Consider the following 56,662-nt stretch of genomic DNA (forward strand, 5'->3'; position numbering starts at 1 on the left):
CGGAGGCGTGCCGTATTCGAGCTCGTGGCCCCGGACGACAGCCATGCCCCGATGCTCCGGCTGCTGCGGCAGGCACTGCCGCGGCAGCAGGTCGCGGCCCTTCCGGTGCTCCCCGAGGCGGCCGCCCGGGTCCTTCCGGATCTGGAACTGCTGCGGGCCGGACTGATCACCACCGGGCGGCTGCACCCGCTGGTCGCCGCAGCGCTGGCCGAACCCGGCCCGGCGCCCGCGACCGGCCCCGCCGGGCTCTTCGGCCATGTCGGCCCGTCCGAGCCCGTCGGCCCGGGTTCCGAGAACGGCGATCCGCACCGGGTGGTGTGCCGGGGGGAGGTGCACCGGATCGCGCTGCGCGCCGGAGTGCTGACGGCGGTCGATCACGATCCGGCCCAACTGCGCCGGAAGGAAATGCTGGTGGCGTTGGGCGGCCCGGCGCTGCCCTGTCTGCGGGCGATCGACGCGGCGCACCACGCTCCGCAGGCGCTGCCGGCGATCCGTGAGCGGCTGGACCACGGTGACGTCACGGGAGCGTTGGACGTGGTCGGGCGCCTGCTCGGCCCCGGCGCCGTGCTCCGCGAAGGGCCGCTGCGGGAGGCGCTGGAGTCGGCCGCGAGCCGCCGTGTCGAGCACGGGCTCTTCCGTTCGGTGCCGGCCGCCCTACGCCGCGCCGGTGCGGCCCCGGGCGCCGTTACGGCAGCGAGCGGAATCACCTCGGAGCCGGGCCGCGCGAAGGCCGGCCACCGTCCTCGCCTCGACCGCCGCACACCTTCGGCGATCAGCCGCAAGCGCTCCGCTCGAACGCGGCCCCGTACCGCTCTGACCCGCTGACCGGCGGCCAGGGGCGCAGCCCCGCCCAACTCCGCCAGGTCCGGAGTCGTCCCTCTGCTCATCCGGGACGGACTGTCCCGTCCCTCCTCCCACTTCAGGTGATGCATATGACACTTCCTGCCGTTGCGCCCGCCTCGGCTCCCGAGACCGGCGCCGCTGCCGCATCGGGCTCCGGCGACCGACTCGCCCTCGCCGACGACCTGCTGGGCCTCCTGCGGACGACCAGCACCGAATCGCGCCCCGACGAGCAGCTCGAAGCGCTCGCCCTGGCCGTCGCGGCCGACCTTCCGGTACTGCTCCGGGGTGAGCCGGGCATCGGCAAGACCGCGGCCCTGACCCAGCTCGCCGCCTCTCTCGACCTGCCGCTGACCACAGTCATCGCCAGCGTCCATGAGCCGTCCGACTTCTCGGGGCTGCCCATCGTGGGCGACGACCCGGCGGTGCAGGGGGTGCCGATGGCGCCGCCGCAGTGGGCGGTGGAACTCGTGCGGGCCGGGCGGGGGCTGCTCTTCCTGGACGAGCTCTCCACCGCCCCGCCCGCCGTTCAGGCCGCCCTGCTCCGGGTGGTCCTGGAGCGGAAGGTCGGCGCGCTGCGGCTGCCGCCCGGCGTCCGGATCGTGGCCGCCGCCAATCCGCGTGCCTCGGCGGCCGACGGCTGGGAGCTGAGCCCGCCGCTGGCCAACCGGTTCGTACATCTGAACTGGACGCACGACCAGGACGTGGTGGTGCGCGGGTTGGGCGGGGTCTGGCCGCGGGCCGAGCTGCCCGGCTGAGTCAGGAGCGGCTGCCGGAGTCGGTGGCGCTGGCCCGGCGCGTGGTCTGCGGCTTCCTGGAGGTCCGGCCGACGCTCACCCACCGGCTGCCGGATTCGGAGGCCCGGCGCGGCGGCGCCTGGCCCTCGCCCCGGAGCTGGGAGGCCGCGCTGACCCTGCTGGCCTTCGGCACGGCGGCGGCGGTCTCCCGGGAGGTGCTGGCGCTGCTGGTGCGGGGCGCGGTGGGGGACGGACCGGGGCTCGAACTCCTCGCACACCTGGACCGGATGGATCTGCCCGACCCGGAGTCGCTGCTGGCCGACCCGGCCGCCGCCGAGCTCCCGGCACGGGGCGATCTGCGACAGGCCGCTCTGGAGGGGGTCGTGGCCGCGGTCGGAGCGCGACCGGAGCGGCAGCGGTGGGAGGCGGCCTGGGCGGTGCTGCTCCGGGCGTCGGAGACCGGTCCTTCGGACCTGCTGGTCGCACCGGCCAAGGCGCTGGCCGCCGTGCGGCGCGACGACTGGGAGGTGCCGGAGGCGTTGGAGCGGCTGGCCGGTGTGGTCGGCCTGGCCCGGCGCGCCGACCGCTCGGTGGACCGGGCGGCCGCCGCGGGGAGCGCGACGGGGAATCGCCGATGACGGGGGCACGGAAGGAGCCACGCCGGGACGCGAAGCCCAGGCCGGTGGCGCGGCCCGCACCGCCGCGGCCGGTGGCCGCCACCGCGCCCGGAGCGCGGCGGGCACCGGGCGGGTGCGGGCGCTCCGGACCGGCCCTGGACTGGGAGAAGTTGCTGGCCGCGCGGCTGCATGCGGTGAAGGTCCGGCCCTATCTGGCCGACGCGCTCTTCGCGCTGCAGGTGGTCGAGGAGCCGTCGGTGCCTACGATGGCGGTGGACGCGCACTGGCGCTGCTACGTCTCCCCCGGCTTCGTGGCGCGCACCCCGGAGGAGCAGCTGGCCGGCGTCTGGGTGCACGAGGTCTCCCATCTGCTCCGGGACCACCATGGGCGGGGCGAGCGGTACGCGCGGGAGCACGGCGAGCACGGGCCGGGCGGACGCGGCGGAAGGGAGACTCCCGCGGGCGGGGGCCGGGGGCGGCTGCGGCGCAACATCGCCGCCGACTTCGAGATCAACGACGACATCTACGGTGAGGGGCTGCCCAGGCCGTCCGGAGCGGTGTTGCCCTCCCTGCTGCGGCTGCCCGCGAGGCTGCTGATGGAGGAGTATCTGCGGAAGACGCTGCTGGCCGGGACCGTGGCCGAGCTGGCCTGGCTGGACTGCGGCAGCGGTGCCGACGGGCAGGGCAGACCGTGGGAGCTGGGACCGCACGGCGCGCACGGGTTGAGCAGACAGCAGCGGGACGCGGTCCGCTTCCGGGTCGCCGAAGGGATCAGGGCCCGCCCGGGGGACACCCCGCAGGGGTGGCGCCGGTGGGCGGACGAGGCGTTCCATCCGCCGCAGCCCTGGCGGCAGTTGCTCGGTGCGGCGGTCCGCTCGGCGGCGAGCGCGTCGGGGGTGGGCGAGGACTACAGCTATCGGCGGCCTTCCCGGCGTTCGGCGGGGGCGCCCGGGGTGCTGCTGCCGGGTCTGCGCCGTACGCCGCCGCGCGTCTGCGTCGTGATCGACACGTCCGGTTCGGTGAGCGACGGCGAACTGGGCAGCGCCCTGTTGGAAGTGGCCGCGATCTCGCGTGCCGTGGGCAGTCGGCGGGATCTGGTGTCGGTGGTCTGCTGCGACGCGGCGGCCGGGGTCGCTGTGCCTCTCTGCCGCGCCGAGAACCTGGAGCTTGTCGGTGGCGGCGGGACGAATCTGACCTCAGGTTTCGTCCAGGCACTGCGCTCCAGGCCGCGTCCGGACGTCGTGGTCGCGCTGACGGACGGCCAGACGCCGTGGCCCGCTGCACCGCCGCCCTGTCGCACGGTCGTGGGCCTCTTCTCCCGCCCGCCGCGCGCCGTGGACGAGGAGAATCCGGTGTACGTGCCGCACGCTCCGCCGTCCTGGACGCGTGTGGTCCACATCGGCTGACGTGCGGCCCGGCCCGCGGGGCCGCGTCCGGCGGCGGGCTGGCTCGGACAGTCTGGGCCCGCGTCGAGTGCGCCGCGGGCCGGTCGCCCTCGGCCGCGTCCCGCCCGTCCCCTGGTTCGCCGCGGGTGTGCGGCCCAGCCTCGCCCGGCACGTCGCTGTTCGCTGTCCTCGGGTCCGCTGCCTGCTGCCGCACCGGGGCAGCGGCCTCCCGGTCACGCGACCGGTTCCCGATTCCCCGGCCGGGCAGGTCGGCACAGGATCCACCGTTCCGCACCGTTCCCGTTCTCGGAGCGCGGGTGGCGGGCGAACCGCGGTGTCCTGCGCTTCCGTACCGACGCGGTAGGTGGCGTCTGACGACACCGGACCCACACAGCGGTACGTCGCAACACCGTGCTGCGCTACGCGCCCCCACCCACAGCTGCGTATGTCATACGGCGCAACCTGCTCTCCATCTGTCCGGGAGGACTTCCTGGCCGGGGTCTGCCACGGTTTCTCCGCCAGAACCGCCGGACCTGGGCGTGATTCACCCGGCGCGGTCTGCCGCGGGCGTCTCGACCGGTTCTTAACCGAGCCTTAAGCGGCCCTCGAGCATCTTGACCGCTTCCGGCGACTCGGGCATGGTCTAGACCAAGTACGGTATTCCGTCCGCGAGTTCGAGACCCGGCGCGCGGAACAGCGTCCTCCACCACCGCCCCCTCCCCCACGACCGGCCTTCCCCTGCGGACCGCGTCGGCTCGCCCCACCGACCCCAGCCTCCTGCGCACAGGCGTTCCATCCGGGTCGAGTCGGGGCGAGGGGCTCGGCGGCGTCCGTCCCCCCACGGAAGGAACCCCCATGTCCTCCCTCACCGCTCGACTGGACCAGGCACGCCCCTACGCGACCGGACTCTTCCGGATCGTCGTCGGCCTGCTCTTCCTCTGCCACGGAGCCGCATCCCTCTTCGGAGTGCTCGGGGGCGCGAAGGGCGGCGGCACCGTGCCGGTGGGCACCTGGCCCGGCTGGTACGCGGCAGTGATCCAGTTCGCCGGGGGCCTGCTGGTCCTGATCGGCGCGGGGACCAGGACAGCAGCCTTCGTCTCGTCCGGCTCGATGGCCTACGCCTACTTCGCCGTCCACCAGCCCAAGGGCCTCTTCCCCCTGCAGAACGAAGGAGAAGCCTCGGCGATGTTCTGCTGGGCCCTCCTGCTGCTCGTCTTCACCGGGCCCGGCGCTCTGGCACTGGACTCGCTGCGCTCCTCCTCGCATTCCCGCGCCCGCACCCTGGACCGGCAGTCCGTCCCCGCCTGATCCCGGCCCCCCGACACCCGCGGCCGCCCGGATGCCGCACCCCCGGGCGGCCGCGGGCCTCGGACCCGCAGCAGAAGGGGACGGCGCTCGGCGCCGGAGCGGCTCAGGGACGCAACAGGCCGCCGATCCACCAGTCGTGCGGCTTGCCGTCGTTGGCGACACCGCGGTGGCGCAGGGTCCCCTCGACGGTGAAGCCGAGCTTCTCGGCGACGGCACGCGAGCCGGCGTTGCCGACCATGGCCCACCACTCGATCCGGTGCACGTCGAGAGCGGCCCAGCCCCACTCGCACAGCGACCGGGCGGCTTCCACCGAATAGCCACGCCCGCGCTGGTCGACGACCGCCCAGTAGCCGAGCTCCCAGACCCCCTGGCTGACGAAGAACAGGCAGTACGACCCCACCAGGGCGCCGGTGTCCTTGCGGAACGCGCCGAGGGTGTAGTTCCGGTCCTCGGCCCAGCCCGCGGGGAGGTCCACGGCTATGCGCTTCTCCGCATCCGCGCGCCGGAACGGCACCGGAACCGGCGTGAAGAACTGGATGTCCTCGTCCTGGCACGCCTCGTACACCGCGTCCACGTCGGCGGACGTGAAGGCCCGCAGCGTCAGCCGGTCCGTCTCCAGAGTCACCGGATCCATCACCGCAGTATGGACACCCGCCGCCGGCGCGGCCAGCGAATATTCCGGTACCCGACCGTGCCCGGTGGCGTTGACCTTCACCTTGGGGAAGGCCACAGCATCGGTGGGGCCGGGCGACGTGCCCGGCATGAGGAGGAGTGGGCATGGGCTTGCTGACCATCGGGGCGTTCGCGAAGGCGTCCCGGCTGTCGCCGAAGGCACTGCGGCTCTACGACGAGCTCGGCCTGCTGACCCCCGCTCGCGTCGACCCGGTGACCGGCTACCGCCACTACGCACCCGAGCAACTGGAGCAGGCCCGGCTCGTCGCCTGGCTCCGGCGGCTGGGGATGCCCCTGGCCCGCATCCAGCGGGTCTGCACCCTGGACGCCGGATCCGCGGCTCAGGAGGTCCGCGCCTTCTGGGCGCAGGTCGAAGCCGACACCGCGGCACGGCGCGGGCTGGCCACCTTCCTCATCGACAGCCTCGCCAGGAAGGACCCCGCCATGACCCCGGTCACCCGACCGCTGGAAATCCGCTACGCCGCACTCTCGGACCCGGGACTGGTCCGCGAGGGCAACCAGGACACCGCCTACGCCGGGTCCCGGCTGCTGGCCGTCGCCGACGGCTTCGGCACCGCGGGAGCCCCCGCGAGTTCCGCCGCCGTCGCCGCGCTGAAGCGCCTGGAGTCCGACAGCATTCCCGCCGGGAGCCTCCTCAACGTCCTCGAAGACGCGGTCGACCAGGCACGTCAGGCCGTACGGGGCATAGCCGACGCCGGCTCCCGGGCCGAAGAGGCAGGCACGACACTCACCGCGATGCTGTGGACCGGCTCACAACTGGGCCTCGTGCACATCGGCGACTCCCGCGTCCACCTCCTGCGCGACGGGGGTCTGTTCCAGATCACCCACGACCACACCATGGTGCAGTCGATGGTCGACGAGGGACGGCTCAGTCCGGAGGAGGCGGCCTCCCACCCACAGCGGTCCCTGCTGCTGCGGGCGCTGGGCGGGGGAGCCGACGCCCTTCCCGACATGCAACTGCACGATGTCCGCGAGAATGACCGGTACCTGCTCTGTTCCGACGGTCTGTCAGCCGTCGTGTCCGCGGCAGAGATCGGCCGAGTGCTCGCTCGGAGCACGCGCCCCGAGGAAGCGGTCCGGGAACTCGTCGCTCTCGCCAACAGTGCAGGCGGCCCCGACAACGTGAGCTGCGTGGTCGCCGACGTCCTGGCACTCCGGCAACAGCCGTGAGCGGCAGGCACGTCGAGTGGCACCGGATCCGCTCACAACAGCTCCGCCGGGAAGCGGACGCATACCGACTCGCCCTGCAGGCCCGCAGAACGGCAGCGTCCTCCGCTCCCCCGGGCGACGCACCCCGAGCCTCAGCCCCGCAGGGCCACGGCGGTCCCCCGCCGGCCGGAAGCGCGGACCGGGGCGGCGGTCGGGTACGGTTCCTCCGCTCGCTCACCAGGACCCTTCGGGGTCTCGGCAGAACACGCGGGACACGCGGGCTGCTGCGCGACTGAGCCTCTGCCGCTCCGTGTCGAGGTGCCCTAGAGTCCCTGGGATGCGGCGCAGGACCGTACTTGCCACGGCGGGGGCCGTCACCGCCCTGGCCTGGGGCGAGTGGTTGAACCGGCGCTGGTCACGCACTCTGGTGCCGAACGGTCGAGGCGCTGCCTCGGCTGTGGTCGTGCTGGGCTACCGGAACCCGCAGGTGAGGGCCAACGCCGTCAACCGTTGGCGCGTACGTGCGGGGATCCGCTCCATCGGCGCCGGCGCTGAGCGGGACGCCCGCCTGATCTTCAGCGGCGGTGCGGTCGGCAGCGGCGTGCCGGAGGCCCGGTTGATGGCCGCATACGCGCGGTCGGTACTCGGCTTCGAGGGCACGGTGCTCCTCGACGAACGGAGCGCCACCACATGGGAGAACATCGCCAACGTGCTCCCCCTGCTCGAGAACACCGACCGCATCGAAATCGTCTCCCAGCCCGCTCACGCGCTCAAGGCCCGCGCGTATCTGCGGCGGCAGCGCCCCGACCTCGCCGAGCGGGTCGGGCGCGCCGACGACTACCGGCCCGGCGAGTGGCTGATCGTCAAACCGCTGCTCGCGCTGTACGGACTGTGGACCCTCCGCGGGCTCACGGCCGACGAACGGAGGCCACCACGTCGAACCGCCCCGTCCGCCGCGGCGCCGGTCGCACGCGGTTCCGGCGGACGCAAGAGCGCGGCCCGCTGACGGACGCGCGCAGCGGTCCTTCGGCGATCCACCCGGCATCCGTCCGCGTACACGGATCGGCTTCCGGGTCCGGGTCGCACACGCACCGCTCCGCCTGCCCCGAATGGTGGCCGGGGGGCTGTGGACCATCGCCCACGACCACAGCGCGGCCGCGTTCACCGAGCGCGAGTGGGAGGATGACAGCACGGGCAGGACGTCCGATGCAGGTCTCGTCCACGCTCGCGGCTTTGCTCGCGCAAGGGGCGGAGCCGGGGCGGAATCCTCGGCGTGCTGCGGGAGCACGCGGCGGGCCCGTCAGCCCACCCGGCGGGCCAGCACCGCCCCGGGCCAGTCACCGTGCCGGAACCGCTGGATCGGGGTGAACCCGTTGCGTTCGTAGAAGGCGACGAGTTCGCCGCCTCCGCCCGCCCAGCAGTCGACCCGCAACAGCCGCACTCCGGCCCGCCGGGCCTCCTCGGCGGCGTGGCCCAGCAGTGCGGCGCCGATGCCCCGGCCGGCGTGCCGGCGGTCGGAGACCAGCAGCCGCACGTACCGCTCGGGTTCGCCGGCCGGCCCGACGGGCAGCTGCGGGCCGGGGCCGGAGTCGAGTACCAGTGCCCCGGCGGGTGTGCCGTCCAGCTCGGCGATCCAGGGGCTGTTGTCCGTCAGGTACCGCTCCACCCGCGCCACGCCGCCGGGTTTCCGGGAGTACGGAGTCGTGCCCCACTGCTGAGTGTTGCCGCGAGCGTTCATCCAGGCCACCGCTGCGTCGAGCAGTTGCAGGACAGCCGGTGCGTCGGCCCGGTCTCCGGGCCTGATCCGGATGCCGGGGGCGATGTCGTCCACGACGGGAGCATAGCCGCTCCCCGGCGCACGGTCGGGGCGGGTCCGGGGCCGCCCGGGCCGCCGCCCGCGGGAAGCTGCCCGCGGCCATCGGTTCGGCAGGTGGGCCGCTTCGCCGCGGGGTCCGCCTCAGTTCCGGGTCCGCTCCGCGGCCTCGCACGTGATGTCGGCGTAGACACGGAAGACGGCCGGGCGGGAGTCGCGGGGTGCTCTTTCGTGCAGCGCCGCCCAGCACCGGGCGACGACTTCCCTGGTCCGGGCGCCTGGCCAGGGTCGCGGCAGCAGTTCGGGCGGCAGCAGAGGGTCGGGGTCCATGGCGCGGGTGAGTTCGGCGGCCAGTTCGAGAGCGATGGTGAGGAGTTCGGCCGGCGGCACCGGATCGGAGCCGGTGAGCCGTTCGAGGCGGGGCCGGGCCACTTGGCCGAGCCGGTGGTAGCGATCCGCGATCTCCTCCAGGGGCCACAGGTCCCGGGCGAGTTCGACGGGGTCCTGGGTGCCTCCTCTGCGCAGGTCCGTGGTGGTGAGGAGGGTGAGCGCCGCATCGGCACCGAGCCGGCCGGCGGCGTCCTCGACGTAGGGCTCCCAGGCGTTGGCGCAGACGTACAAGCCCCCCTGGAGCGCGGAGCCGCCGAGGTGGACGAGGGTCTCGCGCAGGGCGTCCCGCACCGTGCGCGCCGACTCGGGTACGGCGAACGCGGCCAGATGCCAGGTGCCGTCCCAGGGCGCGTGCCCGGCGTCCTGCCGGAAGGCGTGCCGGAGGAAGTCCGCGTTGGGGGCGAGGAACCGGGCGGTCGCCCCGGTCGCGTGCAGCACTGCTTTTCGGCCCCGGCCCTCGTGGGTGAAGCGCCCTTCGGCGAGCAGCCGCTTGATGCAGAGTCGCACCTGCTGGTCGCTCATGCCCAGGGTGTTGGCGACGGTGTAGAGCTCGGCCGCGTCCACTGTGCCGTCCTCACGGATCAGGGCGTGGACGAGCATCCGGGTGGGGATCTCGACGCGGTCGGTCACGGTGCCGACGGTCCTTCCTCTCGGGCTGCGACAGCTCGGTGCATGGTGGTCACAGCCCCGAATCCCAGCAGCTTGCGCAGGTAGGGCGTGCGTTCGGTCCGAACGGCGGTGAATCCGCGGCGTTCGTACAGGGCCCTGGCCCGCGGGTTCGTGTCGATCACGTCCAGTCTGACCTCCCGGCAGCCGTGCTCCGCCGCGACCTCCGCGACTTCCTCGAGGAGCAGGCTCCCCACGCCGCGGCCACGCGCTTGAGGAGCCACGGCGATGCCGTCCATGACGAGTTGCCCGGGGACCGGGCGGCGTTCGAGAAGGGCGAGGAGCAGGAGTCCGGGCAGCCCCCGGAGCCATCCGTAGGCACGCAGCAACGCGGAAGCCGAACCGCCGGTCAGGGCGCGGCCGTCGACCTGGTACCCGGCGAGGCCGACGAGCCGCCCGTCGAGGAGTGCACACACCGCGCGGTCGGTGTCGAAGTGGGCGGCGAGGAAGGGCACCGCCTTCTCCGGCGGGTTCAGTGCCGGGCCGAGTTTGCGGCCGAAGGCGTCCCAGTACAGCTCGGCCACCCGCAGTTCGGCACCCGCGGGAAGCCCGCGCCGCACGGAGACCCCGTGCGCCCTGCCGAGCCGGTCGGCTCTGCCGGTGCCGTCGGCTCCGGCGTGCTCCACACGCTCGGCTTCCGCTTCCATGCCACCGCCCCTTCCGTGTCTTCACCGGACGAAAAACTATCACGCCTTCTACGGTCGTATTCCCGATGTTAGTTTCTGGCGCCACGCGGCCCCGGAGAGAGAAGCACAACCGAGCAGCGACCCATCCGCAGCCGACCCCCTCCCGGCTCGGCGGATCCCACCCCACGAAGACTAAACAGATCTGTATAGTGGAGCGAGTAAACCGACCTGTTTACTCGAACAGTGGGGTGAGGTGTGAACTTCCTGCTAACCGTCGCCTTCGTGATCTGCTGGAGCTCCGGGTTCATCGGAGCGAAGCTGGGGGCGGGCAGCGCGCCCGCCGAGACGATCCTGATGTGGCGGTTCCTGCCGCTCGCGCTCGCCCTCCTGGCCGTGGGCGCCGCGCGGGCCTCCTGGCGGGGTGTCCCGCCGCGAGTCCTCCTCCGGCAGGTGCTGATCGGCGCGCTCTCCCAGAGCGGCTATCTGCTCACCGTCTTCTGGGCGATCCACCTGGGCGTCTCCAGCGGAACCACCGCCCTCATCGACGGCGTGCAGCCCCTGGTGGCCGGAGCACTGGCCGGGCCGCTGCTGCGCCAGTACGTCTCCCGCCGGCAGTGGCTGGGGCTGGGCCTGGGGCTCGCCGGGGTCGTGATCGTCACGACCGCCGACGCCGCCACTGCCGCCGACGTGGCCTGGTGGGCCTACCTCATACCGTTCCTCGGCATGCTGTCGCTGGTGGCCGCCACCTTCCTGGAGGGCCGCTCCCACGCGAACCTCTCTCCCGAGGTGCCGCTGGCCGTGCACTGCGCCACCAGCGCGGCCATCTTCACCGTCCTGGCCCTCGCGGCGGGTTCGGCGACACCACCCGCCGAACCCGCCTTCTGGACGGCGGTCGCCTGGCTCGTCGTGCTCTCCACCTTCGGTGGCTACGGCCTCTACTGGCTCATCCTGCGGCGCTCCGGCGTCACGAAGGTCAACACGCTGATGTTCCTCATGGCTCCGGTCACCGCGGTCTGGGGCGCGATCATGTTCGGCGAGCACTTCGGAGTGCGGACCGCACTCGGTCTGGCCGTCTGCCTCGCGGCCGTCGCTCTCGTGCACCGCGGCCGACGGCCCGCGGCCCCGGCACCGGTCCGCGCCCGAAGCGACGCCCCGGCAGCGGCCCCGGCCCGGAATCCCGCGGCTTCCCTCTGAACCTCCCCACCAACGGCAAGGAGTACCCCATGCGCACCGCACTGCACCGGTTCCTGCACCTCGCACGCGACATCGCCACCGGGATCGACACCGGGCACGCGATCCGGCACGGTCTGCCGATTCCTGACCGGACCCGCCGCAGCAAGCCCGTCGGCTCCGGGGACGTCCCCACGCGTCTCGCGGCACCGCGAGCACAGCGGCACCAGCCCGGCACACGCTGAGCTGCCTGCGGACGGGCGGGACCGGCTCGGGGGCTCATCGCGGTGCGCTCGCCCCCGCAGCAGACTCACCCCCGGCGGCGGCGATGTGCCGGAGCGCACCCCCGTGCCGGACCGGGTGCGCTCCGGCACGGGGGCGCCTGCCGGAGGTCAGCTGCCGAAGGGGATGTCCTGCGGGGTGGCCATGCGGCGGGTGCCGGGGTGCGCCCGCACATAGTCCCGGATGTAGGACAGGGCGGTGCGCACACCGCTGTCGTCCGTTCCGCAGCCGTCCGGGCCGCTGACGCCGTCGGGGTAGCACGACATGCGGTTGCCGTAGATCAGCGCGTCCACGGCGGCACCGGAACCGGAGGAGTCGAGCAGCGTGGCCGTGCGCTCCCGGTCGCCGGTCCCCACGGTCCAGCCGACGGTGCGGGCGAGGTCACCGCGGTCGCGGGCAGCGCCGCCGGCCCGCAGCTCCTCCTGGATACTGCCGAAGTCCAGCGCCATGCTGAACAGCCCCTTGTCCATGATGCGCCGACTGCTCGGCACGGCCGCTCCGTGCTCGGCGAAGCCATCCCGCACCTCGGCGTAGTCGCCGCTGTAGCTGATGGCCTCCTTGGCGTTCAGATCGCCGACGGCGTCCTGCCAGCCGGCGCCGCCCTCGCTCCCGTAGAACCCGTAGAGCACCCGGATGCCCCGGCTCTCCAATTTGCTGCGGGCCAGGTCCCGCAGCGCGGCCACGGAGCAATGGCGCCATTCGGGGTCGCTGCTCTCGCACCAGTCGGGGTTCTTGATGTCCAGCCAGACGAACGAGACCTGGCGGCCCGCCCGGTGTTCTTCCGCAACCTGGTCGAACATGGCGGACATGGAGTCGCCGTAGCTGGTGAGGGTGCCGTCGTGGTCCGCCCACCAGCCGTCCCGCCAGGCGGTGGCGTCGATCTCCAGCGCGTTGGCTCCCTGCCGCAGGGACGCCGTCACCCCGCCCGTGGTGAGTACCCGGTGGGCGATGGCCCAGGTGGGCCGCTGCTGCGCAGTGGCGGACGGTGCTCCCTGGGAGGCGGGCTGCTGGGCGGGGGCGTTCCCGGCCCCCAGCAGGGTTGCTCCGGCGGCCAGAGCCAGCGGGAGCAGTAGTCCGCGGAGCCGACGCGCGACGGCCATGAAGTCCGGTCCTTCCTTCTCCTCCGGACCGCCCCGGGACGCGGGCGCTGACGCGTGCTGTCCACCGGGGCGGACGGCGCGGGCCGAGCACCCGTGCCCGGAAGAGCGTACGCCATATTACCTCCCGGTAACCAATGACCGCGTTCCGTGCGCTCCGGGACCGCTGTTCCTCGGTCCGGCTCACCCGTCCCGTCTGTTCCTCAGCCAGGCTCACCCGCCCTGTCCGCGGCGTGGCCGGGGTGAGCGCGCTTCTCATGGTCGGCCGGCCCGGTGCGTGCTGGCATCTGGAGCTCGTCCACGATCCCCTGGCCCCCATGGAGCCCCGGCCGACCGCCGAGGACCTGCTGATGCTCTACCTCGACGCACCGGTTCCCGACGCCCTGGTGGAACGGCTCGCCCAGCACGGCGGGGAACTCGTGGCGGCGCACAATCCGTACTGGGACACCTGGGGGGTCACCGTCCAGGACCCGGACGGCTATCGGCTGGTGCTGTCCACTCGCGGATGGTCCAACCCGTAGGAGTCCGGGCACGGATGGGCCGGTTTCCGGGTGCGGCGGGGGCGAGGAGGCAGCCGCGGGGCGGCGTCTGGCTTCTGCGAGACTGGGCGGGTGAGTGTGAGACCCGCACGGAAGACGGATTTTCCCGCCCTGTTGAGGCTGGCGGCGGAAGTGGAGCACTGGTTCGGGCCGATGGTCGCGGAGCCCGGCTTCCACCGCGCGCTGGAGGAGCACATCCGCAGGTCCACGGCGCTCGTGGCCGTTTCCGCGCAGGCCGACATCCTCGGCGGCCTGCTGTTCGCCCCGACGCACCCCAACCACCATGTCGACTGGCTGGTGGTCTCGGAAGCGGCGCGCGGGACGGGCGTCGGCCGCGAACTGATGGCGGAGGCCGAGCGCCGCTTCGTACGGGGACCGGGCAGCATCGACGTGGTGACGTTCGGTGCCGACCATCCGGGCGCCGTCGCCGGTGGGGCCCGGGTCTTCTACGAGCGGCTCGGCTTCGCCCCCGCCGAGATGGCCGAACCGGGGCCGGAGGGCGGTTCGCGGCAGGTCTTCCGGCGCACGGTCGGCTGACGCCCCCCGATCACCGTCCGCACGGAAGACGGTCACGCACACCGCATCCGGACGCCGCGAACCCGGACCGCCCCGGCCCCGTGCCCGGCACCGGCTCAGCGCCCCCGGAACGGCCCGGACACCTCGTAGGTGATCCCGTCGGACGAACGGCCGCCGACACCGCGCTGACTGGAGAAGTACAGGCGCTTCCCGTCGGGGAGAACGCCGGACCGGTGATCTCGGACCCGCCCTGGCCCTCCACGCGGAGGAAGGGCGCCACGACTGCTTGCGGAGTGATGAGGCACATCTCCATGTTGCCGCCGTCCTCCGCCGCGAACAGATCGCCGGAGGCACTGCCGGTGATGTTGTCCACTCCGCTGAGCGGCGCCTCCTCGCCCTGCCGTACGAGGTCGTCGTCGTAGACGAGTTCGAGGGTGTCCCCGGCGCAGTCCAGCTGCCGGACACGGTTGTCGCCCTTGCTGGTGAACCAGCAGCTTCCCGCCGCGTAGTGGCACCCCTCGCCGCCGTCGAAGTGCTTGGCCGCGGCGACCTGGCGGCGGGTGCGGGTGCGCCGGCCCGCGGGGTCGGGCACCTCCGCCCAGCCGACGGAGCCCGAGGTACCGGACCCCATGGTCAGCACCTCCAGCCTGCCGCGTGTCGTCCAGGATGCGGTGGGCCGCGGTGATGTCGCCGTCAGCTCCGAACCGGACCGCACCGGCGCCGCCGCCGGGGGACACCTCGGAGTTCGAGACGTAGATCCAGCCGCCGTCCGCGGTGGCGAAACACGCTCCCCCGTCGGGTGCCGGGTGCCACGTGTATCCGGTGGAGCCGGCCTTCCGCCCGGTCCGCGCGATGACGGCGCTGGTGAAGCCCGCCGGAAGCCGGATGCCGTTCGCGTCGGCGGCACCCGGCGGGCCGTAGGGACCCGCGCCCGGCTGCGCGGGAGCCGCGACGGCGGCCGTGCGCCACAGCGAGCCGCCCAGCGCGGCGGTGGAACCCGCGACGGCCGCGGCGCGGAGGAGCGAGCGACGATCCATGAGCACTCCTGAAGAAGAGGGAGGGGGCACGGATGGTGCTGCTTCTTCCGGCACGCTGACCGGCGCGGATGGCGGAGGCGGGAACCCGCGGTGAACTCCCCCCGGCGGGCCCCGGTCAGCGTCCGGTTGTGCCGTCGACCAGTTCGCGGAGGATGTCCGCGTGGCCGGCGTGGCGGCCGGTCTCCTCGATCAGATGGGTGAGCGCCCAGCGAAGGCGCGGCGCCGGGCTGTTCGGCCGGGGCCGGGGGACCGGAGCGCTCAGGTCGGCGCACTCGTCGAGGACCGCGTTCGCGCGCACGGTCACGGCCCGATAGCGGGCGACCACCTCGGCCACGCTGTCCTGCGGCGAAGCGTGGAACGTCGCCTGCCAGTCGGCCACCCGGTCGCCGAGGAACGTCGCGCTCTCGACGAAGACGAGGTGGTTGAGCAGGCCGAGCAGATTCGTCCCTGAGGGCACCTGCGCTGTCCGCACCTGCGGTTCGGGCGCGTCCTCGACCTTCGTGGCGATCGCGTCACGCAAGTGGTCGAGGAAGCCGCGCAGCACGTCGACCTCGGCAGGTCCGGTGCGGGGCGGCGGGGTGTCGCGGCGGCGGGAGCCGGCGGGCATGGTGATCTCCTTCGTTGCGGCGCCTCGGCGGCGCCGGTTCAAGCGGTGCGGTGGATGACCAGGAGGTGGTCGGTGACTTCGGCGGTCTGTCCGCCGGGGCCGTTGGCGGTCCGGTGCAGCACGTCGGCCCGCTCGACCGGCCAGCACGTCGGGTCCAGGCCGATACCGGCGGCGATCTCGCGCGGGGCCGGGTAGCGGATGTCGGGGTCCTGGTTCCACGACCACGGAGCGGTGGATCCGTGGTCGACGATCAGCAGCCGTCCACCGGGACGCAGCGCGTGCGCCGCCGCACGCAGGACGGTGTCCCGGTCCAGGCCGAGGGGGGTGTGCAGGTAGTGGGCGCAGATCAGGTCGAACCCGCCGGGTGGGAAGGGGCCGCCCAGGTCGTGCTGCTCGGCGGTGAGCCGGTCGGCGAGACCGTGCGCCCGGGCGAGACCGGAGAGCCGTCGGACGGCTACGGCCGAGATGTCGAGTGCGGTCACCCGCCACCCCTGGCGGGCGAGCCACAGAGCGTCACCGCCGTCTCCGCAACCGAGGTCCAGCACGTCGCCGGGCACCAGGCCGGCGACCGTCTCGGTGAGACGAGCGTTCGGCCGGGGGTCGTCGGGGACGGCGCGGGCCTCGTAGACGCCGTCCCAGAATTCGACCGCTTCGGTGTTCATAAAGCCTCCTTCTGTCGGTACGCGGGTAAGCTTCGCGCCGCTCGACGCGATCCGGCACGGAATCTTGCCGGTCTGGCAAGATGGCGTTCCGTGGATCCCGCGCAGGAGGACGTACTGAACGCCGTGGGGCCGCGGCTGCGCGCTCTGCGCCGTCGGCGCGGCCTGACCCTCGCCGAGCTCGCGGCGGCGACCGGGGTGTCGGAGAGCACGTTGTCGCGACTGGAGAGCGGACGACGCCGGGCGACCCTGGAGCTGCTGCTTCCGCTGACCCGTGCCTACGATGTGCCGCTGGACGATCTCGTCGGCGCGCCGCGTACGGGCGATCCCCGCATCCACCTGAAGCCGATTCACCGATTCGGGATGGCCCTCGTTCCGCTGTCCCGGCGGCCGGGCGGCACACACGCGTTCAAGATGATCATCCCTGCCAGGGCCGAGCCCCTCGAGCCGACTCCGCAGACCCATGAGGGCTTCGAGTGGATCTATGTACTCGACGGCCGGCTCCGGCTGCTCCTGGGCGAACGCGACCTGACGCTGTCGCCGGGCGAGGCGGCCGAGTTCGACACGTCCCGGCCCCACTGGCTGGGCAGCGCCGACGGGGGCACCGTCGAACTGCTCATTCTGTTCGACCTGCAGGGGCTGCGTGCCCATACCGGTGCGGACACCCCCCGGGCCGCCCGAAGCGGGAGCGAGCGGTGAACAGGGCGGAGTTGGGTGACGCCGGCACCCGGCGGTGCGCTACGACGGCGTCGACGATGCCGCCCGGGATGCGGCGGATGTGACCATGGCCCGAGTCCGGTTGCCGGCCTCTGCTCGGGGTGTCCGGGCATCCGAGCTCGGGCGGAAAATATCTACCCCGGAGGGCGGCAGGAGGCGGAGACTCGCCGTATGACTGACATCGGGGCGTTCCGGGATGCGGTGACCGGCTGGGCTGCCGGTGGCACCGGTGACACCGCGCGCGAGCTGGCGGCCCGGCTGTGTGTGCGGACCGTCGTCCTCGTCGAGGGAGCCAGCGATCTGGCGGCGGTCGACGCGTTGGCCGCGGGGCGCAGCCGGGACCTGGCGGCCGAAGGGATCTGCGTGCTGCCGATGGGCGGTGCGATGAGCGTCGGGCGCTTCGCCGCCGTTCTCGGGCCGACCGGTCTGGGTCTGCGGCTGACCGGGCTGTGCGACGAGGCGGAGCGGCGGTACTACGCGCGCGGGTGGGAGCGCGCCGGTGCGGCACCGCAGGATTTCTTCGTCTGCGCCGCGGACCTGGAGGACGAGCTCATCCGCACGCTGGGCACGGCACGCGTGGCGCAACTCGTCCGGGCGCAGGGCGAGGAGCGCGCGCTGCGGACCTTCCTTCACCAGCCCGCGCAGCAGGGCCGCACTCCGCAGCAGCAGCTGCGGCGCTTCCTCGGCACCAAGAAGGGCCGCAAGATCCAATACGGTCGCGTCCTCGTCGAGGCACTCGCCCCCGACCGGGTGCCGGCTCCGCTCGAGGATCTGTTGGCCGTGCTCTGACCAGCACTTCGCGCCGCGGGGCCGCCGGTAGGGTCCCGGCGTACGGACAGCATTGGACTGAGCGGCCCCACAGCCGGTTTCGCGCCCGGCGGGGCAAGGCTCCGCCCCGGGCTGACGTTCCGCACAGCAGGCCGGTGCCGGGCAGGGCACCTGCCGCCCGGAGTGTGGCCGCCAGGAGTCATTCGATCCCACATCTTGACTTGGTACAGACCAATGCAGTTGAGTTTTCCTCACCCCCTACATGCGAGGAGAGCACCAGTGTCAAAGCGACGCGTCATGGCACTGCTGACCGCAATGGCGGTCGGATGCGCCTTGTGGTTTGTCATGCCCACGACCTCCCAGGCTGCTCCGGCCCGGCAGAATGCGGCAGCGGAGTTCGTCGTCAGCGAAAGCCAGTTCAACCAGATGTTCCCGAACCGGAACTCCTTCTACACCTACAGCGGGCTCACCGCTGCCCTGGACGCCTACCCGGGTTTCGCCAACACCGGCAGCGACACGGTCAAGCGGCAGGAGGCCGCGGCATTCCTGGCCAACGTCAGCCACGAGACCGGCGGACTCGTCCACATCGTCGAGCAGAACGAGAGCAACTACCCCCACTACTGCGACGCCGGCCAACCGTACGGCTGCCCCGCCGGGCAGGCCGCCTACTACGGGCGGGGCCCCATTCAGCTCAGCTGGAACTTCAACTACAAGGCCGCGGGTGACGCGTTGGGGATCGACCTGCTCAACGACCCGTATCAGGTCGAACGCAACGCGGCAGTCTCCTGGAAGACCGCTCTGTGGTACTGGAACACCCAGTCCGGTCCCGGGAGCATGACCCCGCACCGCGCCATGGTCGACGGCGTGGGCTTCGGCGAGACAATCCGGGCGATCAACGGCAGCCTGGAGTGCGACGGCGGAAACCCCGGCCAGGTCCAGAGCCGGATCGACAAATACCGGCAGTTCACCGCCATCCTGGGGGTTCCCACGGGAGGCAATCTCAGCTGCTGAGTCCCGCGTGCTCCGCCGTCTCAGGCGAAGGACGGCAGACACAGCGCGAGAGGCACGGACGGAGCCCGGGTCGGCCACAGTCGGCCCGGGCTGCTCCGGCTCTGCTCCGGGCACGACTCGGACCCGCCGCCAGCCCCCGGTCTCCGGACGATCTCAGGGCAGCGGACACCCGCGCGCGCTGATCCACAGCTCGTACCACTCCTCATGCGTGAGACGCGGATTCGTCCCCGCCGCCTCCTTGCACGCCCGGATACGTTCGGGACTGGTGGTTCCCACGACGGGAGCTATCCGGGCCGGGTGGCGCTGCAGCCACCACAGCAGAACCGTCTCGGGGGTCGTGCCCTTGGCTGCCGCCAGGTCCGTCAGCAGCGCCGCGGTGCGATGCTGCTCCGGTGTCTCCTGCCGCCCTGTGTAACGGCCCTGAGCGAGGGCACCCCACGCCTGGAGGCGTATGCCGTTGCTGCGGCAGTACTCCATGGTCCCCAGCGGAAATCCGTTGCCCGCGGCCGCCGTGGTGTTGACGAGGACGCCCGCCTCGAGCCAGTCCCGCCGCTCCAGGCTCATCTCCAACTGGTCGACCGTCAGCGGCAGCTCCAGGTGCGCCTGCAGTTCGGCGATCTGGCCGGCGCTCATGTTGGAGACGCCGAAGCGGCGCACAAGCCCCTCCCGGTGCAGCGAGGTCAGCGCCTCCGCGATGTCGGCCGGGTCCGCGAGGGGGTCGGGGCGGTGCAGCAGGAGGACGTCGAGAACGTCGGTGCGCAGCCGGGTGAGGCTCTCCTCGACCCGGCGGCGGATACGTGCACCGCGCAGGTCGTAGTGGCCGGGGCGGGCGCCTTCGGGCAGTCGTATGCCGCACTTCGTCTGCAGCACGATGCGCTCGCGCAACCCCGCCGCACGGCCGAGGACTTCGCCGAAGACTGCCTCGGCCCTGCCGCCGCGGTAGATGTCGGCATGGTCGAAAACGGTGATCCCGGCGTCGAGAGCGGCCTCGACAGCGGCTTCCGCGGCGCCGATCTCCGCCGCGCCGCCGGCTTCCGCGTCCCCGGTGCCGCCGAGGCCCATGCAGCCGTACAGCAGGGCGTAGTCGTCTTCAGCTGTCGTCACCCACGCAACGTACCAGCCGAACTCCCGGCCGAACCGGGCCCGTGTCCGTGCGGGAGCGCACCGAGCAGCAGCCGCTCTCCGGATTCCGGCACCGACGCACACGACCGCAGCCGGCGCACGGCGCACGCCGGGTGGGAGCGGTCTCGCTCAGTCGGTCTCGCTCAGTCGGTCGCGCCGCGGCGGGAGCGCGGCGTCGGGACCATGGGCACACCTGCCCTCACTGCGGCTCCCCCGTGCGCGCGAGGCGGTCCGGGGAGGCAGCCGCCCTCCCCCTGCCGCGCCCTTCCACCACCTGTGGCAACCGCGGTCTACCGAGCGGCGGCGCGCGGCGGCCGTGCCGTGGGGTCCAGCAGCCCGGTGACCAGGCGAGTGGTGAGACGGTGCCAGAAGCCCGGTCGGCGGAGCATCGCGTGGTCCCCACCCGGCACCGGAATCATGCGGGCCTCCGCTCCCCCGGCCCGGGCCCGTCGTACGAACTCCTCCGAAGCGCGGGGATCCGTCGTCCGGTCGCGGTCACCGTGCACGAGGGCGAGGCGCGAGCCGGCGAGGTGTGCCACCGGCTCCCCCGGGGGGCACCAGGGCGCGAGGCCGACGACGCCCCGCACACTCGGATGTCCTGCCACCCGCAGCGCGGCCCGGCCGCCCATCGAGTGCCCGAGCAGCACGACCGGAACCTCGCCCACCCGGTCCGCCAGCTCCGTGAGGGCCTGCCGGGCGTCCCGCGCCGGGTCCTGGCGGTCGCCGTTCCAGCCCCGGTGGCGATAGCGGACCGTGCCGAGCACCACACCCTGCCCAGCGGTCGCCCGCCCGATCATCCGCACGAAGGGCCGCATCCGGGCGCCGGGCAGGTTCCACGGCGGCGGGGCTTCCAACCCGTCGGCACGGCCACCGTGCAGGACCAGGACTGCGGCCTGCGGTACGGCAGCCGGCATGGCCAGCGACACTGCGGAAGCGGGGTCTTCCACCGGACACTCCTCGAACTGTGCGGACGGACAGGGTCGCAGGACGGGCCGATCCGGGCCACCGGCACCCGGTTCGACGACGGTCCCGGGGGCCCGCCGACGCGGTTCGCCCGTCCGCGGGCCCGTCCTCCACTTCGGAGCCGGAGCGCTCGCGGATGGGTGGGCCTGCGCGACTCGGCGGAATGGCGCCGGGGGCGGATGGACAGATGAGGCAGGAGGTGTCTTCGGAGCTCGGCTTGGGCACGCATACGATGATCTTGCTTCTGGTGAGGATGGGTGAACTGGCACATGGTCGGACAGCGTGGACACGGAGTGGTCATAGGCAGCGGCATCTGCGGACTGACCGCTGCGCGTGTGCTGACGGAGCATTTCGACAGCGTGACGCTGCTGGAGCGGGACGCGCTGCCCGACGGGGACGAGCGGCGACGCGGCACCCCACAGGCGCGCCATGTCCACGGACTGCTGGCCCGCGGCGCCGCGCACCTGGAGGACCTCTTCCCGGGGCTGCGGGCGGAGCTGGCCCGGGCTGGAGCACCCGTCTACGATCACGGGGCCGGTGCCCGTACCCGCGTGTGGGCCGGATCGCTGCCGACCGTCACGGTCGGCCTCGAGGTTCAGACCGCGCACCGTGACGCTCTGGAGGGGGCGCTGCGGCGACGGGTCACCGCCATGGAGAAGGTCACGGTCCGGGATGCCACCACGGTGACGGGTCTGCACACGAGCCAGGACGGCACCCGGGTCGCGGGGGTGTCGGTGACACCGGCTTCGGGCGGCGACGCGGAGGTCATCGAGGCGGACCTCGTCGTCGACGCCTCCGGGCGGAACTCGGCCCTGCCCGACTGGTTGACCGCGGCGGGGTACCCGGCGCCGAAGGAGACAGTGGTGGACGGCGGCCTCGCCTACGCCACTCGCACGGTTCAGGTGGAGCAGGAGCAGCCCGCGGAGGGCCTGCAGCAGATGAATCAGCCTCCTGACCGTCCCGGGGGTGCCTACGCCTCGCACACCGGAGGGGGCCGGTGGACGGTCACCCTCTTCGGTGCGGGCGGTCAGCATCCTCCGGTGGACAGCGAGGGCTGGCTCTCCTATGCCGAGAGCCTGGGCAACGAGGATCTGGACCGGCTGCTGGAGCAGAGCACCCCGGTCTCGGGTGTGTTCCAGTACAAAGCGACGGCCAACCGGCGGTGGGAGTACGCCGGGATGCGCCGCTGGCCCGAGGGGCTGGTCGCGCTCGGCGACAGCGCGACCGCCTTCAACCCCGTCTTCGGACAGGGCATGACGATCGCCGTCGGGCAGTGTGTCGCGCTCGGCGAGGCGCTCTCCGCACGTGGCGGAGACCTGGCGGGGCTCGGGCGGCAGACCCAGCGAATGGTGGCGCGATCGGCCCGGATCCCCTGGCTGATGGCCACCTCGGACGACCTGGTCTGGTCCTACGCCATGCGCGGGGCGCGGCTGCCGCTGCACTGGCGGGCGACAGCCTGGTACAAGCATCGGCTACTGCATCTGGCAACCCGCGACCCCGGAGTGGTCACGACCTTCATGCGCGTCTACCACATGCTCGCGAGCCCCGCCGCGATGGCCGCTCCCCGCATCATGGGCCGTGTGCTGTTCTCGGCCAAGAGCCCGTCCCCGCCCTCCGCGGCCGAGCCGGATACGGCACCCCGCGGAGGCTGAGACGGCGGACCGGAATCGTGCGCGCTCCGGCAGGACGTCACTCAGGCCCGTGCCGGAGCGGGCGGGCGCGGTGCAACTCCGTTGCAGGGCGGAGCATTCGGCGCGGGCGCCGGATCAGCACGGCGTTATGCTGCGGATTCGGCGCAGTGATCAACACATCATGGAGTACCCCAGTGACAACCTCGCCCCGCGGGCAGCAGTCTTCCAACCCCGCAGAGCCGCCGCCCGGCTGCCCCGCACACGCCTCCGGCACGGGAAGCGACGTCCGCTTCGCCGACGCGGTGCGCCTGTACGGGCCGGAGGTCGAGGCCGACTTCGACGCGGTCGAGGCGCGGCTGCGGCACACACACGGCCCGGTCGCCCCGGTCCGGCTCGCCGGTGACGTGGGCGCCTGGTTGCTCCTGGGGTATCAGGAGAACCTCCAGGCGATGCGCAACAGCACACTGTTCTCCCGGGATCCGCGCAACTGGAATGTGGAACTCGCTCCGGACAGCCCGCTGGCGCCGCTGACCGCCTGGGCGCCGCTCCCGAATCTGACCGACGGGCCGGAGCACGCCCGCCTGCGGGGCGCGGTCACCCACGCGCTGGAGACCTTCGACCGGCAGGGGGTACGCCGCTACGCGGTACGCTGCGCGCACCAGCAGATCGACACCTTCGCGGAGGTGGGCAAGGCGGACCTGGTCTCGCAGTACACCGAGCAGCTCCCGCTCCGCGTGGTGGCGCGGCTGCTCGGCCTGGACGAACAGCACGTACCACAGTTGATCACCTCGGTCCGCGACATGCTCACCGGATCGACCACCGCGGTGCACAGCAACGCGCTGATATCCGGGCTGCTCAACGACCTGTTCACACTGAAGCGACGGGCCCCCGGCCACGACATCACCTCCTCCCTCATCCGGTACAAGACCGACCCCGCGCGGCCCGGCTCCGAGCTGACGGAGGACCAGCTACGCGACGAGGTACGCGAGCACCTACGCCTGCTGCTGACCGTCGCGCACGCACCGACCGCCAGCCTGCTGGCCAGCACCCTGCGGATGACGCTGACCGACGCGCGGTTTCGCGGTCGACTCGCGGGAGGCCAGATGAGCATGCCCCACGCCGTGGAGCAGACCCTGTGGGACCAACCGCCGTTCCCCCGGCTGGTCGGCCGGTGGGTGAAGGCCGATACCGTCTTGGGGCGGTACGACCTGCGGAAGGGCGACCTGGTGGTGCACGCCATCGGGGCCGCCAACACCGATCCCGCAATCCGGCCCGCGGACGGGGAGCCGGTGCACAACAACTCCTCCCACCTGACTTTCAGCGCCGGTGAACACGTGTGCCCGGGCCAGGAACTGGGACGGGCCATCGTCGAGACGGGCGTGGACACGTTGTTGGAGCGGCTGCCGGACTACCGCCTGTCGGTGGGGCAGGAGACGGTACTGGAGCATCAGGCCCTGATGTCGCGGGTCCTGGAGTCCCTACCCGTGGAATTCACCCCGGTGGCCCGGCACTTCCCCCACGAACAGGAGGTCGTGCGCCGCCCGCAGCCCGCCCCTGTCGTCCCGCAGCACACCCCGGCCCCGCCGCCTGACGAGCCGCAGCAGCCCACCAGGCGGCGCTCGCTGCTGGGCCGCCGCTGACGGACGGCAGAGGCGGACGAGCGGTCCCATCGCGCCGGGTACCGGGGCCGGAAGCCCGGCTCCGGCACCCGGCGCTCAGCGGCCCGTCAAACCACCAACTGCTCCCACCACCAGGCGATCCGCGGCACCGCCACCGGCTGCAGGCTGCTGTCGGCCGGTTGGTCGGTGAACCAGCCGTCGGCGGTCGCCGGGGCCTCCGAGGTGTAGCGACTGCTGCGGCTCGCCCACTCCACGTGGCCGCGCACGAACTGGCCGAGTGCGCGCACGTAGTGCCGCAGCGGTGCGTCCGCGCCGGAGGCGACCTGCCGGGAGAGCGCGAGGAAGAGCGCCATGACCCGGTCGCGGAGGACGATCGCCTCTTGCAGGGCCCGGACCGCGTCCCAGCCGTTCTCGGAGGCCAGGACATCGACGACGTTGAGGTCGTCGCCAGCGCGGGCGATCTCCTTGGGGCGGCTGTAGAGATCGTTGTCCAGCGCGACGAGAGTCCAGGTGATCTCTGTCAGCGCTCCGACGTCCGCCTGGTTCAGCTGCTCGACGGGCACCGGTTGGCCGAGGGCGACGGGCAGCAGCGCGGTCGCCGGTGCCATTCCTATCGCCCTCATCCACACCGGCAGATACTCCTGGAGCGGGGGCAGTCCCTCGGCCCGGCGGAAGGCGGTCTCTGCCGGGAGGGCGGAGAGGTAGGTGCGCATGCCCGCCCGCCAGCGGTCCATCTGCTCGGGGTCGGCGTGCTCCGCCAATCCGGTGGCGATCGCCCGCAAGGCTCTTCCGAACGGTGAGTCATCGGGGCGCAGCGGCGCGCCGGGGGTGAGCACCTCTTCCAGGCGAATCGTTTCAGCAGCAACGTATTCCGGCGTCGGCTCACCCTCGTCGCACAACCCGTCGTCGAGCGCGAAGAGAGTGGCGTGGAGCCGGGCTATCCAGATGAGCACGGCACTGCCGCCCGCCGGGACGGTACGGGTCGTCAGCCCGCCGAAATCGGCCTGCCCCAGCCTGCGGAGTTGGACAGGATCCGTTTCCAGCTCGTAGTCGTGCACGAAACTTGTCGCCGCTGCACCCAGTTCGACCGCGCCCGACCGCTGACCGCCGGGCAGCGGGCACCAGAAGGAGGGCACCGGAAGGACAGCCGTGGTCATAGCGCAGACCCCTGCACCCGAATCACGTGGGTCCGATACGATATGTCCGCGATATAGCTGATCATGAGGCTCCCAGGGATGATGAGGCCACGAGGGGGGACGTGGCGTGGCGATCATGGTCATAGTTGCCCCGCACAGACCAGCAGCATTCAGCCGCTGATTGAATATGTGATCAGCTTCTCGCCGGAGACTGAGCCCATGAGGCCGGGTTACGCGGATACGCCCGGCTGTGCGGAGCGTGCGTCGCGGGCATCGCCACTTTGCCCGGCCTCGACCCGATCCCCGACACACGCCCGCTTCGCCGTCGGCCGCCTTCCCCGAGTCCGCGGGGAACCGCGCCCCGTCGCCTCGGCAGCCATTACGGGGTCAGCCCTCCACGGAGCGGCGGGCCCGCGCCGCGCGGACCTTGTGCAGGTTGCCGCAGTGCTCCATGGAGCACCAGCGGCGGCGGCCGGGGCGTGAGGTGTCGACGAACATCAGTTGGCAGTTCCCGGCGGCACAGGTGCGGACGCGGTGCGCGAAGGGGCCGGTCAGCAGTTCGACCGCGTCCCGGGCGACGGTGGCCAGCAACTGCGCGCCGCTGGAGGGCGCGGCCCACTGCCGGTCCCCGGCCGGGGTGAGGACGGGAGCCAGCGGCGGCCGGGCCGCGGCCGCGTTGAGGACCTCCAGATCGTCGGGCGGGTGCGGCTCTCCGCGCGTATGGGTGACGACCACCCGGAACAGTGCATCGCGCAGTCGGCGCGCCTCTGCCGCCTCGGCAGCGGAGATGTCCAGTAGGGGTGTCGGCGTCAGCCGCGAACGGGCCGCCCAGTCGGCCAGATCGGTCGGCTCGTGCAGGACCTCGTACCGACGGTAGGGGCCCGGGCCGCCGGTGGTCAGCAGCTCGAGGCACAGCGCGCCGGGGTCGAACCGGTAGGCCGCACCGGAACGGGAGTACAGCGTCAGACCTGTGGCGGCCGGTGCATCCATGTAACCACTATAATGGGTTACATGACACTGACGTGGAAGTTGGTCATCGACAGCACGAACGCGCCCGCTCTCGCGGACTTCTGGGCCGCGGCGCTGGGTTACGAGGTGGAGGACCCCAGCGCCCTGATCGAGGAGCTGCTGGCCGCCGGGCACATCGGCGAGGAGGCGGTGACCGAGCACCGCGGCCGCAAGACGTTCCGCGGCTTCGCGGCGATCCGCCACCCCGAGGACCCGTTCGACGAGGTCAGCGGCGTCGGAGGCGGTCGCCGACTGCTCTTCCAGGACGTGCCGGAGACCAAGTCCGGCAAGAACCGCCTGCACATCGACGTGCACAGCGGGCCGAACGGCCTCGAGGCACTGGTGGCGCGGCTGGAGGAACTGGGCGCGACCCGGCTCCGCGAGGTCGACCAGGGGCCCGCCGGACGCTGGTGGGTCCTTGAGGACCCTGAAGGCAACGAGTTCTGCGCGGCATAGAAGGCCGTCGGCTCACGACCGGCGCCACCCGTCGACCCGGGGGATCCGCGCCGCGGTCCCACCAGGGCCACGCCCGCGGCGCCGGTCAGGCCAGATCAGATCAGGTCAGCAACACCGGGAGCCGCCGGTGACCGTGGGCGATCCAGGACGGGACCTGCGGGATGTGCTCGGGTGCTGTGGCCAGGCGCAGGCGGGGGAAGCGTTCGAAGAGCGCCGAGAGGGCGATCCGGCCCTCCATGCGGGCCAGTGGCGCGCCGAGGCAGAAGTGCACGCCGTGCCCGAACGCGAGGTGCTCCGGCTCGGCCCGGGTGAGGTCGAAGACATGGGCATCCGGTCCGTGTTTGTCGGGGGAACGGCCGGCGGCGGCGTACGCGGGCAGGATCGCCTCCCCCTCGCGGATGGTGCCGCTCCCGTCCGGCAGCGGGATGTCCTCGACGGCGAACCGCAGGGGGAGGTTGGCGATGCTCGGAGCCCAGCGCAGGGTCTCCTCGACGACGTCGCTCCAGGTCGCCGAGCCGGCTTGGACCAGAGCGAGTTGCTCGGGGTGGGTGAGCAGCGCGTGCACGGCGTTTCCGATGAGGTTCACCGTGGTCTCGTGTCCCGCCCCGACCATGGTGAACAGGGTGTCCAGCAGCTCCTGCTCCGTCAGCCGTGAGCCGTCGTCCTCGTCCCGCGCGGAGACCAGCGCGCTGGTGAGGTCCTCCCCCGGCTGCTCCCGCTTGTGCGCGACCAGCCGGCGGAAGATCTCGAGCGCGTCCGCCTGGGCGGTCTGCGCTCTCTCCAGGTCGTCGAAGGAGTTCATCATGAGGTCGAAGACCTCTCCCACCGCGCGTTGGTCGCCCGCCGGGATACCGAAGAGCTCGCAGATGACGGCCATGGGCAACGGATGCGCGAAGGCGGTGCGCAGGTCGACGCTCGCACCCGGGGCCGTGACCGCCATCTCCTCCAGCAGTTCACCGGTCCGGCACCGGATCGCGGGAGCGAGTGCTTCGATACGGCGGGCGCTGAAGGCGGGAGCCACCAGCCGGCGCAGCCGCCGGTGGTCGGCTCCGTAGGCGGTGAGCATGCTGCTCTGGCCCACCCACCAACGGGCCCAGCTCTGCCGGTGCTCGCCCCGCCGCCAGGCCGACCAGTGCTGTTCCGGATCCTTGGAGACCCGGGGGTCGGTCAGCAGTTCCCTCAGCCAGTCGAAGTCGCTGACGGCCCAGGCGCCGATGTCCTCCGGGAGCCGCACTCGGACGGCGGGACCCCGGGCGCGCAAGCGCTCGGCTTCACCGTGCAGGTCGCTCCCGGTCGGTTCTACGACGAGGTCGTCATCCACGTGGTGGCTCCCGTGCTGTCGAGGGCGGTAGGGGTGAAACGGACCGGGAGCCGGGTCAGCGCCCGATGGAAGGGCCCGTGCCGCCAGGTGAGATCGCCCGGCGCCACGGTAAGCTCCAGGTCCGCCAACCAGGCGGTCAGTCGCTCGATTGCGGTGGTCGCGATCAGCAGCGCGGGCCGCTGCGCGGGGCAGGCGTGCACTCCCGCACCCCAGGCGAGATGGGCGCCGCCGACCGAATGGTCGAGCTGGCCCTGCTCACCGATCGCGGTCCGCCCGTGCTGGGTGTTGGCCGCGGCGTAGGAGACGAGGACGAGCTGCCCCTCGGGAACCCAGGTGCCGTGGAAGAGGACGCCGTGCCTGGCGTAGTGGGGCGAGAAGTTGGACATGGGCGGCTCGTTCTGGAGCACGTCGTGGATCGCGTCACGCGGGGTGAGGGACCCTGCGGTCAGAGTGCTGTAGTAGCGGCTGTCGGAGAGCATCCTGGCCAGCGAGGAACCGATCAAGTTGCCGGTCGGTTCGTTGCCCGCGCCCAGGCACATCACCAACTGCTCCCTGACCTCGTCGTCGTCGAGGTTCGCCGGGTGATGCAGGAAGCAGGAGGTGATGTCCTCACCGCGCTGCCGCTTTTTCTCCGCGATGAGTTCGGCGACGTAGGCGTCGAACTCGGCCTTACCGGCCGCGGCCTCCTCTGGCGTCCGGCCCTCCATCATCGAGGCCAGCCCGCGCACCAGCCGGCCGCTGGACGCGTCGGAGAGGCCGAACATGCGGTTGAAGACGAGCAGCGGGAGGACGCGCGCGTACTCCCCGATCAGGTCCGCTTCTCCCCTGGCCCCGAATCGTGCGACGAGGTCGTCTGCGACCTGGCAGACGTGGTCCCGCAGTACGTGCGGTTCGATGCGCTCCAGGCTGTCCACGACCGCTCCGCGGTAACGGCGGTGCGTGTCCCCGTCGTTGAACAGGACGCTGGCCCGCCACTCCAGCATGGGACGCACCTGGGAGGCGCCCAGCGCGGTCTCCTGCCAGGGCCGGGGGTCCTTCGCCCACGTCCTGGAGTCGTGCAGCAGCGACAGCGCGGCACGGTAGTCCGTGACCAGGAGTGCGCTCACCCCCGGAGCGAGTTCCACGGGTGCCAGCGCACCGTACCCGCGCAGCCTGTCGTACACCGTGTAGGGGTCGCGCGCGAAGCTCTCCCCGTGGAGGGGGGTGAGGGAGGAGTCGGGATCGGTCAGGGGCGCCGGCATCGCGCCGGGCGGGTGGGGCATGAGGGAGCTCCAGGGGGCTGCCGGAGGGGGGAACCGGAGAGCTGAGGGGGGCGCGGCACGGTCTTCGACTGCGCTCGCCCCCTCTCCCCGGTGTCTCGTCGGGCGCCGTGTCCGGCCGTGCCCGGCTGCCGGACCGCCCGGGCTGCGGTCCCGGCAGGGCCGGACCGCGGGTGTGGCGGGCCGGAACAGCAGCGCGGGCCGGCACGGCGGATGCGCCGGGCCACAGGGGAAGATCGTACTCACGATCGACCACCGCCGAACACCCCGAACAGCCCTACGAAAGAGGCCAGTTGCGGCCGGAGCCGGTGGGGTGCGTACCCGTCACCCCGCTCACCAGCGAGTACAGCGAGGTCGTGGCGGTGATGAAGAGGCGATTGCGCTTGGCGCCGCCCCAGGCGATGTTGGCGACCGGCTCCGGCATGTCGAGCCGGCCGATCAGGGTGCCGTCCGGGTCGTAGCAGTGCACACCGTCGTTCATCGCCGCCGCCCACAGCCGGCCGTCGGCGTCGAAGCGGAGATTGTCGAATCGCGCCCCGGGCCGCTCCGCGGCATCCGCGAACACCGCGCCCCCGCCGAGCGATCCGTCTTCGCGCACCGGGAAGACCCGGATGCATCCGGCGCGGGTGTCGGAGACGAACAGCTGTCGCTCGTCCGCCGAGAACACCAGCCCGTTCGGGGCTCCGAAGCCGTCGGCGGCCACCTCCACCCGACCGGTCGCGGGATCGATGCGGTAGACGTGGTTCGCCCCGATCTCGCTCTCCGCCCGGTGCCCCTCGTAGTCGCTGGTGATGCCGAAGTCCGGGTCGGAGAACCAGATCGCACCGTCCGACGTCACAGCCGCGTCGTTGGGACTGTTGAGCCGCTTGCCCTGCCAGCGGTCGGCCAGCACCGTGCGGGTCCCGTCGTGCTCGGTCCGGGTCACCCGGCGGTTCCCCTGCTCGCAGGTGATCAGGCGGCCCTGCCGGTCGAGGGTGTTGCCGTTGGTGTGGCCGGCCTCGCGGCGGAAGACGCTCACCGCACCCGTCTCCTCGTCCCAGCGGAGCATCCGGTCGTTCGGAATGTCGCTCCAGACCAGTTGCCGCCAGGCGGGTACGTACACCGGGCCCTCGGCCCAGCGGGAGCCGGTGTGCAGCACCTCCAGCCGCTCGTCGCCGATCATGCAGCGCCCGGAACGGAAGCGGTCGTCGAAGCACTCGTAGAGCGGGGGCCGTCGTTCGGCGGTCATGGGAGCATCCTCTCGTGTGACTGAATACCGTTCGGCAATACCTCGCCTTAACAGTATGCTGTATTGCTAGCACAAGAATTCATCGAATGGGAGAGCTGTGGATCACATCGACCGCGCCCTGCTGACCCGACTCCAGCAGGACGCCACGGAGTCCTACGCGGCCCTCGGGGAGGCGGTCGGCCTGTCCCCCGGCGCCACCCACGAACGAGTGCGGAAGCTGCGCGAACGCGGAGTGATCCGGCGGACCACCGTCGAGGTGGATCCGGCCGCGGTGGGTGGGAACGTACTGGCGTACGTCATGCTCGACTCCACGTCCTGGATGGGCGACTCCGCACCCGACCTCGCGGCCCTGCCCGAGATCGAGGAGGCCCATGTCATCGCCGGCAGCGCCTCGGTGCTGGTGAAGGTGCGCACCTCGACCACCGGAGAGCTGCAGGACGTACTGCGGCGGCTGTACGCGATCGAGGGGGTCAGCGGGACCCAGGCCACCGTGGTCCTGGAGACGTTCTTCGAGCGGCCGGTGCCCGTGAAGGACGCGTGAGCCGTCCGCGCGGCGCCCCGGCTCCCGGGCTCCGCGCCGGTGGCCTCGGCCGACGAGGCGAAGCAGCCGACCACCGGCCCCCAGGCCCCCGGAGTGCCGTCAGTCCGAGCCGGTGCGCTGCGGCACGGAGCCGGGGATCTCAGCCGATGTGGTAACTGTCCCCGTAGATCTTCCAGTCCAGGGGCGGATCGAGGTCGAGGTTGCCCCGGCGCAGGAAGACGCGCTGTGCGGTCTCGACCCGGCTGGTGTCGCGGTGTGCCTCCTCCTGCTCCATCGCCCGGACCCGCGCGTCGAGGAAAGCGTGCAGGTACGTGCTCTCGTCGCCGCCCGCGGCGGGGGGACGCGCCCGGCCCTGAGCGCGCTCGCGGATGCCGCCGAAGCCCGTTGCTCCGCTTCCGCCGCCGTGCATGACGAAGGCGTCGTAGTAGGCGAACTGCCCCAGCGCCCGCAGCCCGTCGGCCTTGCCCCGTGCGACCGCCGGAGGCGCTCACGCCGGTCGGCTCGGGCCCGCATGTTCGCGAGATCAGCTCCACTTGTCCCCGCCGAGCGGGCAGCCGGGGCGGTCCCGGCTGCCGCGGGCCGACAGAGCACCCAAGCGGGACGGAGACCCGTGCTGGGCCGGAATCTTCCTCAGGCCCGGTAGAAGTGCCAGCCCTGGCGCTGCGACGGATGGCCGCCCCACATCCGCTTGAGGTCGATGTAGGCGTCCCCTTCGCCGCGAGCGGTCAGCGCCAGGTCCTCATCGCGGTAGGAGACGATGCCGAAATCCGGATCCTGGGGGTCCGTGCCACGGACGGGGTCCAGGAGCCACCACTGGTCCTTGTTCCGGGTGGAGCAGGCGCGCAGGTAGACGATGCTGTTCTCGCCGTTCTCGTTGGTGGCGCAGGCTCCCGCGGAGCTCTGCAGTTGGTAGACGGGGCGTCCGTCGGACGTGGCGACGCGGTCGAAGCGCCAGGTGGTCTTCCACTTGGCGGGGGCGGGGTTGGGGTAGACCTGAATGTAGGTGCCGGCGTTGCCCACGGTGTCGTCCGGAATCATGTAGTTGCCCGTCACTTGGCTGACGGCCGTGAACTCCCCGGCGGGCACGGCTCGGTCGGTCGAGTCGGCGGCGGCGGGCACCGCTGCCAGGGCGGTACCGGAGAGTGCGGTGACGGCGACGGCTGTCAAGAGACGGCGAGCGGTACGGCGCAGCATGGTGACTCCAAGGAGCGTTGGTCCACGTACGGTGCGTTGCCGACCCTAGGAGTGGCGCAGGCCGCGGGACAGCGCACCGGAATTCTTCCTACCGGCCGTTCGAGTCGATCAAGCCAGGGTGTGCACCGTCGGCGGCGCGGCCGGGTCGCGCTCTGCCGGGTCGTGACGTCGTGTTCGGCACACGCCACCGGGAACGGGGGGCCGCCGGCCGCCCCCGCCTCGCGACGGGCACACGGCGCCGCGGGCGGGAAGGCGGCTACTCCGCCGACGGGCCACGGCGCTCCCACTGGGTGCGCAGCCGGCCCAGGTGAGCGCGCATGCAGGCCTGCGCCCCCGCAGCGTCGCGGGCCAGTACGAGATCGAGCAGCACCTCGTGCTCCTCGGCGGATTCGATGAGCTGGCCACTCTCGGCGAGACCGGCGAGGCCGTAGAGGCGGGAGTGGCTGCGCAGTTGGGCCACGGTCTCCACCAGGCGCCGGTTCCCGGCGAGTTCGAGCAGGGCCAGGTGGAAGCGGCGGTCGGCCTCCAGGAAGCCGACGAGATCGCCGGCGCGGGCGGCCGCGACTATCTCCTGTGCGACGGGGCGCAGTTCCTCCAGCCGGGCGGAGTCGGCGCCACGCGCCACCTCCCCGACGGTGGGCACCTCGATCAGCTCGCGGATCCCGATGTACTCGGCCAGATCGCGGCGCGACAGCTCGGTCACCCGGAAGCCCTTGTTGCGCACGGGCTCCACCATGCCCTCGCGTGTGAGGTCGAGCATGGCCTCGCGTACGGGTGTGGCCGAGACGCCGAACTCCGCGGCGAGCTGGGGGGCGGAGTACACCGTGCCGGGCCGCAGCCGACCGGCGACCAGCGCGGCACGCAGGGCCTGTGCGACGTGGTCGCGGATGCTGAGCCGGTCCGGCACGGCGGGCAGCCTCAGCGGGCGGTCTGCGGTCATGGGTGCGCTGCTCCTCGGCGTGCGGGGACGAGCGTGATCGTGCTGGTGATCGTGTCGAGTGTAGGGCGAGCGCCGCTCCGCCGGTCCGGCTCCGGGAATCCCGTCGCCGCACGGTCCTTCCCTCATGACATGTGATGTGTGAAATTGTACTGAGCCGATTCGACGTGCTCGCGTCAAATCAAGTGGCACGCGCCCCCATCGGATCGGACCGGTGAACACCCCCACAGGAGGCCTCAGATGCCCTGGCGAGGACGCAGAACGCGCAACCCGTTACGCAGCCACCTGATACGTGCCGTCGGCGCCGGAACCCTCGCGCTCGCCCTGGCCGCGGGCGCCGGACAGCCCGGCGGCACCCCGGCCCGCGCCGCAGTGCCCGAAGACTCCGTCCAGGAGGCCGCCCCGGCCCGGGACGGCGACCCCCGGGCGGTCCGCACCGGAGAGGAACCGGAGCACATCCAGGGCAGACGGCTCGAAGTGGCGGACCGCGCCCCGCTTCCGGCGTCCCATGACGGACTCCGCACGGACTACGACAGCCCCGCACCCCGGCCCCCTCGCGAACGGCCCTCCACCCGGTTCGCACCGCACAGCGGTCGAGCCGACACAGCCTGCTCCCCCGAAGACTTCGCGCGGACCGGGACGGCGCTCGTCGAGCGGATCGCCGCGGCCACGACGGACTGCGTCAACTCCCTCTTCGGCCTGACCGGACGCGACGCACACGGTGCCTTCCGCGAGGCGCAGATGGTGACCGCCGCGGACGCGCTGCGCAGCCGCTCGGCCTCCTATCCGGGAGACGGCAGCACCGGCATGCCGCAGATCGTGCTCTTCCTTCGGGCCGGCTACTACGTGCACTGGTACCACGAGCAGGACGTCGGCACCTACGGACCGGCGCTGAGCTCCGCGCTACGGGGCGGCCTGGACGCCTTCTTCGGCTCGCCTCGCTCGCACGACGTCACGGACGCCAACGGCGAGACCCTCTCCGAGGCGGTCACCCTCATCGACAGCGCGGAGGAGAACGCGCACTACCTCGACGTAGTCAAGCGGATGCTGACCGGCTACGACAGCTCCTACGACGACAGGTACTGGATGGTCAACGCCGTCAACAACGCCTACGGGGTGCTGTGGCGGGGCCACCAGATGCCCGACTTCGTCCGGGCCGTGCAGCGCGATCCGAGCGTCCTGTGGACCCTGCACGCCTTCGCCCGCGACCACCTCGGCCTGCTGAACGGGGAACGCTATTTCCTCACCTACAACGCGGGGCACGAACTGGGGCGGTTCCTCCAGCACGCGTCGCTGCGCGGCACCGTCCGCCCGCTGGTGAAAGACCTGCTGGAGGCCGGTGACATCACCGGCGACACCGCCGCGCTGTGGGTGGGTGTCGCGGAGACGGCGGACGCGTACGACAGGGACAGGTGCGCGTACTACGGGGTCTGCGACCTCAAGGGGAAGCTGACGAAGGCCGTACTCAAGGAGAGGAAGTCCTGCAGCGACAGCATCACCATAGTCGCCCAGGACATGAGCACCGAGGACTTCACGGCCGCCTGCGACAGTCTCGAGGGGCAGGACGCGTACTTCCATCGGGTCGCCCGGGACAGCGGGCCGGTCGCGGACGACCGGAACAGCAGCATCGAGGTCGTCGTCTTCGACTCCAGCCGCGACTACCGGATCTACGCGGGCGCCCTCTACGGCATCGACACCGACAACGGCGGCATGTATCTGGAGGGCGACCCGTCGGCGGTCGGCAACCTGCCCCGCTTCATCGCCTACGAGGCCGAGTGGCTGCGACCGGACTTCCGGATCTGGAACCTCAACCACGAGTACACGCACTATCTCGACGGCCGCTTCGACATGTACGGCGACTTCGCGGCCGGGACCTCCACTCCCACGGTCTGGTGGATCGAGGGCTTCGCGGAGTACGTGTCCTACTCCTACCGCCGCATCCGCTACGACGAGGCGATCGACCGGGCGGGCAGCAAGACCTACCCGCTGAGCACGCTCTTCGACACCACGTACGAGAACACCGACACCGACCGCACCTACCGCTGGGGGTACCTGGCTGTGCGGTACATGCTCGAGGCACACCCCGGAGCGGTGGACACCGTGCTGGCCTCCTACCGGACAGGCGACTGGAAGACCGCCCGCAGATACCTCGAGGAGACCATCGGCTCGCGGTACGACCAGGACTGGTACGCCTGGCTCGACGCCTGCGCGACAGGCGCCTGCACGGCCGGATAGCCGAACCGCCGCCGGGGGCCGGCGTCTCCGCGCCGGGCCCCGGCCCCACCGGTCCGGCCCCACCGGGGCCCGCCGAGGAGGGCCACGGAAGGCCGCGGCGGGCCCCGCCTCACTTCCGCTCCGCGCTCCCGGTGCGCACCGCGCCCGCGCTGGCTCCGATCACCAGCGCGACGGCCAGACACTGCACGGCCGTGAGTTCCTGGCCCAGCACCAGGAACCCCGCCAGTGCCGCGATCCCGGGAGCCAGGCTCATCAGCACCGCGAACGTCGCCGCAGGCAGCCGGCGCAGCGCCAGCAATTCCAGGGTGTAGGGCACTCCCGAGGACAGCAGCGCCACCGCCAGCCCGAGCGCCAGCACCTCCGGCTCCAGCAGCACACCACCCGCCGACCCGATCCCCAGCGGCAGGCTGACGAGCGCGGCCACCGCCATCGCCACGGCCAGCCCGTCCAGTCGCGGGAAGCGGGCCCCGGTCCGGGAGTTGAAGACGATGTACGCCGCCCACATGGCACCCGCACCCAGCGCGAAGGCGATGCCGGCCGGGTTCAGCGCGTCGAAACCGCTCCGGCCCAGCAGGAAGACTCCCGCGAGCGCCAGCCCCGCCCACACCAGACTCAGCGCCCTGCGCGCGGTGACGACGGACAGCGCGAGCGGGCCGAGCACCTCCAAGGTCACCGCCGGACCCAGCGGAATCCGGTCGACCGCCTGGTAGAAGAGGGTGTTCATACCGGCGAGCGCCAGCCCGAACGCGACGACCACGGCCCAGTCCGTCCGGCTGTGCCCGCGCAGTCGAGGGCGGCACACCACCAGCAGCAGTAGGGCCGCGAGCGTCACCCGCAGTGCCACCACGCCCAGCGCTCCGGCCCGCGGGAAGAGCAGGGCCGCGACAGCCGAACCGAACTGCACCGAGAACGCGCCGGCCAGCACCAGCCCGATGCCGCCGAGGCTGCCGACTCCGGCAGGCACGCGGGCGGATCCCGCCCCGCCCGCCGCGGCCGTGCCGAGCGCTGTCGCGGATCCGTCGCCCGCGGTCTCCACCCCGGAACCCGTATGTGTCATGCGGCTCACGCTACGCGCCGACCCCGATGCCGTGAAATGCCGAATGCTCTGCGGTTATGCTTCACAAGCATGACTATGGAGCTGCGCCATCTGCGGGCCTTCCTCGCCATCGCCGAAGAGGGCAGCATCACGCGTGCCGCCGCCAGGCTGCACACCGGCCAGCCAGCGCTCTCCCGGACACTGCGCCAACTGGAGAACCATCTCGGCGTGCGCCTGGTCGACCGCTCCACCCACCACCTCGACCTCACCGCGGCGGGCCGCACCTTCCGCGACCGCGCCGCCACCGCGCTGGCCGCCGCGGACGCGGCCTTCGACCCCCGTTCGATGGCCGCAGCCCGGCCGCTGCGCCTCGGACACCCGTGGGCCGCGCTCGGGAGCTGGACCGTCCCGCTGCTGCGCCGCTGGGACGAGGAGCACCCCGAGGTGCCGCTGGAGCTGCGCCGGATCGACGACCGGACGGCCGGACTCACCCGGGGCAAGGTCGACGCCGCACTGCTGCGGGGCCGGGTCGCCCCGCTGTCCGGCATGGTCACGGAGCTCCTGCTGGAGGAGGAGCGGGTGGCGGTGGTCCCCGAGGGCAGCGGCCTCGCGGAGTGCGACACGGTCACCCTGGCGGACCTCGCGACCTGGCCGATCGCGCTGAACACCGTCGCGGGCACCACCACCCTGGACCTGTGGCCCGCCGGCGCCCGGCCCGCGCGAACGCTGGAGGTGGCCAACACGGACGAGTGGCTGACCGTGATCGCCGCGGGCCGGGCCGTGGGCATCACGACCTCGGCGACCCCCGGACTGCACTCCCAGCCGGCGCTCGCCTACCGCCCGCTGACCGACGCGCCACCGGTCCCGCTGATGCTGGCCTGGCCCCGCGACGTACCGGCCCACCCGGCGATCCCCGCGCTGGTCGGCCTCGTCCGTGACGTGGTCGCGGGACGCTGACCGGAGCGGTCAGGGCAGCAGGGGGAAGTTGCTGCGGAAGAGGCGGTCCGGGTCGCGGTGGTGCTTGAGAGCGCGGATCCGGTCCAGTGCGGCCGGGGGCAGCGCCTTCTCGATCGCCTCCCCCGGAGCGAGAAACGACAGCGGCGCCCGTCCGCTGACGGGGAGAGCCTCCGCGAGCGCACGCTGCTTGGTGGTCACCGCCTCGGCGGCCACCGGATCGGTGGGGACGCCGAACAAGTAGAGCGCGTACGGCTCGGTCAGCGGTCCGTGCGGGCTCCCGGACGGTTGCGCGAGTGCGCCGCCCAGGTGTCTGACCTGGACACTCAGCAGCGGCGCCACCGGCTCGGCGAGGAACGCCCCGGCGGCCTGTTCATCCAGCGCGGTCAGGAGTTCACCACGGGAGAGTCCGGCACCGGGCTCGGTGGGCTCCGCGGTGATGGAGCCGAGCGCGGATACCGGCATGACGCTCCTGCTGTCCGACAGCGGCCGCGGCAGGCCGTCCAAGGGGCCGAGCAATCCCTTCGCTTCGCGCTCCGCACCGAGGTGTGTGGCGTCCACCGCAACCATGGGCGCGGCCCCGGGAAAGTGCAGCAGGTCGAACCAGAGCGTCAGCTCATCGGGAGCCGCAGCCGTGAGCTGTCGGTACACCTCGAGCACCGCGCCGGCGTGCTCGGCGGCCCACAGGACTCTGCCGCCGTACAGCTCCGGCGCGGGGTGCAGGGCGAGTTCGAGTGCCGTGACGACGGCCAGATCCCCGCCGCCGCCCCGCAGCCCCCAGAACAGGTCCGGATCGCTGTCGCCGGTGACTCGCCGCTGCTCCCCCTCGGCGTCCACGATGTCGAAGGCGGTGACACTGTCGGCGACCCAGCCGAACTTGCGGCCGAACCAGCTCAGTCCGCCGCCCAGCGCCACCCCGGCGACACTGACCACCGGGGAGCTGCCGGGCAGGCCGGTGAGTCCGTGGCGTGCGGCGGCGGCCTGGACCCTGCCGGAGGGCACGCCCGCTCCCACTCTGGGCCGGCGGCGGACCGGGTCGATCTCCAGGGCGTCCAGTCGGCCGGTGCGCAACAGGATGCAACCGGCTGTGCGTCCGGTGGCGCCGTGCCCGTTGGGCTGGGTGGCGATACCGGTGCCGGTGCTGCGGGCGTGGCGCACGAGTGCGGCCACGTCGTCGGCGTCGGCCGCCTCGACCACGGCAGCGACAGGCTGTTCGACGGCCAGGTTCCAGGGACGCCGGGCCTCGTCGAAGCCGGGGTCGTCCGGCAGTATGACCGGGCCTCGGACGGCGGTGCGCAGGGCGCGGTGATCGGCCGCCGCCCGGCACCGCGCGCGCGTGGGGAACACCGGAGGGCAGGGGGGCTCATGCTGGAGCGGTACGAGGTCGAGACACTGCTGGTGCTCGCCGAGGAGCTGCATTTCGGCGCTGCCGTGCAGACCGCCGCGCGGCGTGCGGACCACCTCGCCCATCGGGTGGTATCCGGCGCGCCACGTGGCGGCGGCACGTGAGCCGTCCCAGGCCACGGCGACCTGCCGGGCGCGGTCGGCGCGCGCCCGGCTGCCGCCGCCGTCGGGGCCGTCCCCGGCCTGCTGCCGGCCGCAGCCTGCGCCCGCGCCCAGCGCGGCGGCGCTCAGCATCGCCGCGGCGAGCAGACCGGCAGAGCGCGGCGAGCGCACCCGCATATGACCTCCCGGAGGAGCGGTGGGGCGGATCGCCCCATGGCGGCGGCGGGTTCCCGGCACCGTTGTGACGGCAGCCGCCCTTCGGCGGTTCCGGCGGCCGCAGCGGGCTATGCGGCGCGGTTCCGCCGGGCGCGGTGGGTGCGGACGAGGTCGGCGTAGCGGCGGCCGCTGGTCTTGACGGTCCGCCGTTGGGTGGCGTAGTCGACGTGGACGAGGCCGAAGCGCTGCGCGTACCCGTAGGCCCACTCGAAGTTGTCCAGCAGTGACCAGGCGAAGTATCCCCGCAGCGGAACGCCTTGGCGGACGGCGCGGGCGCAGGCGGCCAGGTGCTCTTCCAGGTAGCGGGTGCGCTCGGGGTCGTGTACCTGTCCGTCGGGGCCGACGATGTCCGGATAGGCGGCGCCGTTCTCGGTGACGTAGAGGCAGCGTGCCCCGTAGTCGTCCGTCATTCGGCGCAGGGTCTTCGTCAACCCCTCGGCGTGCACCTCCCAACCCATGCCGGTCACCCGTGCTCCGGCGGGCAGTTCGGCGGCCCGGGCCCGGGGGAAGGGACCGGTGGGGTCGTCGCGGAGCACGTTGCGGAAGTAGTAGTTGAGTCCGAGCCAGTCCAGCGGCTCGGCGACGGTCTCCGCGTCGCCGGGGCGCTGCGGCGGCTCCGTCCCGTACAGCTCGATCATGTCCTGCGGGTAGCCGCGGCCGTGCAGCGGATCCATCCACCAGCGGTTGACATGGCCGTCGGCGCGCCGTGCGGCCTCGGTGTCCGCCGCGCTGCCGGAGGCGGGTTCGCAGTGGGTGAGGTTGTTGACGATGCCCACCCGGGCGCCGGGCACCGCGGCGCGCAGCGCCTGGACGGCGAGTCCGTGTCCCAGGTGGAGGTGGAAGGAGGCGCGCACGGCGTCGGCGATGTCGGTGCGGCCGGGCGCCATCCGGCCTTCGTAGTGGCCGATCCAGGCCGAGCACAGCGGCTCGTTGAGGGTGCACCAGTGCTGGATGCGGTCTCCGAGCCGGTCGGCGACCACAGCCGTGTACTCGGCGAACCTCTCCGCGGTCTCCCGGACGGGCCAGCCGCCGCGGTCCTGGAGCGCCTGGGGCAGATCCCAGTGGTAGAGCGTGGGGAAAGGTGTGATGCCCGCCTCCAGCAGGGCGTCGGTGAGCCGGTCGTAGAAGGCCAGGCCCGGCTGGTTGACGGTGCCGCCGCCGTCCGGCAGGACGCGGGGCCAGGCGAGGGAGAACCGGTAGGCGTCCAGGCCCAGTTCGGCCAGCAGGCCGAGGTCCTCGCGCCAGCGGTGATAGTGGTCGCAGGCCACATCCCCGGTGTCGCCGCCGTCGACCCTGCCCGGGGTGTGGCTGAAGGTGTCCCAGATGGAGGGCTTGCGGCCGTCCTCGGCGACGGCGCCCTCCACCTGGTAGGCGGCGGTGGCGGCGCCCCACCGGAAGTCGTCGGGGAGGGCGTCGAGGTGCGCTGCGGGCGTCTCGGGCACAGAGGTCCTTTCGGGCGCGCCGGGCCGGGGTTGCGGCGGCCGGGCGGTGTGGTCGGTCACTTGACGGCGCCGGCGGTCAGTCCGGCGACGAGGTAGCGCTGCAGGAGGAGGAACCCGGCGACGACGGGCACGCTGACGACCAGCGAGGCGGCCATGACCTGGTTCCAGTAGACCTCGGTCCGGGTGGCGTACCCCTGGAGTCCGATGGAGAGCGTGCGGGTCGCGTCGTTGGTCATCACCGAGGCGAACAGCACCTCTCCCCAGGCGGTCATGAACGAGTAGACGGTGACGGCGATGATGCCGGGCACGGCAGCGGGGATGAGGACGCGGAAGAGCGCGCCCAGCGGCCCGCAGCCGTCCACCAGGGCGGCCTCGTCCAGGTCCCGGGGGATGGAGGCGAAGTAGCCGGCCAGCATCCAGATGGACAGCGGCAGGGTGAAGGTCATGTAGGTGAGGATCAGCGCGCCACGGGAGCCGTAGAGGGCCAGCCCGGTGGCGTTGCCGACGTTGACGAACAGCAGGAAGAGCGGGAGCAGGAACAGGATGCCGGGGAACATCTGGGTGGAGAGCACCGTGACGGTGAAGACCTGCCGGCCGCGGAACCGGTAGCGGCTGACGGCGTAGGCGGCGAAGACCGCGACCACCACGGAACAGGCCGTCGCGGAGGCGGAGACGATCAGTGAGTTGAGGAAGTAGCGGCCCAGCGGCACGGTGCGCCAGATGTCCCGGTACGGCTCCAGCGTCAGTTCGGCCGGAATCCAGCGGAAGGTGCCGGAGACCTCTTCGAGGGGCTTGAGCGAGCTGCTGACCATGACGTACAGCGGGGTCGCGGTGAAGACCGCCAGCAGGGTCAGCACGATGCGGCGGGTCCACACGAAGGACCTCGGCAGGGCCGTCGGGCTGCGGCGCGGGGCAGCGGCGCCGGACGCCTGGTGCGCGGTGGCCGTGTCAGACATCGGCTGATCCCCTCCCCCGGCTGGTCAGCAGCAGGTAGCCGGCCGTCACCAGCAGCAGGAACAGCAGCAGCAGCACGGACATCGCCGAGCCGGCGCCGAAGTCCCAGGTGACGAAGGACGACTGGTAGATGTGCAGCGAGACCAGGTCGGCGGACTGCGGAGCGGACTTGCCGAACAGCACGAACGGCACGTTGAAGTCGTTGAAGGTCCACAGGAACAGCACCAGCACCAGCACCTGGTTGACGGGACGCAGCGCGGGCAGGGTGATGTGCCGGATCTGCCGCCACATTCCGGCGCCGTCGAGCGCGGACGCCTCGTAGAGGTCGGCGGAGACGTTCTGCAGCGCCGCGGTGAGCAGCAGGAAGGCGAACGGCCAGGTGCGCCAGACCGCCACGAGCAGCAGCGCGACGAAGCTGTTGTCGCCGACCAGCCAGAAGGGCTTGCCGTCGGTGAGTCCGAGCTGGTCGTGGAGGACGTGGTTGAGCAGTCCGTTGTCGTGCTGGAGCAGGAAGGACCAGGTGATGACAGCCGCGTACACGGGCAGCGCGTACGGGGTGAGGAAGAGGGCGCGCAGCAGGCCCCGGCCCCGGAAGGCGTCCTGCATCAGGATCGCCGCGGTCACTCCCAGCAGCCAGGAGAGACCGACTGCCAGGACGGTGAAGCCGCAGGTGACGGCGAACGAGCGCAGCAGCGCCTCGCCGACCGGCGCGTCGACGTCCACGGCGACCCGGAAGTTGTCCAGTCCGGCCCAGGGCGCCGCGCTCCAGTCGCTGATGTACTCCTGGGTCAGGTCCTTGAAGGCCATCACGATGCCGGTGGCCATCGGCACCAGGTGGATGAGCAGTTCCAGCGCGAGCGCCGGGAGCAGCAGCAGATAGGGCAGTCCCGCGCTGCGGACCCGGTCGCGCAGCGGGGAGCCGGCTGCCGGACGCCGGGTCCCGGACGGGGCCGGCGCTCCGGGGGCTGCCGACCGGCGCCCAGGAGCAGGTGCCGGGGTCCGGTCCGCAGCCGTCCGGGTGGGGCCGCGGGCGGTGTCGCCCGCAGCCGGTGCCGGGGTGCGGGGAGCGGAGTGCGCGGTCACGGCCGGGTCACTTCCCCATCTGCTGCTGGGCTTTGGTGAGGGCCTCGCGCACGGTCTTCTCAGTGACCGGACGGCCCGCGGCGGCGTCCGCGAAGAGCCGTTTGACCGCTGTGCCCACCAGGGTCTCGAACTTCGACTCGTCCGGTACCTGGGGCAGCGGTGCGGCGCTGGAGGAGAGCACGGAGCGCAGCACGGCCTCGTCCTTGTCCCGCGGCTCGGCCTGCTGGGCCTCGAGCACCGGTGAGACGGAGCCGTAGGCGTCGGTGAGGATGCGCTGCTCCTTCGTGGAGGTCATGAAGGAGACGAACTTCATGGCGCCGTCGAGGTTGTCGGTGTGGTTGAAGACGCCGATGTTGATTCCCCCGACCATGGAGTTGACCTTGGTCTTGCCGCCGGAGGCTGTCGCGTCCTGCCGGTCCTGGAAGGGGACCGGTGCGATGCCGTACTCGTCCGGCTTCATCCCGTGCGCCAGCAGTGAGGTGCGGGCCGCCTGCCACAGCAGCATTCCGGCCTTGCCGGTGGCGAAGTCCTTCACCGACTGGTTCTGCGCGTACTCCGCGTTGCCCTTGGCCGCGATGCCGTCCTCGGCCAGGAAGTCCACGTACTGCTTGACGGCTTTGACGTTGCCGGGCTGGTCGAAGGTGGGGCGGCCGTTCTCGTCGAAGAAGTCGGCACCGTGCTGTTTGCCGAGGACGAACGCGTGGTGGGCGTTCTCCACCGGGTTGCCGCCCTCGACGGCGAGTCCGTGGCGGCCGCCGCGGCTGAGCTTCTTCCCGTCGGCGACGAGTTCGTCCCAGGTGACCGGCGGGCCGTCGATCCCCGCCTGCCGGAACATCTTCTTGTTCCAGTAGAGCGCGTAGGTCAGCGAGTACAGCGGCACGGCGGCAGGGGGCTTGCCCTCGGCGCCCGTCGCGGCCAGTGCCGCCTTGCTGAACCGGTCGGCACCGCCGACGTCGGCCATGCGCGCGTCGTCGAACGGGAGCAGCGCCTTGCTCTTCTGCAGCGAGGAGGACCAGGTGTTGCCGATGTTGAGGACGTCGGGGCCCTGCCCGGAGGAGGCGGCGGCCAGGATCCGGTCCAGGAGGTTGGACCAGGGCACGACCTCCAGCTTGACCTTGATGCCGGTCTGCTTCTCGAACTTCTTCAGCTCCGGGGCCAGGACCTTCTTGTCGGCTTCGATACTCGAACCCTGGTTGGTGGCCCAGTAGGTGAGTTCGCCGGGCTTGTCGTTGCTGCCCCCGCTCTTCGTTGCCGAACCGCCTCCGCAGCCGGAAGCGGCGGCGGTCAGGGCGGTGACGAGCGCGGCTGCTGCCGCGGTACGGAATCTGCGCATGGCGGACAGTCCTCCGGGAGGTGAGGAGGCGAGCGTTGAACACCTGAAGACAGCTCGCACTTTTCTTGGATCGTGAGTTAAGTGGTGGAAGAAGGGGTCGTCAAGACGTCGCGCAGGGGTAGATTGCGCGCGGGAAGGGAGTCACATGCGCCAGGAGAACCGGCGGACAGTGCGTGATCTGCGCCGCACCAACCGCTCCAGAACGCTGCGCCATCTGTACTTCGAAGGTCCCATGAGCCGCCAGGAGTTGGTACCGGCCACCGGCTTGAGCTCCGCGTCGGTCAGCAACGTCACCGCCGAACTGCTCGGCGAGGGCCTGCTGGAGGAGGCGGGTTCCGCCGAGTCCGAGGGCGGTCGGCCGCGCACCCTGCTGCGGGTGGCACCGGGGGCCGGGACCCTGATCGGCGTGGACGTGGGCGAGACCCGAGTACGCGTTGAACTCTTCAACCTCGCGCTGGACGAACACGCTCGTGCCGAATACCCCCTGCACGACGGCGGCCACCAGGCCGCGCACGTGGTGCGGCTGATCGCGGACGGTCTCGCCGCGGTACGGGAGAGCGCCGCGGGCTCGATGCCGCCGAAGCCGCTGGGACCGACACTCGGCGTGGGTGTCGGTGTGCCCGGCATCGTCGAACGCGGCGCGGCGGGCGGCGCTGTGGTGCACGGGCAGACGGTGGGCTGGGACGCGGTTCCGCTGGAGGAGCTGCTGCGCACCGAGGCGGAACTGCCCGACGAGGTCCCGCTGCTGGTGTCGAACGGCGCCAAGACCCTCGGCCAGGCCGAGATGTGGTTCGGCGCCGGGCGGGGCGCGCGGGACGCGGTGGTGGCCCTCCTCGGCTCAGGAGTGGGCGCGGGAGTCATCACCGAGGGCGGCGCCTACGGCCCCGGCTTCCGTGGAGCGGCCGAATGGGGACACACCACGCTCCGCGCGGGCGGCCGCGCCTGCCGTTGCGGAGCGGCCGGGTGCCTGGAGGCGTATGTGGGAGCGGCCGCCGTGCTGGAGCGCTGGCGCGAGGCCGGAGGCAGCCCGCAGGGCGACCAGGAGGCGGGGCTGGCGCAACTGCTGGCGGCGGGCGACGACGCGGCCGAGGCGGTGCTGGCCGAGACCGCCGAGCACCTGGGCGCCGGCATCGCCAACCTCGTCAACCTCTTCAGCCCGGAACGTATCGTGCTGGCCGGCTGGGCCGGCCTCCTGCTGGGCGCCCGGCTGCTGCCCGCCGTGCGCGCGGCGGCCCGGGAGCGCGCGCTGGCCCATCCCGCGGGGCGCACGACGATCGAGCTGGGCAAACTGGGGCCGGACGCCGTCACGGTGGGAGCGGCGACCCTGCCGCTGGCCCGCTTCCTGGAGACCGGAGGACGTCCGGTCGGCTCCCCCGCGCAGGGCTCACCGCCCCGTGCCCCCGGCACGGCGCGTACGGTCTGAGACCCCGAGCTGCCGCACCGCACCCCTTCGGGCCCGGCACGGAAGGAGTCTTTCGTCCGGCCGTCGTGTTCCCGGGCCCCGCCGCGGCGGGGCCCGGGAGCGGGCTCATCCCGGCGTCGGCCGCGCCGAGCCCGGCGTCACGCCTTGACCTGCATGCTCTCCCGTGCCGGGTTGCCCTGCTGCGCGGCCTTCGGATCCTTCTCGTGCCGCTTGGCGCGCACCCCCTCCTCGATGCGGGCGCCGACCCCGGCGTCGATGTTGCGCCAGTACTGGAACGCCCGCCGCAGCACGGGCTCGGTGACGCCGTTGAGCAGGTGCCCCACCACGTTGTCCACCAGGCGGTCCCGGGCGGCGTCGTCCATGACCTCGCGGACCAGGGTGCCCGCCTGGCCCCAGTCGTCGTCCTCGGGGTGCGAGACGTACGCCGCCCGGGTGATCTCACCGTCCGCGTACCAGCTCGGCGGTGTGCCGTGCCGGTCGGTGTCGGCCGCCGGGCCGCCCTTGGAGTTGGGCGCGTACACCGGGTCGGTGGTCAGCCGGTAGGCCATCGCCCCGTCCTTGGAGTAGGTGTGCGCGGGGACGACCGGGGCGTTGACGGGAAGCTGCTGGTAGTTGCCGCCGAGGCGGTGGCGGTGCGCGTCCGCGTAGGAGAACAGCCGGGCCAGCAGCATCCGGTCCGGGCTCGGCCCGATGCCGGGCACCAGGTTGTTGGGCTGGAAGGCGGCCTGCTCGATCTGGGCGTGGTTGTCGGTCGGGTTGCGGTCCAGCGTCATCCTGCCGACCTCGATCAGCGGGTAGTCGCCATGTGGCCACACCTTGGTCAGGTCGAAGGGATTGAACCGGTAGTCCGCCGCCTCCTGGTAGGGCATCACCTGCACGTACATGGTCCAGCTCGGGTACTGCCCGTCCCGGATGTGTTCGAACAGATCGCGGGTGTGGTAATCGGTGTCGGCCGCGGCCATCTGGTCTCCCTCGTGCTGAGTGAAGAACTCGATGCCCTGGTCGGTCTTGAACTGGTACTTGACCCAGAAGCGCTCCCCCGAGGCATTGATCCACATGTAGGTGTGCGAGGTGTAGCCGTTCATGTGCCGCCAGCTGCGGGGGATCCCGCGGTCCCCCATCAGCCAGGTGACCTGGTGGGCGGACTCGGGAGAGAGGGTCCAGAAGTCCCACTGCATGTCGTGGTCGCGCAGGTTGTTGTCGGCGCGGCGCTTCTGGGACCGGATGAAGTGCTGGAACTTCATCGGGTCCTTGACGAAGAAGACCGGCGTGTTGTTGCCGACCATGTCGTAGTTGCCTTCGCTGGTGTAGAACTTCACCGCGAAGCCCCGCGGGTCCCGCCAGGTGTCGGGGCTGCCCCGCTCGCCGGCCACGGTGGAGAACCGCGTCACCAGCTCGGTCCTGGCACCGGGCTGGAAGAGGGCCGCCTTGGTGTAGGCGGTGACGTCGCCGGTCACCTCGAAGTGCCCGAACGCTCCGCTGCCCTTGGCGTGCGGCTGGCGCTCGGGGATCCGCTCCCGGTTGAACTGCGCCATCTGCTCGATCAGGTAGGCGTCCTGGAGCAGGACCGGCCCCCCGGGTCCGACGGTGAGGGAATGCTCGTCGCTTTCGACGGGGATGCCGGCATCCGTCGTCGTCGGCATGCGGTCCGCTTCCGCCATCGCTTCTGACTCCTTCTCGTCGCGGGCGCCCGCCGTCGCGCGGGCGCTGGTTTCACCACTGGAACGCAGCGAGGGCACCGGCCCCGGCAGCGGCGCGCCGGTGGACGGCGCCGCCGCTGCCGGCACTCCCCTCGCAGCGGACCGGTTGCCGGGCCGGTCCGACGGCCCGGCAGGTTTCCGTCTCCACCGGTGAAGTCGGAGGGTGCACTTCGGCCGGTGCGGCACCGCTCCGGGACGGGTCCGGTATCCGCGCGGCACCTCACCCGCCGTCGGATACGGACGGTGCCTGCGGGCTGCCGGGCGGCGCCGCCCGGCAGCCCGCAGCTCCACGTGCCGCGGCCGGGCCGGGCCGGGGCGGTGCCCGAGCCGTTCCGTGCGCCGTGCCGTACCGAAGTCATGTCATTTGACTGGGTGGCCCTTTTCGAGCTCGGCAAACGCGGTGCTTCGCCGGATCACCCGGTCGGCAGGGCCGATGAGCGCGGAATTCGCTCCACCGTCCGAGCGGTGCCCCCGCCATGCTTCCCGCGGGGTGCCGGACCGGGACCGGTGGCACGGCAAGGATGATCGGAACCATGCTGCTCGAATTGCTGTCCGTCGCCGCCCTGGCCGTGGTGCTGGTGTGCGCCGTCGGCCGCCCCTACGGCCGGTCGGAGGTGACGTTCGCAGCGCCTGCGGCCGTACTGGTGATCGTCGTCGGCGCGATCCCGCTGGCGGACGTACGCGAGGAGGCCGCCCGGCTCGGGCCGGTGATCGGCTTCCTGGCCGCGGTGCTCGTCCTCGCGAAACTCTGCGACGACGAGGGGCTCTTCCACGCCTGCGGCACCTGGATGGCCCGCTGGGCCCGGGAGCGCCCGCGACGGCTGCTGGGGGCGGTCTTCGCGCTCGCCTCGGTGGTGACCGCCGCTCTCAGTCTGGACGCCACCGTGGTGCTGCTGACGCCGGTGGTGTTCGCCACCGCGGCCCGCATGGGGGCCCGGCCGCGGCCGCACCTGTACGCGAGCGCCCACCTGTCGAACACCGCCTCGCTGCTGCTGCCGGTGTCCAATCTGACGAACCTGCTCGCGTTCACCGCGACGGGCCTGGACTTCACCCACTTCGCCCTGCTGATGCTGCTGCCGTGGCTGGCCGCCGTCACCGTCGAGTACGCCGTCTTCCGCCGCTTCTTCGCCGCGGACCTCGAGGCTCCCCCCGGGCCGGCCGAGAGCGCGGAGGCGCCGGAACTGCCGCTGTTCGCGCTGGTGACGGTGGCCGCGACGCTGGCCGGATTCGGCGCTGCCTCCGCGCTCGGCATCGGCCCGGTATGGGCGGCGGCAGCCGGCGCCGCCGTGCTGGCCGTCCGGGCCCTGGTCCGCCGCCGCACCACTCCGGCGGAGATCGTACGTGCGGCCGCCGTGCCGTTCCTCGCCTTCGTGCTCGCGCTGGGTGTGGTCGTGCGGGCCGTGGTCGACAACGGTCTCGGCGACGCGCTCGACACAGTGCTGCCCACCGGGACGACGCTGCCCGCGCTGCTCGGCACCGCTGCCCTCGCGGCGGTGCTCGCCAACCTGATCAACAATCTGCCCGCCGCACTCGTCCTGGTCCCCCTGGCGGCCTCCTCCGGTCCCGGTGCGGTGCTGGCCGTCCTGCTGGGCGTCAACATCGGCCCGAACCTGACCTATGCGGGCTCACTCGCGACGCTGCTGTGGCGGCGGATCGCCCACCAGTACGAGCACAGTGTCGAACTGTCGGTCTTCACCCGTCTCGGCCTGCTCACGGTGCCGTCCGCCCTGCTGGCCGCCACGCCGGCCCTGTGGGCGTCGCTCGCGGTCTTCGGCGGCTGAGCCGGCAAGAGCCCCTGCGGGGGGCGCCCCCACCGCCTCATCCGCGGGGCGCCGCCGGAGGCAGGTCGGCGGGCGCCTCCGGCAGGCCCTCGCGCGGTGGCGCCGGGAGGTCCGGGGAGGCTTCCGGTGCCGCGGGGATGTCCTGTTCGGCCCAGATGAGCTTGCCGGCCTCGGTGTACCGCGTGCCCCACCGGCGGCTGAGCTGGGCGACGAGGAAGAGACCGCGCCCGCCCTCGTCGGTGGTCCGGGGGTGGCGCAGCCGCGGAGAGGTGCTGCTGCTGTCGGTGACCTCGCAGACGAGGACGGTGTGCCGGATCAGCCGCAACCGGATCGGTCCGGCACCGTGCCGGATGGCGTTGGTCACCAGTTCACTGGCCATCAGCTCCGTGGTCAGGATCAGCCCTTCCAGGCCCCAGTCCCGGAGCCGGTCCGCGACCAGGGAGCGGGCCCGTGCGACGACGGCGGGTTCGGCGGGCAGTTCCCAGGAGACGACGTGGTCGGCGGTGAGCGCATGGGTGCGGGCGAGGAGCAGAGCCGCGTCGTCGGACGGCGGCACCGGCAGCAGGCTGTCGATCACGACGGAGCTCAAGCTCTCCAACGGCTGCTCCGGATGCGCCAGCACCTCCTCGAGCCGGCTCAGTCCGGCGTCGATGTCCGGGCCGCACTCGCCGACCAGCCCGTCGGTGTAGAGGGCGACGAGACTGCCGGCGGGGAGTTCCAGTTCGGCGGATTCGAAGGGCAGCCCGCCCAGACCCAGGGGCGGCCCCGCCGGGAGATCGGCGAAGGCGACGGTGCCGTCCGGGCGGACCACGGCGGGCGGCGGGTGGCCGGCCCGCGCCATCGTGCAGCGCCGGGTCACCGGATCGTAGACGGCGTACAGGCAGGTGGCACCCAGGACGGTGATCGCGCTCGGCTCCGAGCGGGCCTCCTCCTCCGTGAGGCGCATGACCAGATCGTCGAGGCGGGCGAGCAGCTCGTCGGGGGGCAGTTCCATGTCGGCGAGGGTGTGCACGGCCGTCCGCAGCCGGCCCATGGTCGCCGCCGCGTTGATGCCGTGCCCCACGACGTCACCGACGATGAGGGCCACCCTGGCCCCCGACAGAGGGATGACGTCGAACCAGTCGCCTCCCACTCCGTCGTGCGCGCCGGAGGGAAGGTAGCGCCAAGCGACCTCGACGGCGGTGCCGCCCCGCAGCGCGTGCGGCAGCAGGCTGCGCTGGAGGGTGAGTGCCGCGGTGTGCTCGCGGGTGTAGCGGCGGGCGTTGTCCACGCACAGCGCGGCCCTGGAGACCAGGTCCTCGGCGAGGAGCAGGTCGTCCTCCTCGAAGGGGACCGGGTACCGGGAGCGGACGAACGATGCGACACCCATGATGGTGCCGCGCGCCCGTACCGGGACGGCGATCAGCGAGTGCATGCCGTACTGGCGGATCTTCTCGACCCGTTCGGGGTCCCGGTTGAGCCAGCCACCGCCGTTGTCGTCCAGGTCCCGGTCGATCAGGGCCTCGCCGGACCGGAAGGCGCGGGCGAACGGAGACGCGGGGTCCACGGTGGTCCGGGCGCCCCGCCCCACCACCGACTCGGGGGTTCCGGCGGTGACCGACCGCAGTCCGGCCCGCCGGAACGCGGGCAGGCTCTCGCGCGGGTCCGGCGTGGGCTCCTCACCCCGCAGCACCGATTCCACCAAATCGACCGTGACGAAGTCCGCGAAGCGCGGAACGGCGAAGTCGGCCAGTTCCTGGGCCGTGTGCTCCACGTCGAGCGTGCTGCCGATCCGGGTGCCCGCCTCGTTGATCAGGGTGAGGCGCTCGCGCGCCCGCCATCTCTCGGTGACGTCCATGACCATGTAGCACAGGCCGATCGCGTCGCCGTCCGCGTCGTCGAGCCGGAAGAAGGACGTGGAGTAGGCGTGCTCCCGATGGGGATCGGCGGGGGTCCATCCCCGGTACTCGTAGTCGATCACGGGGGCGCCGGTCGCCAGCACCCGCCGCATCTGCGCCTCCAGCGCGCGGGTGTCCAGGCCCGGCAGGGTGTCGGCCAGGCGGCGGCCCAGGCGCTCCACCCGGGGTACGCCGCCCAGCCGCTCCAGCTCGTCATTGATCCACACGTATCGCAGGTCGGGGCTGAGGACGGCCATGCTCAGCGGCGAGCGGGTCAGGAACGCCTCCAGCACCGGTCCGCCCAGCACCCACGAGGGCGCCCTGCCCAGGTCGACGACCGCGGCCAGCCAGGACTTCCGGCCGTCCGGGCCGGACAGCGGGCAGACCCGCAGCCCCACTTCCACCGGACGGCCGCTGCGGTGCAGCAGCGTCGTCAGGCCGGTCCAACTGCCCCGGGCGCGGCTGTGCCCGGCCGCTTCCGCCGCTCGGGAGACGTCCTCGGAGGAGGTCAGCAGGGCCGCGGCGGAGCGGCCCACCACATCGGCGGCCGGCCGGCCGAGCAGGGCCTCGGCCGCCGGGGTCCAGCCGGTCACGGTGCCGTGGGTGTCGATCACCGCCATGGCGGGGTCGGCCACTTCGCGCGGTCGGAGCGGCTCGGTCGGAAGGTCTCTCTCGGAAGCCATGGCCGCCTCTCCTGGCGGGTCTCCTGGTCTCGGTCCACGAGTCGTGCGCGGTGCCCGCACCGGACTCACCCCGCCGGGTCCGGTGCGGGCCCGGGCCCGGCGGCCCGAGCGGGCCCGGGTGCCGGGAAGGTCCCGGGGACGTCGCCTGCGGCGGGGCCGGAATCGAGGGTGCCGACGGAGGCCCGCGGGTGTCTGACACCGTCCCACTCATGCACGAATGTTACATTTCCACCCCATTTATATAGGGTTTTTCTTCTCCTGATGTGTGCTGTGGAGGCGCGAAATGTCCACGGATGACCAGGCCCTCGCCCGGCGCGGGACCGTCCTGGAGGAGCGCGGGCCCGGGCCGGTCAGGGTCGCGCTTCCGGTCAACGGCACCGAATGCGCGGTCGAGATCGAACCACGGGTCAGCCTGCTCGACGCGCTGCGCGAGCATCTGCAGTTGACGGGTGCGAAGAAGGGCTGCGACCAGGGCACCTGCGGAGCCTGCACGGTGTGGGTCGACCGGCGCCGGGTGCTCTCCTGCCTGACCCTCGCCGTCACCTGCGAGGGCCGCGAGGTGACGACGATCGAGGGGCTGGCCGAGGACGGCGCGCTGCACGGGATGCAGCAGGCGTTCATCGCCGAGGACGCCTTCCAGTGCGGGTACTGCACCCCGGGGCAGATCATGTCCGCCGTGGCTCTCCTCGAGGAGGGCCGGACCGGCGACGAGGAGATCAAAGAGGGGATGAGCGGCAACCTCTGCCGCTGCGCCGCCTACCCGAACATCCGGGCGGCGATCCGCGCCGTCCGCGACCGAGCCTAGGGAGCCGTGCCGTGCGCCCCATCACCTACTCCCGGGCGACCGACCCGCAGAACGCGGTCGCCACCGTCAGCGCCGACCCCACCTGCGACTACCTGGCCGGCGGCACCACCGAGATCGATCTGCTGCGGCAGTACGTGCTGCAACCGCGCAGGCTCGTCGACATCAACGATCTGCCGCTCGCCGGGATCGCGGCCACTCCGGAAGGGGGCCTGCGCATCGGCGCCACCACCCGGATGAGCGACATCGCCGCCGCCCCGGCGGTCCGGGAGCGCTTCCCGGTGCTCTCCGAGGCGCTGGAGAAGGGCGCGTCCCCGCAGTTGCGTCACATGGCGTCGCTGGGCGGGAACCTGCTGCAGCGGGTCCGCTGCTCCTACTTCCGCGACCCCCAGGCGCCCTGCAACAAGCGCGAACCGGACACCGGCTGCTCGGCTCTGACCGGCCACAGCCGCGACCACGCCGTACTGGGCACCAGCGAGCACTGCATCGCCGCCCACCCCTCGGACGCGGCCGTCGCCCTGACGGCCCTCGACGCCTCGGTGCACACCCTGGGTCCCGACGGTGAACGGACCTACCCGATGGACGACTTCTTCCTGCTGCCCGGCGACTCCCCGCACCGCGAGCACCCGATGGCCCACGGGGAGCTGATCACCGCCGTCGAGGTGCCGGGCACTCCGGTGGCCCGCCGGTCGCTGTACCTGAAGGTGCGGGACCGCGCGTCGTACGACTTCGCGCTCGTCTCCGTCGCGGCAGCGCTGTCGGTGGTGGACGGCAGGATCGCGGACGTACGGGTGGCGCTCGGGGGTGCGGCCACCAAACCGTGGCGGGCCAGACGGGTCGAGGACTTCCTGGTCGGCGAGGTGGCGGAGCGGCGCGCCTTCGCGCAGGCCGCCCAGGTGGAACTGGCCGAGGCGCGGCCGACCCCCATGAACGCCTTCAAGGTCGAACTCGCCCAGCGGGCGCTCGTCCGCGCCCTCGGCACACTCGCCGAGGGCACCGGCCCCGGAGACGGGGGCCTGGCATGACCGCGACCGCGAGCACGGCGACGGCCGTCGGGCAGGACCTGGCACGCCTGGACGGCCGGCCCAAGGTCACCGGCAGCGCCCGCTACTCCACCGAGGTACCGGCCCCGGGCGCGGCCCACGCCTGCCTGGTGGGCTCCCGGATCGCCGCGGGACGGGTGCCGGCCATCGACGCGGAGGCCGCCCGCGCCGAGAAGGGTGTGCTGGCCGTCCTCACCCATGAGAACCTTCCCGAGATCGCCGAACAGCCGCCCCTCGTGCCCTCCCTGGCCGGCACCGCGGCCCCCGGGCAGACGTTCTTCCCGATGCAGGACGACACCGTCCACTACGCGGGCCAGCACATCGCCCTGGTCGTCGCCGACACCTGGGAGCGTGCGCAGCACGCGGCCCACCTGCTGCGGATCTCCTACGAGGAGACTCCCGCGACGGTCACCTTCGAACAGGGCCGCGACCAGGCGTATGTGCCGGAGCGGATCTTCGGCGGCTGGCTGCCGGGGCGGATCTCCCGCGGGGACGCCGCCGCCGGGCTGGCCGGTGCCGAGCTGCGGGTGGACTCCACGTTCACGTTCGCGGCCAACCATCACCATCCTCTGGAGCCGGCGTGCACCACCGCCTGGTGGGAGGGGGACGAACTCGTCCTCCACGACTCGACCCAGGGGGTGAACGCCACCCAGATCACCGTTGCCCGGCTGCTGGGCATCCCCCGCTCGAGGATCCGCGTGATCGGCCACTACGTGGGCGGCAGCTTCGGCTCCAAGGCGATGATCCACGCCCATCCGGCACTGGCCGCGCTGGCCGCCCGGGCCGTCGGCCGACCGGTCAGACTCGCGCTCACCCGCGAGCAGATGTTCACCTCCGTCGGACACCGCGAGGAGCAGGAGCAGCACATCGGTCTCGGGGCGACCCGGGAGGGGCGACTGACCGCGATCCGGCACCACAAGCTCTCGCCCACCTCGCACTTCGACGACTGGGCCGAGCCCTCGATCGGGGTCTCCGCGCAGCTCTACGCCTGCCCCCACTTCGACGGCGTCTACCGCCTCTTCCGGGCCAACACCATGACCCCGACCTTCATGCGGGCGCCGGGCGAGGCCAGCGGGTTGTTCGCGCTCGAGTGCGCGATGGACGAACTCGCCCACGAGCTGGAGCTTGACCCTGTGGAGCTGCGGCTGCGCAACCACGCCGACGTCAGCCCGATGACGGGGCGGCCCTGGTCCAGCAGCGGACTGCGGGAGTGCTATCGGCGGGGCGCGGAGCGCTTCGGCTGGCAGGAGCGCGATCCGCGGCCGGGGGTACGGCGCGAGGGCGACTGGCTGATCGGCACCGGGATGGCCGCGGCCGGGTACCCCGTCGCCCCGCCACCCACCCCGCAACGCGCCCGTGCCCGCCTCTACGACGACGGCACCGCTGTCGTGCAGGCCGCCACACCCGAGTTCGGCACGGGCGTGGTCACGGCCATGACGCAGGTCGCCGCCGACGCCCTCGGAATGCCGGTGGACCGCTGCCGGTTCGAGGGCGGGGACACCGCACTGCCCGACATCGCGGCCGCGGTCGGCTCCTCGGGTGCCGGCATGATCAGCGCCGCGGTGCACAGTGCCGGAACCACCCTGCGGGAGCAGCTCGTCGCCCTGGCGGTCGCCGACCGCGGTTCGCCGCTGCACGGCCGGGACCCGGCCGAGGTCGCCGTACGGGACGGTGTCCTGCGGGCCGGCAGCGCCGCCGAGTCGTACGCCGACCTGCTGCGGCGCACCGCCCGGCCGGACGCGGAGGCCACGGGGTCGTGGCAGCCGGACAGCGGGGTGCCGTACGCGATGATGACGTTCGGCGCCCAGTTCGCCGAGGTCGCCGTCGACCCGGAGCTGGGCCTGGTCCGGGTGCGCCGGATGACGGGCGCCTTCGCCCCCGGCCGGGTGCTCAACCCCCGCACGGCGCGGGGCCAGTTGATGAGCGGCATGCTGTGGGGGCTGGGCCAGGCGCTGCTGGAGTCCAACCGTATGCGGCCCGGCACCGGTCGGTGGACCCACGCGAGCCTGGGCTCCTATCTCGTCGCCGTCAATGCCGACGCGCCCGAGGTCGAGGTCGAGCTGGTGGAAGTCGAGGACGCCGTCGTCAATCCGCTCGGGGTCAAGGGCGTCGGCGAGATCGGCCAGGTGGGTGCGGCGGCCGCCATCGCCAACGCCGTCCATCACGCGACCGGGCGCCGTGTGCGTCAACTGCCGATCACCGTCGAGGCGCTGCTGTGACCCGGGCCGGCGCGAGGCGCCCGTCGTGGACCTCGGCGAGCCGGTCGACGGCGGACAGGTGGGCCCGGTCGTGGGTGACCAGGACGGTGGCCGCGCCCTGCCGGCGGGTGAGCCGCACGAGCAGATCGACGACCGCGGCGCCCCGCTCGTGGTCGAGGGCGCTGGTGGGTTCGTCGACCAGCAGAACGGTGGGGTCGTTCATCAGGGCTCGGGCGATGTTGACGCGCTGACGCTGACCGCCGGAGAGCTGGTGGGGACGCCGGTCGGCCTGCCCGGTCAGGCCGACGGACGCCAGCAGCTCCAGGGCGCGGGGGCGCGCGCCGGCCGCCGACCGCCCGCCGAGCTGTGCCATGACCTGGAGCTGCTCGGCGGCGGTGAGCGAGGCCGGCAGATTGGGCTGCTGGAAGACGATGCCGATCCGTGCCCGGCGCAGCGCGGCCAGTTCCCGGCGGCTCATGCCGGTGGTGTCGACGCCGTCGACCGTCACCGTGCCCGAGTCGGGTCTGATGAGGGTGGCGGCCACGGCGAGCAGACTCGACTTGCCGGAGCCGGAGGGCCCGACGACGGCGGTGACGCTCCCCGCGGGCACCTGGAGACTGACGCCCTCCAGCGCGGTCAGCACGCCGTCGCCGTCCGGGTAGGTGAGGGTGATGTCGGTCAACTCGAGGCTCATCGGGCACTCCCCAGTGCTGTCAGCGGGTCCACGGAGGTGATGCGGCGGACGGAGAGGGCGGCCCCGAGCGTACCGAGCAGGACGGTGACGGCGGCGGGGGCCAGGACGGTGGCGGGGGTGAGCAGGAACGGCACCGCGGAGCCGGCCAGCCCCGCGCCGACACCGGCGGCGAGAGCCGTGCCGAGCACGGTGCCACCGGCCAGCAGCAGCAGGGCCTGGCCGAGGGCGTCCCGCAGCAGGCGCGCGGTGGAGGCGCCCAGCGCCTTGAGGATGGCGATGTCGCCGCTGCGCTGGATGGTCCACACCGTGAAGAAGGCGCCGATGACCAGCGCCGAGATGGCGTACAGGAAGCCGCGCATCAGCTGCAGGGAGCCGTTCTCGGAGGTGTAGGAGCCGATCGCGGACAACGAGTCGTCCTTGGTCAGCGTCCGGGTGCCCGCCGCGCGGTCGGTGACCGGGATGTCGGCCCCGGCCGCGGTGCGCAGAGCGAGCACGGTCGCCGCGGGGCCGTCGGATCCGGCTGCGGCGGGCAGCGCGATCCGCTGCCAGGCGCGCAGGCTGGTGAAGACCACCGGGGTGTGGCTGAAGGAGGCGTCACCGGCGACGGCGGCCGCGGTCAGCTGCCGCCCTGCCAGGGAGAAGCGGTCGCCGACGCGGACG

At 72.5% G+C, this 56,662-nt stretch carries 48 protein-coding genes and 4 pseudogenes (2 of these 52 cut by a window edge); 24 read left to right on the top strand and 28 right to left on the bottom strand.

Translation table 11 applies throughout. From position 1 onward, the window contains the following. The 4 genes and pseudogenes from P2424_RS16315 to P2424_RS16330 form a co-directional block, all read left to right on the top strand. A protein-coding gene (locus P2424_RS16315; RefSeq protein WP_276476457.1) for a hypothetical protein crosses the window boundary here: on the top strand, positions 1-825 show its 3' portion. It extends 714 nt beyond the left edge of the window; the window shows 825 of its 1,539 coding nt (coding positions 715-1,539); its start codon lies off the left edge, out of view; the stop codon is at positions 823-825. A gap of 101 nt (positions 826-926) precedes the next feature. Next, positions 927-2,215 (top strand): annotated as a pseudogene (locus P2424_RS16320) (AAA family ATPase). After that, positions 2,212-3,600: a VWA-like domain-containing protein gene (locus P2424_RS16325; protein WP_276476458.1), complete on the top strand. Its 1,389-nt coding sequence runs from the start codon at positions 2,212-2,214 to the stop codon at positions 3,598-3,600. Before P2424_RS16320 ends, P2424_RS16325 begins: the two are co-directional and overlap by 4 nt. Positions 3,601-4,434: 834 nt before the next feature. Next, positions 4,435-4,887, top strand: a complete 453-nt coding sequence (locus P2424_RS16330; protein WP_276476459.1) for a DoxX family protein — start codon at positions 4,435-4,437, stop codon at positions 4,885-4,887. A 103-nt stretch (positions 4,888-4,990) separates the two neighbouring features. Here the strand turns inward: P2424_RS16330 and P2424_RS16335 are convergent, their stop codons facing one another. Continuing rightward, positions 4,991-5,650 (bottom strand): GNAT family protein, encoded by a 660-nt coding sequence (locus tag P2424_RS16335; protein ID WP_276476460.1) that lies wholly within the window; start codon positions 5,648-5,650, stop codon positions 4,991-4,993. A 14-nt stretch (positions 5,651-5,664) separates the two neighbouring features. Here P2424_RS16335 and P2424_RS16340 point away from each other — a divergent pair, with 14 nt between their 5' ends. Together P2424_RS16340 and P2424_RS16345 are read left to right on the top strand one after the other, a co-directional pair. Beyond that, positions 5,665-6,750, top strand: a complete 1,086-nt coding sequence (locus P2424_RS16340; protein ID WP_276476461.1) for a MerR family transcriptional regulator — start codon at positions 5,665-5,667, stop codon at positions 6,748-6,750. 316 nt (positions 6,751-7,066) lie between these two features. Further along, on the top strand, positions 7,067-7,735 hold the full coding sequence (locus P2424_RS16345) for a YdcF family protein (RefSeq protein ID WP_276476462.1): 669 nt from the start codon (positions 7,067-7,069) through the stop codon (positions 7,733-7,735). A 294-nt stretch (positions 7,736-8,029) separates the two neighbouring features. On the opposite strand, the gene P2424_RS16350 is transcribed toward P2424_RS16345, so the two are convergent. The 3 genes from P2424_RS16350 to P2424_RS16360 all read right to left on the bottom strand — a co-directional run bounded on the left by P2424_RS16350 (position 8,030) and on the right by P2424_RS16360 (position 10,245). Continuing rightward, positions 8,030-8,560, bottom strand: coding sequence for a GNAT family N-acetyltransferase (locus P2424_RS16350; RefSeq protein ID WP_276476463.1), 531 nt, complete (start codon positions 8,558-8,560; stop codon positions 8,030-8,032). Between the two features lie 126 nt (positions 8,561-8,686). Then, positions 8,687-9,562: a PaaX family transcriptional regulator C-terminal domain-containing protein gene (locus P2424_RS16355; protein ID WP_276476464.1), complete on the bottom strand. Its 876-nt coding sequence runs from the start codon at positions 9,560-9,562 to the stop codon at positions 8,687-8,689. Next, positions 9,559-10,245, bottom strand: a complete 687-nt coding sequence (locus P2424_RS16360; RefSeq protein WP_276476465.1) for a GNAT family N-acetyltransferase — start codon at positions 10,243-10,245, stop codon at positions 9,559-9,561. Before P2424_RS16360 ends, P2424_RS16355 begins: the two co-directional genes overlap by 4 nt. Positions 10,246-10,479: 234 nt before the next feature. Here P2424_RS16360 and P2424_RS16365 point away from each other — a divergent pair, with 234 nt between their 5' ends. Both P2424_RS16365 and P2424_RS16370 read left to right on the top strand, forming a co-directional pair. Beyond that, positions 10,480-11,418, top strand: a complete 939-nt coding sequence (locus P2424_RS16365) for a DMT family transporter (protein WP_276476466.1) — start codon at positions 10,480-10,482, stop codon at positions 11,416-11,418. 29 nt (positions 11,419-11,447) lie between these two features. Next, the gene (locus P2424_RS16370) at positions 11,448-11,639 is read left to right on the top strand and encodes a hypothetical protein (protein WP_276476467.1); all 192 of its coding nucleotides are present in this window, start codon (positions 11,448-11,450) and stop codon (positions 11,637-11,639) included. Positions 11,640-11,786: 147 nt separating this feature from the next. On the opposite strand, the gene P2424_RS16375 is transcribed toward P2424_RS16370, so the two are convergent. Further along, entirely contained in the window at positions 11,787-12,776 is a 990-nt protein-coding gene (locus tag P2424_RS16375) for a phospholipase (protein ID WP_276476468.1), read from the bottom strand. 245 nt (positions 12,777-13,021) lie between these two features. Here P2424_RS16375 and P2424_RS16380 point away from each other — a divergent pair. Next, a pseudogene (locus tag P2424_RS16380) lies at positions 13,022-13,294 on the top strand (VOC family protein); the annotation flags it as partial. A gap of 90 nt (positions 13,295-13,384) precedes the next feature. Further along, positions 13,385-13,849 (top strand): GNAT family N-acetyltransferase, encoded by a 465-nt coding sequence (locus tag P2424_RS16385; RefSeq protein ID WP_276476469.1) that lies wholly within the window; start codon positions 13,385-13,387, stop codon positions 13,847-13,849. A 95-nt stretch (positions 13,850-13,944) separates the two neighbouring features. On the opposite strand, the pseudogene P2424_RS16390 reads toward P2424_RS16385, so the two are convergent. From P2424_RS16390 to P2424_RS16400, 3 genes and pseudogenes are all read right to left on the bottom strand, one after another. After that, positions 13,945-14,865 (bottom strand): annotated as a pseudogene (locus P2424_RS16390) (translocation protein TolB). Between the two features lie 115 nt (positions 14,866-14,980). Next, positions 14,981-15,472 carry a DinB family protein gene (locus P2424_RS16395; protein WP_276476470.1) on the bottom strand — a complete coding sequence of 164 codons (492 nt, stop codon included), beginning with the start codon at positions 15,470-15,472 and terminating at the stop codon, positions 14,981-14,983. A gap of 38 nt (positions 15,473-15,510) precedes the next feature. Continuing rightward, a complete protein-coding gene (locus P2424_RS16400) occupies positions 15,511-16,134 on the bottom strand; it encodes a class I SAM-dependent methyltransferase (protein ID WP_276476471.1) in 624 nt (207 codons plus the stop codon). A gap of 90 nt (positions 16,135-16,224) precedes the next feature. On the opposite strand from P2424_RS16400, the gene P2424_RS16405 reads away from it, so the two are divergent. The 3 genes from P2424_RS16405 to P2424_RS16415 all read left to right on the top strand — a co-directional run bounded on the left by P2424_RS16405 (position 16,225) and on the right by P2424_RS16415 (position 18,627). After that, positions 16,225-16,830 carry a helix-turn-helix domain-containing protein gene (locus P2424_RS16405; protein WP_276476472.1) on the top strand — a complete coding sequence of 202 codons (606 nt, stop codon included), beginning with the start codon at positions 16,225-16,227 and terminating at the stop codon, positions 16,828-16,830. A 189-nt stretch (positions 16,831-17,019) separates the two neighbouring features. Then, positions 17,020-17,637 (top strand): TOPRIM nucleotidyl transferase/hydrolase domain-containing protein, encoded by a 618-nt coding sequence (locus tag P2424_RS16410; RefSeq protein WP_276476473.1) that lies wholly within the window; start codon positions 17,020-17,022, stop codon positions 17,635-17,637. Between the two features lie 324 nt (positions 17,638-17,961). Then, a complete protein-coding gene (locus P2424_RS16415; protein WP_276476474.1) occupies positions 17,962-18,627 on the top strand; it encodes a chitinase in 666 nt (221 codons plus the stop codon). A 153-nt stretch (positions 18,628-18,780) separates the two neighbouring features. Here P2424_RS16415 and P2424_RS16420 read toward each other — a convergent pair whose 3' ends face one another. Together P2424_RS16420 and P2424_RS16425 are read right to left on the bottom strand one after the other, a co-directional pair. After that, positions 18,781-19,731 carry an aldo/keto reductase gene (locus tag P2424_RS16420; protein WP_276476475.1) on the bottom strand — a complete coding sequence of 317 codons (951 nt, stop codon included), beginning with the start codon at positions 19,729-19,731 and terminating at the stop codon, positions 18,781-18,783. Positions 19,732-20,039: 308 nt separating this feature from the next. Continuing rightward, positions 20,040-20,663: an alpha/beta fold hydrolase gene (locus tag P2424_RS16425; RefSeq protein WP_276479002.1), complete on the bottom strand. Its 624-nt coding sequence runs from the start codon at positions 20,661-20,663 to the stop codon at positions 20,040-20,042. Positions 20,664-20,981: 318 nt separating this feature from the next. Between P2424_RS16425 and P2424_RS16430 the strand changes: the two genes are divergently transcribed. Then, positions 20,982-22,364 (top strand): tryptophan 7-halogenase, encoded by a 1,383-nt coding sequence (locus P2424_RS16430; RefSeq protein ID WP_276476476.1) that lies wholly within the window; start codon positions 20,982-20,984, stop codon positions 22,362-22,364. 173 nt (positions 22,365-22,537) lie between these two features. Further along, on the top strand, positions 22,538-23,983 hold the full coding sequence (locus P2424_RS16435) for a cytochrome P450 (RefSeq protein ID WP_276476477.1): 1,446 nt from the start codon (positions 22,538-22,540) through the stop codon (positions 23,981-23,983). 86 nt (positions 23,984-24,069) lie between these two features. On the opposite strand, the gene P2424_RS16440 is transcribed toward P2424_RS16435, so the two are convergent. After that, positions 24,070-25,119, bottom strand: coding sequence for a terpene synthase family protein (locus P2424_RS16440; protein WP_276476478.1), 1,050 nt, complete (start codon positions 25,117-25,119; stop codon positions 24,070-24,072). Positions 25,120-25,485: 366 nt separating this feature from the next. After that, a complete protein-coding gene (locus P2424_RS16445; protein WP_276476479.1) occupies positions 25,486-26,088 on the bottom strand; it encodes an ABATE domain-containing protein in 603 nt (200 codons plus the stop codon). A 21-nt stretch (positions 26,089-26,109) separates the two neighbouring features. On the opposite strand from P2424_RS16445, the gene P2424_RS16450 reads away from it, so the two are divergent. Continuing rightward, entirely contained in the window at positions 26,110-26,562 is a 453-nt protein-coding gene (locus tag P2424_RS16450) for a VOC family protein (RefSeq protein WP_276476480.1), read from the top strand. A 100-nt stretch (positions 26,563-26,662) separates the two neighbouring features. On the opposite strand, the gene P2424_RS16455 is transcribed toward P2424_RS16450, so the two are convergent. The 3 genes from P2424_RS16455 to P2424_RS16465 form a co-directional block, all read right to left on the bottom strand. Beyond that, positions 26,663-27,883 carry a cytochrome P450 gene (locus tag P2424_RS16455; protein ID WP_276476481.1) on the bottom strand — a complete coding sequence of 407 codons (1,221 nt, stop codon included), beginning with the start codon at positions 27,881-27,883 and terminating at the stop codon, positions 26,663-26,665. After that, positions 27,862-29,145, bottom strand: coding sequence for a cytochrome P450 (locus tag P2424_RS16460; RefSeq protein WP_276476482.1), 1,284 nt, complete (start codon positions 29,143-29,145; stop codon positions 27,862-27,864). The genes P2424_RS16455 and P2424_RS16460 overlap by 22 nt, the downstream gene beginning before the upstream one ends. A gap of 274 nt (positions 29,146-29,419) precedes the next feature. Further along, the gene (locus P2424_RS16465; protein ID WP_276476483.1) at positions 29,420-30,370 is read right to left on the bottom strand and encodes an SMP-30/gluconolactonase/LRE family protein; all 951 of its coding nucleotides are present in this window, start codon (positions 30,368-30,370) and stop codon (positions 29,420-29,422) included. A gap of 97 nt (positions 30,371-30,467) precedes the next feature. On the opposite strand from P2424_RS16465, the gene P2424_RS16470 reads away from it, so the two are divergent. Continuing rightward, positions 30,468-30,911: an Lrp/AsnC family transcriptional regulator gene (locus tag P2424_RS16470; protein WP_276476484.1), complete on the top strand. Its 444-nt coding sequence runs from the start codon at positions 30,468-30,470 to the stop codon at positions 30,909-30,911. Between the two features lie 139 nt (positions 30,912-31,050). Here the strand turns inward: P2424_RS16470 and P2424_RS16475 are convergent. From P2424_RS16475 to P2424_RS16485, 3 genes and pseudogenes are all read right to left on the bottom strand, one after another. Beyond that, a pseudogene (locus P2424_RS16475) lies at positions 31,051-31,421 on the bottom strand (chitosanase); the annotation flags it as partial. Between the two features lie 120 nt (positions 31,422-31,541). Then, positions 31,542-32,105, bottom strand: a complete 564-nt coding sequence (locus tag P2424_RS16480; RefSeq protein ID WP_276476485.1) for a hypothetical protein — start codon at positions 32,103-32,105, stop codon at positions 31,542-31,544. 256 nt (positions 32,106-32,361) lie between these two features. Next, entirely contained in the window at positions 32,362-33,045 is a 684-nt protein-coding gene (locus P2424_RS16485) for a GntR family transcriptional regulator (protein WP_276476486.1), read from the bottom strand. A 237-nt stretch (positions 33,046-33,282) separates the two neighbouring features. On the opposite strand from P2424_RS16485, the gene P2424_RS16490 reads away from it, so the two are divergent. Next, positions 33,283-35,277 (top strand): collagenase, encoded by a 1,995-nt coding sequence (locus P2424_RS16490; protein ID WP_276476487.1) that lies wholly within the window; start codon positions 33,283-33,285, stop codon positions 35,275-35,277. A gap of 109 nt (positions 35,278-35,386) precedes the next feature. Here the strand turns inward: P2424_RS16490 and P2424_RS16495 are convergent, their stop codons facing one another. Next, positions 35,387-36,334, bottom strand: coding sequence for an EamA family transporter (locus P2424_RS16495; protein WP_276476488.1), 948 nt, complete (start codon positions 36,332-36,334; stop codon positions 35,387-35,389). Positions 36,335-36,403: 69 nt separating this feature from the next. Between P2424_RS16495 and P2424_RS16500 the strand changes: the two genes are divergently transcribed. Then, the gene (locus P2424_RS16500; protein WP_276476489.1) at positions 36,404-37,270 is read left to right on the top strand and encodes a LysR family transcriptional regulator; all 867 of its coding nucleotides are present in this window, start codon (positions 36,404-36,406) and stop codon (positions 37,268-37,270) included. A gap of 9 nt (positions 37,271-37,279) precedes the next feature. Here P2424_RS16500 and P2424_RS16505 read toward each other — a convergent pair whose 3' ends face one another. From P2424_RS16505 to P2424_RS16525, 5 genes are all read right to left on the bottom strand, one after another. Further along, positions 37,280-38,950, bottom strand: a complete 1,671-nt coding sequence (locus P2424_RS16505; protein WP_276476490.1) for an FAD-binding oxidoreductase — start codon at positions 38,948-38,950, stop codon at positions 37,280-37,282. 107 nt (positions 38,951-39,057) lie between these two features. Then, on the bottom strand, positions 39,058-40,431 hold the full coding sequence (locus P2424_RS16510; RefSeq protein ID WP_276476491.1) for a GH1 family beta-glucosidase: 1,374 nt from the start codon (positions 40,429-40,431) through the stop codon (positions 39,058-39,060). A gap of 56 nt (positions 40,432-40,487) precedes the next feature. Beyond that, positions 40,488-41,387 (bottom strand): carbohydrate ABC transporter permease, encoded by a 900-nt coding sequence (locus P2424_RS16515; protein ID WP_276476492.1) that lies wholly within the window; start codon positions 41,385-41,387, stop codon positions 40,488-40,490. After that, positions 41,380-42,468 carry an ABC transporter permease subunit gene (locus P2424_RS16520; protein ID WP_276476493.1) on the bottom strand — a complete coding sequence of 363 codons (1,089 nt, stop codon included), beginning with the start codon at positions 42,466-42,468 and terminating at the stop codon, positions 41,380-41,382. Before P2424_RS16520 ends, P2424_RS16515 begins: the two co-directional genes overlap by 8 nt. 7 nt (positions 42,469-42,475) lie before the next feature. Continuing rightward, complete coding sequence (locus tag P2424_RS16525; protein WP_276476494.1) at positions 42,476-43,801, bottom strand: sugar ABC transporter substrate-binding protein; 1,326 nt, start codon at positions 43,799-43,801, stop codon at positions 42,476-42,478. A gap of 145 nt (positions 43,802-43,946) precedes the next feature. Here P2424_RS16525 and P2424_RS16530 point away from each other — a divergent pair, with 145 nt between their 5' ends. Then, positions 43,947-45,224, top strand: a complete 1,278-nt coding sequence (locus tag P2424_RS16530; RefSeq protein WP_276476495.1) for an ROK family protein — start codon at positions 43,947-43,949, stop codon at positions 45,222-45,224. Between the two features lie 137 nt (positions 45,225-45,361). On the opposite strand, the gene P2424_RS16535 is transcribed toward P2424_RS16530, so the two are convergent. After that, positions 45,362-46,885, bottom strand: a complete 1,524-nt coding sequence (locus tag P2424_RS16535) for a catalase (protein ID WP_276476496.1) — start codon at positions 46,883-46,885, stop codon at positions 45,362-45,364. Between the two features lie 572 nt (positions 46,886-47,457). Here P2424_RS16535 and P2424_RS16540 point away from each other — a divergent pair. Beyond that, complete coding sequence (locus tag P2424_RS16540) at positions 47,458-48,705, top strand: SLC13 family permease (RefSeq protein ID WP_276476497.1); 1,248 nt, start codon at positions 47,458-47,460, stop codon at positions 48,703-48,705. Between the two features lie 37 nt (positions 48,706-48,742). Here P2424_RS16540 and P2424_RS16545 read toward each other — a convergent pair whose 3' ends face one another. Next, positions 48,743-51,265, bottom strand: a complete 2,523-nt coding sequence (locus P2424_RS16545) for a SpoIIE family protein phosphatase (RefSeq protein WP_276476498.1) — start codon at positions 51,263-51,265, stop codon at positions 48,743-48,745. A 283-nt stretch (positions 51,266-51,548) separates the two neighbouring features. Here P2424_RS16545 and P2424_RS16550 point away from each other — a divergent pair, with 283 nt between their 5' ends. From P2424_RS16550 to P2424_RS16560, 3 genes are read left to right on the top strand one after another with little or no spacing between them, the layout of a single operon-like run. Then, positions 51,549-52,070 carry a (2Fe-2S)-binding protein gene (locus tag P2424_RS16550; protein WP_276476499.1) on the top strand — a complete coding sequence of 174 codons (522 nt, stop codon included), beginning with the start codon at positions 51,549-51,551 and terminating at the stop codon, positions 52,068-52,070. 11 nt (positions 52,071-52,081) lie between these two features. Further along, positions 52,082-53,092 carry a xanthine dehydrogenase family protein subunit M gene (locus P2424_RS16555; RefSeq protein WP_276476500.1) on the top strand — a complete coding sequence of 337 codons (1,011 nt, stop codon included), beginning with the start codon at positions 52,082-52,084 and terminating at the stop codon, positions 53,090-53,092. Beyond that, positions 53,089-55,329 (top strand): xanthine dehydrogenase family protein molybdopterin-binding subunit, encoded by a 2,241-nt coding sequence (locus P2424_RS16560; protein ID WP_276476501.1) that lies wholly within the window; start codon positions 53,089-53,091, stop codon positions 55,327-55,329. The genes P2424_RS16555 and P2424_RS16560 overlap by 4 nt, the downstream gene beginning before the upstream one ends. Here P2424_RS16560 and P2424_RS16565 read toward each other — a convergent pair. Continuing rightward, entirely contained in the window at positions 55,307-56,002 is a 696-nt protein-coding gene (locus tag P2424_RS16565) for an ABC transporter ATP-binding protein (protein ID WP_276476502.1), read from the bottom strand. The two genes, P2424_RS16560 and P2424_RS16565, sit on opposite strands and share 23 nt — an antisense overlap. Next, positions 55,999-56,662: the 3' portion of an ABC transporter permease gene (locus P2424_RS16570; protein ID WP_276476503.1), read on the bottom strand. The gene runs 428 nt beyond the window's last position; only the last 664 of its 1,092 coding nucleotides appear in the window; its start codon lies off the right edge, out of view — the gene reads right to left on this strand; the stop codon is at positions 55,999-56,001. The genes P2424_RS16565 and P2424_RS16570 overlap by 4 nt, the downstream gene beginning before the upstream one ends.

Source organism: Streptomyces sp. WMMB303, assembly GCF_029351045.1.
Taxonomy (GTDB): domain Bacteria; phylum Actinomycetota; class Actinomycetes; order Streptomycetales; family Streptomycetaceae; genus Streptomyces.

Coding starts and splice junctions, on each gene's coding strand:
- P2424_RS16525 (WP_276476494.1), bottom strand. CDS start 43,801: ATGCGCAGATTCCGTACCGCGGCAGCAGCCGCGCTCGTCACCGCCCTG.
- P2424_RS16500 (WP_276476489.1), top strand. CDS start 36,404: ATGACTATGGAGCTGCGCCATCTGCGGGCCTTCCTCGCCATCGCCGAA.
- P2424_RS16400 (WP_276476471.1), bottom strand. CDS start 16,134: ATGAACACCGAAGCGGTCGAATTCTGGGACGGCGTCTACGAGGCCCGC.
- P2424_RS16430 (WP_276476476.1), top strand. CDS start 20,982: ATGGTCGGACAGCGTGGACACGGAGTGGTCATAGGCAGCGGCATCTGC.
- P2424_RS16490 (WP_276476487.1), top strand. CDS start 33,283: ATGCCCTGGCGAGGACGCAGAACGCGCAACCCGTTACGCAGCCACCTG.
- P2424_RS16515 (WP_276476492.1), bottom strand. CDS start 41,387: ATGTCTGACACGGCCACCGCGCACCAGGCGTCCGGCGCCGCTGCCCCG.
- P2424_RS16440 (WP_276476478.1), bottom strand. CDS start 25,119: ATGACCACGGCTGTCCTTCCGGTGCCCTCCTTCTGGTGCCCGCTGCCC.
- P2424_RS16395 (WP_276476470.1), bottom strand. CDS start 15,472: ATGCCCGCCGGCTCCCGCCGCCGCGACACCCCGCCGCCCCGCACCGGA.
- P2424_RS16345 (WP_276476462.1), top strand. CDS start 7,067: ATGCGGCGCAGGACCGTACTTGCCACGGCGGGGGCCGTCACCGCCCTG.
- P2424_RS16545 (WP_276476498.1), bottom strand. CDS start 51,265: ATGGCTTCCGAGAGAGACCTTCCGACCGAGCCGCTCCGACCGCGCGAA.
- P2424_RS16445 (WP_276476479.1), bottom strand. CDS start 26,088: ATGGATGCACCGGCCGCCACAGGTCTGACGCTGTACTCCCGTTCCGGT.
- P2424_RS16535 (WP_276476496.1), bottom strand. CDS start 46,885: ATGGCGGAAGCGGACCGCATGCCGACGACGACGGATGCCGGCATCCCC.
- P2424_RS16375 (WP_276476468.1), bottom strand. CDS start 12,776: ATGGCCGTCGCGCGTCGGCTCCGCGGACTACTGCTCCCGCTGGCTCTG.
- P2424_RS16325 (WP_276476458.1), top strand. CDS start 2,212: ATGACGGGGGCACGGAAGGAGCCACGCCGGGACGCGAAGCCCAGGCCG.
- P2424_RS16460 (WP_276476482.1), bottom strand. CDS start 29,145: ATGCCCCACCCGCCCGGCGCGATGCCGGCGCCCCTGACCGATCCCGAC.
- P2424_RS16410 (WP_276476473.1), top strand. CDS start 17,020: ATGACTGACATCGGGGCGTTCCGGGATGCGGTGACCGGCTGGGCTGCC.
- P2424_RS16360 (WP_276476465.1), bottom strand. CDS start 10,245: ATGGAAGCGGAAGCCGAGCGTGTGGAGCACGCCGGAGCCGACGGCACC.
- P2424_RS16450 (WP_276476480.1), top strand. CDS start 26,110: ATGACACTGACGTGGAAGTTGGTCATCGACAGCACGAACGCGCCCGCT.
- P2424_RS16340 (WP_276476461.1), top strand. CDS start 5,665: ATGGGCTTGCTGACCATCGGGGCGTTCGCGAAGGCGTCCCGGCTGTCG.
- P2424_RS16495 (WP_276476488.1), bottom strand. CDS start 36,334: ATGACACATACGGGTTCCGGGGTGGAGACCGCGGGCGACGGATCCGCG.
- P2424_RS16565 (WP_276476502.1), bottom strand. CDS start 56,002: ATGAGCCTCGAGTTGACCGACATCACCCTCACCTACCCGGACGGCGAC.
- P2424_RS16540 (WP_276476497.1), top strand. CDS start 47,458: ATGCTGCTCGAATTGCTGTCCGTCGCCGCCCTGGCCGTGGTGCTGGTG.
- P2424_RS16370 (WP_276476467.1), top strand. CDS start 11,448: ATGCGCACCGCACTGCACCGGTTCCTGCACCTCGCACGCGACATCGCC.
- P2424_RS16465 (WP_276476483.1), bottom strand. CDS start 30,370: ATGACCGCCGAACGACGGCCCCCGCTCTACGAGTGCTTCGACGACCGC.
- P2424_RS16560 (WP_276476501.1), top strand. CDS start 53,089: ATGACCGCGACCGCGAGCACGGCGACGGCCGTCGGGCAGGACCTGGCA.
- P2424_RS16330 (WP_276476459.1), top strand. CDS start 4,435: ATGTCCTCCCTCACCGCTCGACTGGACCAGGCACGCCCCTACGCGACC.
- P2424_RS16335 (WP_276476460.1), bottom strand. CDS start 5,650: ATGCCGGGCACGTCGCCCGGCCCCACCGATGCTGTGGCCTTCCCCAAG.
- P2424_RS16480 (WP_276476485.1), bottom strand. CDS start 32,105: ATGCTGCGCCGTACCGCTCGCCGTCTCTTGACAGCCGTCGCCGTCACC.
- P2424_RS16505 (WP_276476490.1), bottom strand. CDS start 38,950: ATGCGGGTGCGCTCGCCGCGCTCTGCCGGTCTGCTCGCCGCGGCGATG.
- P2424_RS16485 (WP_276476486.1), bottom strand. CDS start 33,045: ATGACCGCAGACCGCCCGCTGAGGCTGCCCGCCGTGCCGGACCGGCTC.
- P2424_RS16425 (WP_276479002.1), bottom strand. CDS start 20,663: ATGCCGGCTGCCGTACCGCAGGCCGCAGTCCTGGTCCTGCACGGTGGC.
- P2424_RS16550 (WP_276476499.1), top strand. CDS start 51,549: ATGTCCACGGATGACCAGGCCCTCGCCCGGCGCGGGACCGTCCTGGAG.
- P2424_RS16530 (WP_276476495.1), top strand. CDS start 43,947: ATGCGCCAGGAGAACCGGCGGACAGTGCGTGATCTGCGCCGCACCAAC.
- P2424_RS16415 (WP_276476474.1), top strand. CDS start 17,962: ATGCCCACGACCTCCCAGGCTGCTCCGGCCCGGCAGAATGCGGCAGCG.